This window comes from Eubacterium sp. LMAG:50 (assembly GCF_008680265.1).
Lineage (GTDB): Bacteria > Bacillota > Clostridia > Lachnospirales > Lachnospiraceae > Eubacterium_U > Eubacterium_U album.
The window spans coordinates 230,686-281,912 of record NZ_NALP01000004.1 but is presented as its reverse complement, the minus strand read 5'-3'; the positions used below and the strand labels follow the sequence as shown (position 1 = coordinate 281,912).

The 51,227-nt window shown below is 34.3% G+C and carries 32 protein-coding genes and 1 pseudogene (1 of these 33 running past the window's edge); 28 read left to right on the top strand and 5 right to left on the bottom strand.

The features are described 5' to 3' along the window. The 16 genes and pseudogenes from CCC31_RS01440 to CCC31_RS01365 form a co-directional block, all read left to right on the top strand. A pseudogene (locus tag CCC31_RS01440) lies at positions 1 to 1,190 on the top strand (ATP-binding protein); the annotation flags it as partial. Then, the gene (locus CCC31_RS01435; protein WP_290849062.1) at positions 1,190 to 3,391 is read left to right on the top strand and encodes a CD3337/EF1877 family mobilome membrane protein; all 2,202 of its coding nucleotides are present in this window, start codon (positions 1,190 to 1,192) and stop codon (positions 3,389 to 3,391) included. The pseudogene CCC31_RS01440 and the gene CCC31_RS01435, both read left to right, overlap by 1 nt. Further along, positions 3,388 to 4,395, top strand: coding sequence for a bifunctional lysozyme/C40 family peptidase (locus CCC31_RS01430; RefSeq protein WP_117719205.1), 1,008 nt, complete (start codon positions 3,388 to 3,390; stop codon positions 4,393 to 4,395). The genes CCC31_RS01435 and CCC31_RS01430 overlap by 4 nt, the downstream gene beginning before the upstream one ends. 15 nt (positions 4,396 to 4,410) lie before the next feature. Then, positions 4,411 to 5,322, top strand: a complete 912-nt coding sequence (locus tag CCC31_RS01425; protein ID WP_290849057.1) for a conjugal transfer protein — start codon at positions 4,411 to 4,413, stop codon at positions 5,320 to 5,322. 177 nt (positions 5,323 to 5,499) lie between these two features. After that, positions 5,500 to 6,357: a GNAT family N-acetyltransferase gene (locus CCC31_RS01420; protein ID WP_117455700.1), complete on the top strand. Its 858-nt coding sequence runs from the start codon at positions 5,500 to 5,502 to the stop codon at positions 6,355 to 6,357. Next, entirely contained in the window at positions 6,350 to 7,723 is a 1,374-nt protein-coding gene (locus CCC31_RS01415) for an MATE family efflux transporter (RefSeq protein WP_290849051.1), read from the top strand. Before CCC31_RS01420 ends, CCC31_RS01415 begins: the two co-directional genes overlap by 8 nt. 119 nt (positions 7,724 to 7,842) lie before the next feature. Continuing rightward, positions 7,843 to 8,637, top strand: coding sequence for a MerR family transcriptional regulator (locus tag CCC31_RS01410; RefSeq protein ID WP_004612105.1), 795 nt, complete (start codon positions 7,843 to 7,845; stop codon positions 8,635 to 8,637). A gap of 2 nt (positions 8,638 to 8,639) precedes the next feature. Further along, entirely contained in the window at positions 8,640 to 9,455 is an 816-nt protein-coding gene (locus CCC31_RS01405) for an ABC transporter ATP-binding protein (protein WP_004612106.1), read from the top strand. Beyond that, the gene (locus CCC31_RS01400) at positions 9,452 to 10,168 is read left to right on the top strand and encodes an ABC transporter permease (protein ID WP_004612107.1); all 717 of its coding nucleotides are present in this window, start codon (positions 9,452 to 9,454) and stop codon (positions 10,166 to 10,168) included. The genes CCC31_RS01405 and CCC31_RS01400 overlap by 4 nt, the downstream gene beginning before the upstream one ends. A gap of 21 nt (positions 10,169 to 10,189) precedes the next feature. Further along, a complete protein-coding gene (locus CCC31_RS01395; RefSeq protein ID WP_004612108.1) occupies positions 10,190 to 10,414 on the top strand; it encodes a hypothetical protein in 225 nt (74 codons plus the stop codon). Positions 10,415 to 10,693: 279 nt separating this feature from the next. After that, entirely contained in the window at positions 10,694 to 11,122 is a 429-nt protein-coding gene (locus CCC31_RS01390) for a sigma factor-like helix-turn-helix DNA-binding protein (RefSeq protein WP_008787630.1), read from the top strand. Then, positions 11,115 to 11,354 (top strand): helix-turn-helix domain-containing protein, encoded by a 240-nt coding sequence (locus CCC31_RS01385; protein WP_044986965.1) that lies wholly within the window; start codon positions 11,115 to 11,117, stop codon positions 11,352 to 11,354. Before CCC31_RS01390 ends, CCC31_RS01385 begins: the two co-directional genes overlap by 8 nt. Positions 11,355 to 11,775: 421 nt before the next feature. Beyond that, complete coding sequence (locus CCC31_RS01380; RefSeq protein ID WP_002323371.1) at positions 11,776 to 11,898, top strand: hypothetical protein; 123 nt, start codon at positions 11,776 to 11,778, stop codon at positions 11,896 to 11,898. Between the two features lie 79 nt (positions 11,899 to 11,977). Then, a complete protein-coding gene (locus tag CCC31_RS01375; RefSeq protein WP_055258570.1) occupies positions 11,978 to 13,606 on the top strand; it encodes a recombinase family protein in 1,629 nt (542 codons plus the stop codon). A gap of 51 nt (positions 13,607 to 13,657) precedes the next feature. Beyond that, the gene (locus tag CCC31_RS01370) at positions 13,658 to 14,422 is read left to right on the top strand and encodes an N-acetylmuramoyl-L-alanine amidase (RefSeq protein ID WP_290848991.1); all 765 of its coding nucleotides are present in this window, start codon (positions 13,658 to 13,660) and stop codon (positions 14,420 to 14,422) included. A 421-nt stretch (positions 14,423 to 14,843) separates the two neighbouring features. Further along, positions 14,844 to 16,919, top strand: a complete 2,076-nt coding sequence (locus CCC31_RS01365; RefSeq protein ID WP_290848989.1) for an NAD(+) synthase — start codon at positions 14,844 to 14,846, stop codon at positions 16,917 to 16,919. 236 nt (positions 16,920 to 17,155) lie between these two features. On the opposite strand, the gene CCC31_RS01360 is transcribed toward CCC31_RS01365, so the two are convergent. Continuing rightward, on the bottom strand, positions 17,156 to 17,584 hold the full coding sequence (locus tag CCC31_RS01360; RefSeq protein WP_022088178.1) for a hypothetical protein: 429 nt from the start codon (positions 17,582 to 17,584) through the stop codon (positions 17,156 to 17,158). Positions 17,585 to 17,760: 176 nt separating this feature from the next. On the opposite strand from CCC31_RS01360, the gene CCC31_RS01355 reads away from it, so the two are divergent. From CCC31_RS01355 to CCC31_RS01320, 8 genes are all read left to right on the top strand, one after another. Beyond that, a complete protein-coding gene (locus CCC31_RS01355) occupies positions 17,761 to 21,192 on the top strand; it encodes a PD-(D/E)XK nuclease family protein (protein ID WP_290848987.1) in 3,432 nt (1,143 codons plus the stop codon). A gap of 2 nt (positions 21,193 to 21,194) precedes the next feature. Beyond that, entirely contained in the window at positions 21,195 to 24,866 is a 3,672-nt protein-coding gene (gene addA, locus CCC31_RS01350; protein WP_290848985.1) for a helicase-exonuclease AddAB subunit AddA, read from the top strand. Continuing rightward, a complete protein-coding gene (locus CCC31_RS01345; protein ID WP_147585696.1) occupies positions 24,866 to 25,876 on the top strand; it encodes a S66 peptidase family protein in 1,011 nt (336 codons plus the stop codon). The genes addA and CCC31_RS01345 overlap by 1 nt, the downstream gene beginning before the upstream one ends. After that, complete coding sequence (locus CCC31_RS01340; protein ID WP_022088174.1) at positions 25,869 to 26,597, top strand: ATP-binding cassette domain-containing protein; 729 nt, start codon at positions 25,869 to 25,871, stop codon at positions 26,595 to 26,597. The genes CCC31_RS01345 and CCC31_RS01340 overlap by 8 nt, the downstream gene beginning before the upstream one ends. Before the next feature lie 11 nt (positions 26,598 to 26,608). Further along, on the top strand, positions 26,609 to 27,526 hold the full coding sequence (locus CCC31_RS01335; RefSeq protein ID WP_147585698.1) for a SufD family Fe-S cluster assembly protein: 918 nt from the start codon (positions 26,609 to 26,611) through the stop codon (positions 27,524 to 27,526). 395 nt (positions 27,527 to 27,921) lie between these two features. Then, a complete protein-coding gene (locus CCC31_RS01330) occupies positions 27,922 to 28,287 on the top strand; it encodes a metal-sensing transcriptional repressor (RefSeq protein ID WP_290848981.1) in 366 nt (121 codons plus the stop codon). 133 nt (positions 28,288 to 28,420) lie between these two features. Beyond that, positions 28,421 to 31,018 (top strand): heavy metal translocating P-type ATPase, encoded by a 2,598-nt coding sequence (locus CCC31_RS01325; protein ID WP_290848979.1) that lies wholly within the window; start codon positions 28,421 to 28,423, stop codon positions 31,016 to 31,018. A 472-nt stretch (positions 31,019 to 31,490) separates the two neighbouring features. Further along, positions 31,491 to 32,267 (top strand): ZIP family metal transporter, encoded by a 777-nt coding sequence (locus CCC31_RS01320; RefSeq protein ID WP_290848977.1) that lies wholly within the window; start codon positions 31,491 to 31,493, stop codon positions 32,265 to 32,267. Positions 32,268 to 32,372: 105 nt separating this feature from the next. Here the strand turns inward: CCC31_RS01320 and CCC31_RS01315 are convergent, their stop codons facing one another. After that, entirely contained in the window at positions 32,373 to 32,942 is a 570-nt protein-coding gene (locus CCC31_RS01315) for a biotin transporter BioY (protein ID WP_290848975.1), read from the bottom strand. 412 nt (positions 32,943 to 33,354) lie between these two features. Between CCC31_RS01315 and feoB the strand changes: the two genes are divergently transcribed. Beyond that, positions 33,355 to 35,742: a ferrous iron transport protein B gene (gene feoB, locus CCC31_RS01310; RefSeq protein ID WP_290848973.1), complete on the top strand. Its 2,388-nt coding sequence runs from the start codon at positions 33,355 to 33,357 to the stop codon at positions 35,740 to 35,742. A 361-nt stretch (positions 35,743 to 36,103) separates the two neighbouring features. Next, on the top strand, positions 36,104 to 43,312 hold the full coding sequence (locus tag CCC31_RS01305) for a discoidin domain-containing protein (protein ID WP_290848971.1): 7,209 nt from the start codon (positions 36,104 to 36,106) through the stop codon (positions 43,310 to 43,312). A 116-nt stretch (positions 43,313 to 43,428) separates the two neighbouring features. On the opposite strand, the gene CCC31_RS01300 is transcribed toward CCC31_RS01305, so the two are convergent. Genes CCC31_RS01300 through ptb form a run of 3 tightly spaced genes read right to left on the bottom strand, consistent with a single transcriptional unit; the run spans position 43,429 to position 45,657 of the window. Next, on the bottom strand, positions 43,429 to 43,626 hold the full coding sequence (locus CCC31_RS01300; RefSeq protein ID WP_022088165.1) for a PspC domain-containing protein: 198 nt from the start codon (positions 43,624 to 43,626) through the stop codon (positions 43,429 to 43,431). 36 nt (positions 43,627 to 43,662) lie between these two features. Next, the gene (buk, locus tag CCC31_RS01295; protein WP_147585705.1) at positions 43,663 to 44,730 is read right to left on the bottom strand and encodes a butyrate kinase; all 1,068 of its coding nucleotides are present in this window, start codon (positions 44,728 to 44,730) and stop codon (positions 43,663 to 43,665) included. Between the two features lie 18 nt (positions 44,731 to 44,748). Continuing rightward, positions 44,749 to 45,657: a phosphate butyryltransferase gene (ptb, locus tag CCC31_RS01290; RefSeq protein ID WP_022088163.1), complete on the bottom strand. Its 909-nt coding sequence runs from the start codon at positions 45,655 to 45,657 to the stop codon at positions 44,749 to 44,751. Between the two features lie 306 nt (positions 45,658 to 45,963). Here ptb and CCC31_RS01285 point away from each other — a divergent pair, with 306 nt between their 5' ends. After that, entirely contained in the window at positions 45,964 to 49,149 is a 3,186-nt protein-coding gene (locus tag CCC31_RS01285; protein WP_290848969.1) for a glycosyl hydrolase, read from the top strand. A 201-nt stretch (positions 49,150 to 49,350) separates the two neighbouring features. Next, positions 49,351 to 51,227 carry the 5' portion of a VWA domain-containing protein gene (locus CCC31_RS01280; protein WP_290848968.1) on the top strand. The gene runs 1,711 nt beyond the window's last position, so the window shows 1,877 of its 3,588 coding nt (coding positions 1-1,877); its start codon is at positions 49,351 to 49,353; the stop codon falls past the right edge of the window.

Sequence of the window (51,227 nt, the reverse complement as noted above, 5' to 3'; positions counted from 1 at the left end):
TGGTGCGACACAGCAGTTAGGGAAAACTACGGGTATCTATATGGGCTATTCCGTTGATACGGGAAGAAATGTGTACCTGCAACCGTCCCTTGCCAGTCAAGGTGTGAAAGGTACAGTTACCAACGCCCTTGCTTCTGCTTTTTGTCGGTTCGCTTGGCGGTGGAAAGTCGTTCTGCAACAATCTTCTTGTGTACTACTCTGTTCTCTTTGGCGGTCAAGCGGTTATCTTAGACCCAAAATCAGAGCGTGGCAACTGGAAAGAAACGCTCTCAGAGATAGCCCATGAAATCAATATCGTAAATCTTACCAGCGACAAAGACAATGCAGGACTTCTTGACCCATTCGTGATTATGAAGAATGTAAAAGACGCTGAAAGTCTGGCAATCGACATCTTGACATTTTTAACGGGTATTTCCTCTAGGGACGGCGAAAAATTCCCCGTGTTACGAAAAGCGGTGCGTTCCGTTACCCAGAGCGACAGTCGGGGCTTGCTCCATGTGATAGACGAGCTACGCCGAGAAGATACACCCATATCAAGAAATATCGCAGACCATATCGACAGTTTCACGGACTACGATTTTGCACACCTGCTGTTTTCGGACGGTACGGTGGAAAATGCTATCAGTCTGGATAACCAGCTCAATATCATTCAAGTAGCCGACCTTGTACTACCAGATAAAGATACCACTTTTGAGGAATACACGACCATTGAATTATTGTCGGTGTCTATGCTGATTGTGATTAGTACCTTTGCATTAGACTTTATCCATTCGGACAGAAGCATTTTCAAGATTGTAGACCTTGATGAAGCGTGGGCGTTCTTAAATGTGGCACAAGGAGAAACCTTATCAAATAAGCTGGTGCGTGCTGGACGAGCTATGCAGGCAGGCGTTTATTTTGTTACACAATCTTCTGGCGACGTGTCAAAGGAAAGTCTGAAAAACAATATCGGCTTGAAATTTGCCTTTCGTTCTACTGACATTAACGAGATAAAGCAGACCTTAGAATTTTTCGGCATTGACAAGGACGACGAGAACAACCAGAAACGCTTGCGTGATTTAGAGAACGGACAATGCTTATTGCAGGACTTATACGGGCGTGTCGGTGTGGTGCAGATACACCCCGTCTTTGAAGAACTGCTACACGCCTTTGATACCAGACCGCCCGTACAGAGAAATGAGGTGGAGTGATGAAAGAAAGGATAAAAGGTGCGTTCACAAAAAAGAAGATTTTCCACTTTCTCAAAATGGCTCTGTTTGTCGTAGCACTCTCCCTTATCCTGCTTTCACTTCTGGGGACGGTGGCTCATGCAACGGGGCTTGTGGATGATACCATAAACGCAGAAAATCTTTATTCTAAATATCCGCTTTCCAACTACCAGCTTGATTTTTTCGTCGATAATAGCTGGTCGTGGCTTCCGTGGAACTGGCTCGACGGTATCGGAAAATCGGTACAATACGGGCTTTACTGCATTACCAATTTTGTCTGGACGATAAGCCTCTATTTAAGCAATGCTACGGGCTATGTGGTGCAGGAAGCCTATAAGCTGGACTTCATCAATGATATGGCAGACAGTATCGGAAAAAGCATACAGACCCTTGCAGGCGTAACACAGAACGGTTTTTCCAGCTCTGGCTTTTATGTCGGTTTCCTGCTTCTCATTATCTTAGTGGTGGGACTTTATGTTGCCTATACAGGACTGATAAAACGGGAAACCAGCAAGGCACTTCACGCTGTTATCAACTTTGTGGTGGTGTTCGTGCTGTCCGCTTCTTTTATTGCCTACGCTCCCGACTATATCAAGAAGATAAATGAATTTTCATCAGACATCAGCACCGCTTCTTTGGACTTGGGAACAAAAATCATGCTCCCCAACTCTGACAGTGAGGGTAAGGACAGCGTGGACTTGATACGGGACAGCTTATTTTCTATTCAAGTAGAACAGCCGTGGCTACTCTTACAATTCGGGAACAGCAACGCAGAGGAAATCGGGACAGACCGTGTGGAAGCTCTGGTATCGGCAAGCCCAGAGGACGAGGACGGAAAGACCAGAGAGGAAGTCGTGAAAACAGAAATCGAGGACAACGACAACAACAATCTGACAATACCGCAGGTGGTAAATCGTTTAGGTATGGTGTTCTTTCTCTTGTTCTTCAATTTAGGTATCACGATATTTATATTCTTGCTTACGGGCATGATGTTGTTCAGCCAGATACTTTTTATTATCTTTGCAATGTTTTTGCCTATCAGTTTTCTACTTTCCATGATACCGAGCTATGAAAGCATGGCAAAGCAGGCAATCGTAAGGGTGTTTAATACCATAATGACACGGGCAGGAATCACGCTCATTGTAACGGTGGCGTTCAGCATTTCCAGTATGTTTTACAACATTTCAACGGACTATCCGTTTTTCATGGTGGCGTTCTTACAGATAGTGTGTTTCGCTGGTATCTACATGAAGCTGGGCGACTTAATGAGTATGTTCTCACTTAATGCTGGCGACAGTCAAAGCATGGGACGACGCATATTCCGCAGACCGTATCTGTTTATGCGACATAGGGCTAGGCGTATGGAACACCGTATTGCAAGGGCGGTAAGTGCTGGCGGTATTTCGGGCGGTGTGGCTGGTGCGGTGGCTGGAAGTGCCGTTTCTGGCAAACGAGCGGAAAGAAAAAATACAGCTTCTAAAGAAAATCGGGGCAATACCACTTCCAGCATGGGACAGCGAGCAGGTTCAAAGGTGGGGGCTGTCTTAGATACGAAAAATAAAGTGAAAGACAAAGCAAACGCTGTCAAAGAAAACATCAAGGATATGCCGACACAGACCGCTTATGCGGTGTATTCCGCAAAGGAAAAGGCAAAGTCCAGCGTGTCCGACTTTAAGCGTGGCATGGTGCAGGAACAGCAGTCCAGACAGACGGGGCGTTTGGAAAAGCAGGAACAGCATAGACAGAATATCGCTGACAAGCGTATGAAGCTTCAAAAGGCACAAGAAGCAAGGCAGGCACAGCGAAAGGCTGACGGATCAGCGACAACGGGAGCTACCCGTCCCCATGAGCGACCAGCCACAGCTTCAAAGCCGAGTGCAGAAAAAATGCAGGAAGTCAAACGCCCTGCCACAGCGACCACTTCAAAAGCAAGTGAACCAGTCAAGACAAATGTTATCAAAGAGCGTCCGTTATCTTCTGGTGCTTCTGATAGGAAAGCGACCCAGTCTGCACAGCCAGTACATAGGCAGAATGTAGAAAAAGTGATATCGCAGGAAACACGCCAGAATTACACAAAAGACCGTAGGACAAAGGTTCAGCAGACGCAAACCGTACAAAAGAACCAGCAGACAACAGAGAAAACTCCTAACCTTGTGATGAAGAAAGGACAGAAGAAAAAATGAAACTGAAACATATCGCTATCATTGGCAGTCTGTTTCCTATCCTCTTTTCTCTGGTGCTTTTCTTTGGTGTGTTGATTAGTGCGGACAGCGACGACGAGAACAGCAATTTTTCTTCTGGCATTACGGGTATGAACTTATCCGCAGAAGTCTTGAAACATCAGCCTATGGTAGAAAAATACGCCAGAGAAAACGGTATTTCCGAGTATGTCAATGTGCTGTTGGCTATCATTCAAGTAGAAAGTGGCGGTACGGCAGAAGATGTTATGCAGAGTTCGGAAAGTCTTGGTTTACCGCCCAACTCTTTAGATACGGAAAGTTCAATCAAGCAGGGGTGTAAATATTTTGCGTCCCTGCTTTCTTCTTGCAAAAATCAAGGTATCGACGATTTGAATGTAGCGATACAGTCTTATAACTATGGCGGTGGTTATGTGGGATATGTGGCAGGAAAAGGAAAGAAACACACTTTTAATCTTGCGGAAAATTTTGCCCGTGAGAAATCGGGTGGAAAGAAAGTAACCTATACCAACCCGATAGCTGTTGCGAAGAACGGGGGCTGGCGGTATGGCTATGGAAATATGTTCTATGTGGAATTAGTCAATCAGTATTTAACTGTTTCGCAGGTATCGGGAGAGCTGGCACAAAAGGTAATGAATGAAGCGTTGAAATATCAAGGCTGGAAATATGTGTATGGCGGTAGCAATCCCAACACTTCTTTTGACTGTTCGGGACTGACGCAATGGTGTTATGGAAAAGCTGGTATCTCCTTACCGAGAACGGCACAAGCACAGTATGACGCTACCCAACATCTTCCACTTTCGCAGGCAAAGGCTGGGGACTTGGTGTTTTTTCATTCTACCTATAATGCTGGAAGTTATGTAACACACGTTGGTATTCTCGTTTCGCCGACACAGATGTACCATGCAGGCAACCCGATAGGATATGCAGACCTAAGTAGTAGTTACTGGCAACAGCACTTAATCGGTGCAGGACGAGTAAAACAATAGAAAGGACTTGAAAATATGTTTAAGAAGAATAAGAAACAGACAGAAACTATCAAAGAACCAAAAGAAAAAAAGGTGCGTACTGTTAAGGTAGGCACACATAAGAAAGCCGTGATTGCGTTGTGGGTGGTACTTATTGCAAGCGTGAGCTTCGGGGTGTATAAGAATTTTACGGCTATCGACCAGCACACGACCCATGAAAAAGAAATCATTGAACTTCGCTTGCAGGACACCAACGGGATAGAAAATTTCGTGAAGAACTTTGCGAAGTCCTATTACACATGGAATAACAGCAAAGAAGCGATTGAAGCAAGAACGCAGGCAATCAACGGTTATCTGACAAAGGAATTGCAGGACTTGAATGTGGATACCATTAGAACCGATATACCGACCAGTTCCACGGTTACAGATGTGATTGTGTGGAATATCGAACAGTCGGGAACGGACACTTTTTCTGCCACCTACGAAGTAGATCAGCAGATAAAAGAGGGAGAACAGACAACAGCAATTAAAGCAACCTATACCGTGAAAGTCCATGTGGACGCTGACGGGGATATGGTAATCGTTCAGAACCCTACCCTTGCACCAGCAGTTGAAAAATCAGACTATGAGCCAAAGACACCAGAAGCAGACGGAAATCTGGACGCTGATACTGTCAATGACGCTACCGCATTTCTGGAAACATTCTTTAAGCTGTACCCGACAGCTACGGAAAAAGAGCTTGCTTACTATGTAACTGGAAATGTGCTTGAACCTATCGGCAGGGACTACCTTTATTCCGAATTGGTAAACCCAGTATTTACAAGGGACGGGGACAATGTGAAAGTCAAGGTTGCCGTAAAATTCCTTGATAATCAGACAAAGGCTACGCAGGTATCGCAGTATGAACTTGTGCTACATAAAGATAGTAATTGGAAGATTGTTGGATAATTCAAAAAAGTAGTTTGCATGTCATAGAAATATGATTTGCAAACTACATTTTCATCGAATTATGTTCACAAATAGTTCTGAATACGCTAAAATAGTAATTCATGCAAAAACCGCAATATATATTAAAACTTGAAGAAAACTATTTATTATAATCTAAGCTGAAAGGAGGGTGCTGTAATGGTCAATAAGGTTGAAAACATTATAACGGTCATCAATTACATAGAAAACAATCTCACAGAAAAGCTGAACTTATCCTCTATTGCAATGGGTGTTGGATATTCAAAATATCATTTGCATAGAATGTTTGTCGAAACTGTTGGATTGTCTATACATGACTATGTACAACGCAGACAATTAACAGAGTCTGCAAAACTTTTAGTGTTTTCTGATAAATCTATTCTTGAAATCTCGCTTATTGCTGGTTATGAAAGTCAGCAGGCATTTACAAATATTTTTAAGCAGATGTATAAGAAAACGCCTAACGAATATCGAATGAATGAAGAATTTTATCCGTTACAGCTTAGATTTGATTTGATACAGACAGTTAAACAAAAATTATCACAACAAGAAATGGAAGAAAATATCAGATTTGCTACAACAACAGATATACCTGCCTGTCTAGAACTAGCTTATTTAGTAATAGACGGTTTTCCAAATTTGAACGAGAATGAGTTCTTAACAGAATTAAAAAAAGGTATTTTAGAGCAAAGAGTTTTGATTTTAACTGATAATGCTATTGCCATTGCTTTGATGTCTATTAACTATCATACGGGAAGCATTGATTTCTTTGGAGTACACCCGTTATATCGTAAATGTGGTATTGCAAAACTATTTTTGGATAAGGTTATGAATGAACTTTTAGTTGATAAAGACATTTCTGTAACAACATTCCGTGAGGGCGACAAAGCTGATACGGGGTATCGTAAGGCTTACAAAGAATTAGGCTTTGCTGAAGCAGAGTTATTAGTTGAATTTGGTTATCCTACACAAAAATTAGTATTATTCTCAAAAAATGGGGGTAGTACAAATGAATAGTAATCCTCTTGCAAAAAATTTTAATACTGGGTCTTTATTAAAATTTGCTTTCCCGACCATATCCATGATGTTATTTATGGGTCTTTACACAATTGTAGATACCATATTTGTATCACGATTTGTCAATACAAATGCTTTATCAGCAATCAATATTGTTTGTCCCGTTATCAATTTAATAGTAGGATTGGGAACAATGATAGCTACGGGTGGTAGTGCCATAGTTGCAAGAAAAATGGGGGCAGGAGAACCCAAACGAGCAAAACAGGATTTTACACTACTTATTTTATTTGGTTTTATTTTGGGAGTAGTAATTTTCATTCTAGGAATTATCTTTATTGACGAAATTATATATGCTCTTGGAGCTGATAAGATTTTATTTCCATATTGTAAAGACTATTTAACTATTATTTTACTGTTTACACCTGCAAGTATGTTGCAGGTACTATTTCAAAATTTATTTGTAACAGCAGGAAAACCAACTTTAGGACTTGTTCTTTCTGTAAGTGCTGGTGTAATGAATATCGTATTTGATTATCTTTTCATGGCTATATTTGGCATGGGGATTGCCGGTGCAGGATTGGGAACTGGAATTGGTTATTTGATACCAGCAATTACGGGGCTAATTGTCTTTTGTAAAAAATCGGGAACATTGTCTTTTGTAAAACCTATTATAGACATTAAAGTACTTGGAGAAAGTTGTATAAATGGTTCATCAGAAATGGTTAGTCAGCTTTCAACGGCAATTACTACATTCTTTTTCAATCGCACAATGATGAATTTATTAGGTGTAAATGGTGTGGCTTCTATTACCATAATTATATATACACAATTTTTGCTTACAACATTATTTATTGGTTTTTCAATGGGTGTTGCCCCAGTTATTAGCTATAATTTTGGAGCAAACAATTATTACGGATTAAAGAAAATATATAAAATCTGTATTTCTTTCATTTTTGTAGGTTCATTATTTATTTTTGCGTTATCCTTTATAAATGGAAATAGTTTGGTACGTTTATTTACTGGGACAAATGAAGCGGTATATAAAATTGCAATAAACGGATTTATGATATTTGTATTTAGTTTTCTTTTTTCGGGCTTCAATATATTTTCATCTGCAATTTTTACTGCATTATCTAACGGTAAGCTATCTGCTTTGATTTCTTTTTTAAGGACATTCGGCTTTATAATGATAGGCTTGTTGGTAATGCCTCAGTTCATTGAGATAACAGGTGTATGGTTGGCTGTTCCCGTTGCTGAAATATTAACACTATGTATTTCATTATATTTGAATTTTCGTCTTTGGCGTTCGTGGAACAATCAGAATAACAGTTATGAAAAAATACAGAACTGGAAGATTGTAGGGTAAATGATAATAGGCTTACATTTTACTTTTTGTAAAAGTGTAAGCCTTTTTCAAAAAAATCAAAAAAACTCTTGCTTATGACGTAACGTCGTGAATTATAATATAAGCAGGAGGAATGGAACATGAATAAAAAGAAAGCTATACCAGAAAATTTTATGACTGTTGGAGAACTTGCAAAGAAAATGGGGACAACAGTACGAACACTTCAATATTATGACAAAGAGGGCTTGCTTTCCCCTACTACTGAAAGTGAGGGGGGACGCAGATTATATACGCATAAGGATATGATAAAACTTCATCAAATCTTATCATTAAAGTCTTTGGGCTTTTCGCTTGCTGATATAAAAAACAAACTGATTTCTCTTGATACACCAGAAGAAGTAGCAACCGTTCTTAATGAGCAGTCGCTGGCTATTCAACAGAAAATAGAACAATTAACAGAAGCAGTAACAGCGATTGAAACATTAAAAAATGAAGTCTTGCAAATGCAAGTTGTAGATTTCAAAAAATATGCTGACATTATCGTTAATCTACAAATGAACAATGAGTATTACTGGTTAATAAAACATTTTGATGATACAACATTAGAACATATCCGTAACCGATTTGATAAAGAAAGCGGAATGGACTTTATGCACCGTTTCAATCAACTAAACGATAAAGTTATAAGGTTAAAAGAGAAGAATATAGCACCAGAGGATAAGCAGGCACAAGCATTAGCACAAGAATTTTGGAATATGGTTATGGAATTTACAAATGGGGATATGAGTATGCTTCCTACATTGATGAAATTTGATAATCTCATAGGCGATAATAACGAGTGGTTAAAAAAGCAAAAACAAGTAAATGAATATCTGCAACCTGCATTAGAGTTATATTTTCAAAATGCTGGTATAAATGCTTTCGAGGGGGTGTAGGAATGTCTTATGCAATAGAAATTACCGATTTGAAGAAAAAGTATGGAAACCATGAAGTATTGAAAGGTATTAACTTTTGTGTTGAGCATGGAGAAGTATTCGGTATTTTGGGTATCAATGGAGCAGGTAAAACAACTATTCTTGAATGTATCGAAGGCTTTCGTAAATATCATTCTGGTAATATAAAAATATCGGGAAATATTGGTATTCAATTACAATCAGCTTCGTTACCTGCTTATATGAAAGTAAGTGAAGTAATTCAGTTGTTCTCGAAATGGAAACGTGCAGAGATTGATAATTCCTTACTAATGGCGTTGGGAGTAACAGATTTGCAAAAGAAGTTATACACAGAATTGTCGGCAGGACAAAAAAGAAGATTACATTTAGCTCTTGCTCTTATTGGAAAGCCAGACATCTTATTTCTCGACGAACCGACAACGGAACTTGATGTAGAGGGACGTATATCTCTGCATAATGAAATTCGGAAGTTAAATCAAAATGGTACAACAATAATTTTGTCTAGTCATGATATGGCAGAAGTTGAAGCTCTTTGTACCCGTATTGCTATTCTAAATAATGGGGTAATTAGTTTCATAGGTACAACTGACGAATTAGCGTCAAAAGTAGGCAAGAAATACAACATAAAAATAGTAAGTGAATTGGGCGAAAACGAATACTCTGCTGTCAATGTTGCAGATACCTTGTTAAGTATTTTAGAAGAATACAAGCAGAAAAATATTGATATTTTCGATATAAAGGTAAATCGAGGTACATTAGAACAGCACTTTATCAACCTTTCAAGGGGGTGTAAACAATGAAAGCTATGTTGTATGGAATAAAGGTACAATTAAAAATAGATATTCGCAGTAAAACACTATTAGTAACCTGCTATGTCGTCCCACTACTATTTTTTGCGATTATGGGCGGTATTTTTACTTCTTTAATGCCAGAAGCGAAGAATACATTGATACAATCTATGACAGTTATGGGGGTTTCAATGGGAGCTTTCATAGGTGTACCACCATCAATGGTTGAAGTATATGGTACGGACATAAAGAAAATGTATATAGCAAATGGGATACCTTTATGTTTTGGTGTAATTACCTTAGTTGTATCTGCATTTATCCATTTAATGATAATGAGCATGATTATTTTTACACTTGCACCGATTGTATTTCACTCTACTATCCCGTCAAATATTCCGTTATATTTTATAACACTTGCCTTATTTGTTATTGTATCGCTTGCTATTTCATGTGTGCTGGGGTTAGCTGTTAAAAATCAAGCAAAACTGACAATGTATAGTCAAGTTGTCTTTTTACCCTCTATTATGTTGTCTGGTATCATGTTTTCGGCAGAATTACTTCCAAACTTTCTTGAAAGTATAGGAAAATTGTTCCCTGCAACATGGGGATATACTTTGCTGATACAAAAGAATATTGATATAAGCACATTTCTTCCTCTACTGCTTATTCTGGCTATTTCTGTTTTTGCGAGTATGCAATTATTGAAAAAAATTCGTTCTGAATGATACGAAGAAAGAGGTTGAATTATGATAGGACTAAAAAAACGAGATATTAAAAAAGCATTGAAAGCTGGTGCAAAAGCTGGCGGTGTATCATTGGCTGATGTTCGGGCTGATATAGAAGCGACGATTGATGAAGCTATGAACAGCACCGACCCAGAAGTGCAGGCGAATTTCAGAAAGTATTTTGGAAATAAACGCCCTACACCAGAAGAATATATTTACAAGATTACCAAAAAGACAAAAGTGTAATACAAAACAAGTGCTGTAAGGGGGATTGTATTATGGAACATTTTAAGCGAAATTCTATACAATCATACACTACCTAACAGCATTTTATCAACAACTGAATATCTCACAGCTTTAATAGCTCGTACAGACTATATGTTTTGTGCGGGCTTTTTTTGTACCCGAAAAAATTTTTTCACTTTTTTTCAAAATCATGCAACAAATCACACCTTGCTGTACAGATATGGTGCGGAAAGAGGGATAAACACTTTTCACGTCATAACGGAAAGGGGGTGTGATGATATGAAACCGTCGGACTTCCAAAAGACAATACAATGTCAATTTGACTGCAAGCTCAAACGTGTAGTAAAAGGCATTGTCCGTAATTATCGCAAAGAATTAAAGCGACGAAGAAATAAGGAAATTTCCTATTGTGAACTTCCAGAAATCGTCGTGGAAAAGCTGGCAGTCTGGGACGAATACGAAAGCGATTATACCGCCTTTGATGTATGTGGTATTGAGGTTCGTGTCCTTGATGATGATTTAGCAGAAGCGATTAAGTATCTGTCTGAAAAAGATAGAGAAATCTTGTTGATGTATTTCTTCTTAGGCATGAGCGATACAGAAATCGGCGACAGATTAAAGATTAACCGTTCAACGTCGTTCCGCAGTAGGAAGAACTCACTTGAAGAAATCAAGAAAAAGTTAAAGGAGAACATGAATGATGAATAACACACGCCCGTCATTTTACCTTATCTCGTCGGCTGTGGACGGCAACGTAAATTCGATTGAAAAGATACTGGCATTTTATGACCCGTACATATCAAAATGTTGTTTGCGTCCATTCTATGACAGATATGGTAATGTCTGCATAGTCGTAGACATGGAATTAAAGGGACGTATCAGAGAAGCACTTATCAAAATGATTTTGGACTTTGATATTTCTTTAGAAACCGAAGAATAACAAGCAGTAACCGCAGAGCATGATTTGTTCAATCCCCTCTTTCCTGCTCTGCCCCTGCTTCTAAATGAAAGCAACACGCTTTCGCCACAGCTCTTTGACAACTGAATAAAGCAGACAGATACGTTTGTGAGATAGCGAGCCACGGGGACTGTACGCCACGACCTTTTCAAAAGAAAGCGAGCGACCCACGCAGTGATCCGAGAGCGACTGTTGGAAAAGTCGTTTTGCCACGACCTATCCTCACAGGATAATGATACGTCCGCATGGTGCGGTTCTGCCCACAGGAATGGGAATAGTTGAGATACTAATGGAGCTTTCCAAAGCCGTCTGTCTGCTTCTGTAACATTGTGAAAAATACGCATATTGGATAAGCCTATGTGCGTATGTTGAGAATAGATAGCTGACTAAGGGGGCTGATAACTTGGCTAAAAAAGAACCTGCACAATATATCGTAGAACGGGAATTTTTAGGTAAATTTTCCGTAGAGGAATTGCTTGTCCGTATCGTGAAATCTCATGTAAAAAAAGGACTATCAAGAGGGTAAAACCCTTGAAAACAATGGAAAGAAGCCGTACTTTATGGTATAATATTATCATAGGTACGGCAGTTGAATAGGTGGAAAAATGATTTGTCAAAAAGGTTCAAACTTATTTAACGTGGCTATTTATATCAGATTATCACGAGAGGACGGAGATAAGGAAGAAAGCGATAGTGTAGGAAATCAGAGAAAACTTTTAACAGAATATGTGAACAAGCATGATGACTTTATCTTATATGATGTTTATATTGATGACGGTTTTACGGGAACGAATTTTAATAGACCAGACTTTCATAGAATGATTGCTGACATTGAAGATAACAAGGTAAATTGTGTTGTTGTAAAAGACCTTTCCCGTTTCGGACGAGATTACATTGATACGGGGCGATATTTGGAAAGAATATTTCCAGAGCTTAATGTTCGTTTTATTTCTGTAACAGATAATATTGATAGTATGAAGCAGGCATACGATATGTTACTTCCTATTAAAAATATATTCAACGAACAGTATGCCAGAGATATTTCTAATAAAATTCAAGCGACCGTAAAATCAAAGCAAAAAGCAGGGGAATTTATCGGAGCTTTTACAAGTTATGGTTATAAGAAATCTCCTGCAAATAAAAATAAACTTGTGATTGATGAATATGCGTCCGAAGTTGTAAAAAGAGTATTTACTATGTATGCACAAGGAATAGGAAAACAAAGCATTGCCAAAATACTAAATGCAGAGGGTATCCTTTGTCCGTCGGAATATAAAAAGCTCAACGGCGAAAATTACAAAAATTGCAATCGTTTAGAGAAAACTTCTTATTGGACGTATTCCACGATTAAAGTGATGTTACAAAATGAGCTTTATATTGGAAACATGGTGCAAGGAAAGAAACATCAACGTATGAGAAGCAAACAGCGTCCAGTTGAGAAAGAAAACTGGATAAGGGTTGAAAATACACATGAACCGATTATAGACCGTCAACTGTGGGATAAGGTACAAAAACTGCTGACGAAAAAGCATAGGGATATTGATTTAGAAACAAATAAAAATATCTTTGCAGGTTTTATCAAGTGTGGCGATTGTGGTCGGGCAATGATGAAAAATTTCTGGCGACGTGCTGACGGAAGTAAGTCCTATTCATTCTATTGTGGAACTTACAAAAGAAGTGGAAAAGATTATTGCACTCCGCACACGCTCCCGTTTCAAGTATTGAATGATATTGTGCTTGGAGATTTAAAGCAGATTATCCGCAATGTAGAGAACTTGCAGGAACTTGTAAAATCACAATCTTTCACAGCAACAAAGATCAGAAAATCAACAGACATAGAACTGACAAAGTTAAAAGCAGAGCTTGAAAGAGTGAAGAAGCTGAAAAAGTCAATTTATGAAGATTACAAAGACGAACTGATTTCTAAAGAAGAATTTCTTTCTTATCGAGAGGACTATCAACAAAAAGAAACGCTTTACTCCAAACAGATTGAAACGCTGGAAGAAAAGAAAAAGGAAAGTGTAACAGAAGATGTTTTTGAAACACCGTGGTTAAGGCGGTTGTTGGAACTGAAAGACATTGAAGAATTAGACAGAGATATTATTGTGGAAATGATAGACCAGATAACAGTTTATGAAAACCGCAAACTTAAAATCTCATACAACTTCGGAAATGAGCTGGAACATTTATTTTCAAGCGTTTACTGTGAGGACTTGGAGAAAAAGGCTATCTAATCTCAATACATTTCTAACTCCCCATATATACTGGGGAATACATATCACAATTTGCGTAAACTACAATCAGCACATGGTGGAACAGACCCCGGGGCAGTTTATGAAGGCAGACAGGAGAAAGATGATGCATTACGACTTGCTACAGCGGTAGGGGAGATTTTAAGAAATAATGGATATGATGTAGAATTTACAAGAACATCAGATGTCTATGATACCCCATTTGAAAAAGCAACTAAGGCAAATAATACAGGAGCAGATTTATTTGTATCATTTCATAGAAATTCTGCGCCTACAGCAAATCAGTATAGTGGAGTGCAGAGTTTAGTATATGATGACAGTGGCTTAAAATCACAACTTGCCAGAAATATTAATGCAAATCTTACAAAGATAGGATTTGAAGATAAAGGAGTCGTTGAAAGACCTAATTTAGTAGTTTTAAAAAGAACAAAGATGCCGGCAGTATTAATAGAAGCAGGCTTCATTAATTCAGATAGTGATAATAAATTATTTGATGAAAAATTCTATGAAATAGCAAATGCAATAGCATGTGCAATAATGGAAACTCTTGAAAATTATGATACGAAGGATGCTGATGGAAACACATATACAGTACAGGTTGGTGCATTTAGAAACAGACAGTTAGCAAATAATATGGCGTATAAATTAAGACAACAGGGGTATCCGGCAGATGTCATATTTGAGAACGGATTGTATAAGGTACAGGTTGGAGTGTTTGATGATATTGATAATGCTGCGATGATGGAAATGAATTTAAGAAATGTAGGATATAACACATTTATTCCAAGAAGATATTAATATAGAGATGTTGGGGGCAAAAGTTTTCGACTTTTTTCCTGACGGATGCGATGCTCGGTTAATATATAGAGTTATTATGAATAGTTTTAAGACTTCTATATTTAATTTTTCATTTAAATAATAACTTATGGAAACGCTCTGATATCAAAAAATAAATTTGATATTAGGCGTTTCTTGTTCTGTTATTTATGACAAAATCATGAATATAACATAAAAAGCATTACGTTGAATGTATATTAAAAAATAGGTATATAATTAATTAAAATTGGACATTCATTAAATGTATATCATAAAAAGCAATATAAAAAGAGACAATTTACGTGAAATGTTGACAATAAATTTGACAATGGGGTATCATTAGAGGTAAGCGTGTATTAAAATATTAATTCACGAATATATAACACAGGAGATATGGATTGACATGAATAACGGATTTATAAAGGTTGCGTGCGCAACTCCTAAAATTAAAGTAGGAGATTGTGAATATAACGCTAAAGAGATATGTAAATTAATTGATGAAGTTTATGATAATGGAGCACAGTTTGTTGTATTCCCTGAATTATGTATTACGGGATATACATGCAGCGATTTGTTCTGGCAGCAGCACATGCCAAAAAATGCAAAGAAAAAGTTGGTGGCAATAGCAAAACATTGTGAAGATAAAGAAATTGTAGCTATAGTCGGACTCCCATTGGTATATAATGGCAAGTTATACAATGTTGCGGCAGTTGTTTATGATGGAGAGATACTTGGAATTGTACCTAAGTCATATATACCTAATTATTCCGAGTTTTATGAAGCAAGACATTTTGTATCAGGAAAAGGTGTTGAAGGATATGTTTCATTTGAAGTTACTAAGGATGAATGGAGTTTAGAAGAAAACTGCAAAGAAGGTTTTGATTATAAAATATATATGACAGAGAATGGCAAAGTTGATTTTAAACATAATCAGGATGACTTTGATGAAGACGACTGGGAAGATGATGAAGAAGATGATGAAGATTGGGATGATGATTATGATGATGAAATCCCATTTGGAACAAACATACTTTTTGACTGTGTAAATATAGAAAACTTTAAATTCGCAATAGAGATATGTGAAGATTTATGGGTGCCAAATCCACCTAGCACAAATTATGCTATGGCAGGAGCAACAGTTATAGCTAATCTTTCAGCAAGTGATGAAGTAACAGGAAAAGATAATTATCGTAAAAATCTTGTGGCAGGACAGTCAGCAAGAACAATATCAGCTTATTTGTATGCTGATGCAGGAGAGGGGGAATCTTCTACTGATTTAGTATTTGCGGCACATAATATGATAGCTGAAAATGGAACAATCTTAGCAGAGGCAAAAAGATTTACAAATGAAACAGTATATGCTGAGATAGATTTGGAAAAATTGGCTGCAGAAAGACAAAGAATGAATACATTTACAGCAGTTAGTGACGACGATTATGAAATATGTGAAATTGATTTAGAATTAGAAGAATTTGAACTTTCAAGAGAAATTGATAATACACCATTTGTACCAAAGGATGAAGAAAAGAGAAATAAGAGATGTGAAGAAATTCTTACAATTCAGACAATGGGACTTAAGAAACGTTTAGAACATACTAATTGTAAAAATGCAGTTATAGGAATATCAGGTGGACTTGATTCCACATTGGCACTGCTTGTTACCGTAAGGGCATTTGATGCACTTAATATTGACAGAAGCAACATAATTGCAGTTACAATGCCGGGATTTGGTACAACTGACAGAACATATAATAATGCAGTTACACTTGTAAAAGAACTTGGATGTGAACTAAAAGAAGTAAATATTGCTGATGCAGTAACACTTCATTTAAAACAGTTAGGACATAGTATAGATAATCACGACATTACTTATGAAAATGCACAGGCAAGACAAAGAACTTATTTGCTTATGGATTTTGCAAATGAATATAATGGAATGGTTATTGGAACAGGAGATATGTCGGAACTTGCATTAGGATGGGCTACTTATAATGGAGACCATATGTCTATGTATGGTGTAAATGCGGGAGTCCCGAAAACGTTGGTAAGACATTTAGTTCATTATTTTGCAGACACATGTGGAGTAAAGAAATTAGCAGACATTTTATTTGATGTGCTAGATACACCTGTAAGTCCTGAATTACTGCCACCTACTAAGAATGGAAAAATAGCACAGAAAACAGAGGATGTAGTTGGACCATATGAATTGCATGACTTTTTCTTATATTATATTTTAAGATTTGGATTTGAACCTAAGAAGGTATTATATTTAGCTGAACACGCATTTGATGGAAAATATGATAAAGAAACTATTTTGAAATGGTTAAAGACATTTTACAGAAGATTCTTTTCGCAGCAGTTTAAACGTTCATGCCTTCCTGACGGACCAAAGGTAGGAAGCGTTGCGGTTTCACCTAGAGGAGATTTGAGAATGCCAAGTGATGCAGTAGTACGTGAGTGGTTAGAAGAATTAGAGTAATTATAGCAAATAATATGTATGCGAAATTATTTGTACATGAATAATTTCCATAAAATAAAATTTTGTATATTAATAATAGAAATAGGATGGAACATAATTGTCTCATCCTATTTTTTATAATTTATTATGCTGATATTTTTATAAATAAGAGTGATATCAGCTTTGCAAAAGTGTTGTTGCAAATTAACTTTAAAGATTTGCAAATTAAAACCTGACACAAAAATATTTTATTGAAATTATTTGGCCGAATTAATTGTATCGCATATTGCATTATATAATACAGAATATGTATATTGGCTTTCGGGATTGTAAGATACGTTTTCTAATGACTGAGTTGATACAATCTGGTTAGCAATATCCTCAAAAGCAGGTTTCACTAAAGGATACATTGTAGCTACGGAATCGTCAATATTTTCAATTGTAATGGAATTTATGTGGTTATCATCTAAAACTACCTGAATTTCCATAGGATTTCCGTTTAACGTGATATAAGAGGAATAAACACCGGCCTTATAAGTGCAATCACTTGCAGGAGCCGAAGTAGTGGTGTCTTTTCTAAACATTAAAACTAAGGTTATTATTAAGGCGATTCCAAGGACAATTAATATAAATGTATATATAAGTTCTTTAAGATGAAAAACCATAAATTTAGGACTTTTACTCATGATGTGTGACCTCCGAAAACTGTATAGGTTTTTATAATTAAATCTATGAGCAAAAACATAAAAGTATGATGAAAAAACAGCAAAAATTATATATAATAATTTAAGAATGCCAGGGTCAAAAGGTGGGAACTTTTGCCCAGGCATCATTTAAGGAAATATAAAGAATGGAGACGGATATGTCATTAACATTTATTGTAGGAAGCGCAGGCTCAGGTAAGTCACATTTATTATATGAAAGACTTACAAATAACGCTTCAAAATATGAAAACAGAAATGAAGATTATATAGCTTTGGTTCCTGAACAGTATTCAATGGAAGCCCAGAGAGAAATTTTGCTTGCTTCAGATAGACACGGAAGTTTTAACACTGAGGTAGTAAGTTTTCAGAGACTTGCATTTGGTATATTTGAAGAACTTGGAATGACAGATATTAAGGTTATGGACGATTTGGGAAAAACTCTCGTTGTCCGTAAAGTATTAGAAAATTGTAAAAAAGACCTTAAGTATTATCATAACAAAGCAAATATGCCGGGATTTGTGGATAGAGCAAAAACTTTAATAACCGAATTAAAGCAATATAATTATAGAACACAAGATTTGGAAAAGATGATTGATGATGTAAAAGGTCATAACATTTTAAGAAATAAATTAATTGATACTAAAACGATTGCGGAAGAATTTGACAATTACATAAATGAAAAAATGATTACGATGGAAGAAGTGTTGAGCATTTTTTGTAATGTAATGGAAAAGTCAGAAAAAATAAGAAAAACACATATTTATATTGACGGTTTTACAGGGTTTACACCTATTCAGTATATGGTTTTAGAAAAATTAATAAAATATGCAAGAGAAGTTACTGTCGCAATAACTCTTCCTGAAAATGAAGCTGATTTTAACGGATATAATGACAGAGAATTATTTGCACTCAGCAAAGAAACAATTGTAAAGTTAAGAGAATTGGCAATAAGAAATAGTGTCGAAATCGAAAATACGGTTATTGTAAATAAAGGAAAAAGACCGATACGAATTGCTGATAATGATGAACTTTGTTATTTAGAAGAAAATATATTTAGAAATAGAGTTTTAAAACCTTATGATAAAGAATGCAAAAATTTAGAAATGCATGTAACATCTAATCCAAAAGAAGAGGCAAGATGGATTGCAAATGAAATTTCTAAGTTGATGATTACAGGAAATTATAAATATAAAGATATCGCTGTAGTAGTTTCTGATATGGAAGGATATTATAGATTTATTCAGGATGAATTTAGAAAATCAGGCATTCCGAATTTTATAGATTATAAGAGAGATATATCTAAAAATCCTTTTATTGACGGTATAGTAGCTGCAATTGAAGTGGTTGAGAAAGATTTTTCATATGAAAGTTTATTTAGGTTTTTAAAATTAGGAATTACGGATATTGACAGAGAAGATATTGATATAATTGAAAATTATGTAATTCAGTCAGGAAGAAGAGGATTTAACAGTTACAACAGAAAATGGGAAAAGCAGTATAAAAATATCAGCGAAGAAGAATTTGAAAATATTAATTTGATAAGAGAAAAAATCATAGAAATGTTTTCTGATTTGAGAAACGGCTTAAAGCTAAAAAACGTAGATATAACTGATTTTACAAAGTGCATTTACAAATTTATTTTAGATAATGACTGGCAGCTTAAGATACAAAAACATAAAGTGGAATGTGATGAAGCAGGCAGACTGGATGAAGCAAAAGAATACGAACAGATTTATGAAACCATTATAAAAATGCTTAATAAGCTTGTGGAATTTTTAGGTGATGAAATTGTGTCGGTAAAAGAGTTCAGACAGATTGTTGAATCCGGATTTGCAAGTCAGAAAGTTGGAATAATTCCTCCCGGTCTTGATACGGTAATGGTTGGTGATTTGGAAAGAACAAGATTAAAAGATATTAAGAAAATTATCTTTTTTGCAGGAGTAAATGATGGACTTGTGCCTTCTGCAAATAGTGGTAGCGGAATAATTACGGATATGGAAAGAGAATTTTTGCGCTCAGCTAATTATGTATTAGCGCCAACAGCTAAAGAAAATATATATATTGAAAGACTTTATTTGTATGCATTATTTGCAAAGCCTACAGGTAAAATCTACTTTTCATATAGCACATCAGGCACGGATGGTGAAGTTTTAAGAAAATCATATATTCTGTCTTTAATAAAAAGAATGTTTCCATCAATAAAAGAAATAAAGGAAAGTAGTAAGGAAAATGTTCCGGGTGATATTACAAATATAACAGAGGCATTAGAATTTATAACAAACAGAATGCAGGAAAATAAGAGCCTTGATGGAGATAATGAGACAAAGCAGATGATTGCAAATCTTGTTAAAAACAGGGAAGTAGAAAATGCTGTAAAGATGATAATAGAAGGAATATATTATACATCAAGACATCCAAAATTACTGCCGGAAATTGCAAGAGGACTGTATGGCAACAGACACAACATTGGTATTACAAGACTTGAAAGATATGCTGCATGTGCATATTCACAGTTTTTAGCTAATGGTCTTAAACTTTCAGAAAGACGAAAATTTGAAATAGCTGCATATGATATTGGTAATTTATATCATTATTCATTAGAGTTGTTTTGCAGAAAATTAAAAAATAAAAATTTGAATTGGAGAAATTTAACAGACGAAGATATACAAAAATTAGTTGAAGAATGCGTAAATATCGTATTTGAGGAATACGAAAATAATGCTATTTCAAGTGATGCAAGAAATAAATATATTGCAAATAAAATTTTAAAAACAACTATAAATACTACAGAAATATTAAAAAGTCATATCAATGCAGGAAAGTTTGAACCGGTTTATTATGAGTCAGTAGTTGAACATGGAAAAGTAGACAGAGTGGACTTATACGAGGATCCTGACGATGGGAAAGTGTATGTGAAAATTATTGATTATAAATCAGGGTCAAAGAAATTTGAAATCAGTTCTACATTTTTCGGCACACAGATGCAGCTTCTTATTTATTTAGGAGATGTAATAAAAAGAGAACAGGAAAAATATAAGGACAAACAGGTTTTGCCGGCAGGAGCATTTTATTATGAAATTAAAGACCCTTATACTAATGGACTGACAAAAACAGAAAAAAATAAAATTATGAACGATGGTTCATTGACAAAGGAAGAACTAAAAGAAAGACTTGCCTGTGAAATCAATAAGAAAAGATTTAAAGAGTATAAGATGTCAGGTATTTTTACAGACGATATCAACGTGTTAAAAAATATAGATGAAAATATGGAAAAATCTTCGGATATTATTCCTGTGAGAATTAAAAGAGATGAAAGTTATTACGCAGATGTAATGGCGATTGATAATAAGCATTTTGGTGAACTTATTAATTATGTTTCAGATATGGCAGATAAGTTTAAAGAAGAAATTTGCGAGGGAAATATTGATGTTAATCCTATAGAAAAGGCATGTACATATTGCCCATATGCAGGTATGTGTAGTTTTGATGTAAATGCAGGAGATAAGTATACGGAGGTTCCCGGATATAAATTGCCTGAAGTAATTTCTAAGTTAGATGAGATGTATGAAGATTCGGAAGGAGAAAAATAAATATGCCAAATTGGACTCCAAAACAAAAAGAAGTAATAGATGCAAGAGACCAAAACATATTAGTATCTGCGGCAGCCGGTTCGGGAAAAACCGCAGTTTTGGTAGAGCGAATTATAAATTTATTGACAGATGAAAATAATCCGGTAGATATCGATAATCTTTTAGTCGTTACATTTACAAAGGCAGCAGCTTCTGAGATGAAGGAAAGAGTAAGAAATGCATTAGATGATATTATTACTAATCATCCTGAAAATGAACACATACAAAAACAGATTAATTTGATAAATACGGCACAGATTACAACGATTGATAGTTTTTGCTCGTTTGTTGTGAGAGAAAATTTTGAAAAAATAGATTTAGATCCTGATTATAAAATCGGAGATGAAGGTGAAATTGAACTTTTAAAAGCAGATGTTTTAGATGAAATCATTACAAACAGATATGAAGAGGCTGAACCTGAATTTATGAAATTTATCGAGCAGTATAAAGCGTCTAAGGCAGATGACAGTGTTACAAACCTGATAATGGAACTTTACACTGCATCTGAAAGTCATGTAAATCCTGAAAAATGGGTTAAGTCATGTATTGATAATTATATTGTTTCAGATGAAGAAGATTTAAATAGCAAGTCGTGGATGGTAAAAAATATTAATGACATTAAAAATATTATGCCTGACATATGTAAAAAACTTGAAAATGCCATAAATATATGCGAACAACAGGGCGGCCCTGAAAATTATACAAAAGTTCTAACTGATATGTATGGAACGTGTCAGCTTGCAATGGATAAGCAATCTTATAGAGCGTTAAAAAATTCATTAGGAGAGTATAAGATACCTAGACTTCCAAATAAATCAGGTGGTGAAAATTCTGAAAAGGCTGAAAGAGTTAAGGCAATAAAAAACGAAGTAGGAAATAAAATAAAAAACATAGTCGATGATTATTTGTCATACGATATTGATGAAATTTTAGAAGAAATAAATGTAATGAAGGATCAGGTCCGGGTTATAATTGATCTTACATTAGAATTTATGAATAGGCTAAAAGAGGTAAAGCAAGAAAATGCCATAATGGATTTTTCAGATTTAGAACATTATGCATTAAATATTTTAACATGTGAAAATGAAAATGGAGAAATCATTCCGTCAGATGTGGCTATAAGCATGTCAAAACAGTATAAAGAAATAATGATTGACGAATATCAGGATAGTAATACAGTGCAGGAAGCGATACTTACAAGCATTTCAAATGGAGCTGGAATTAATAATGTTTTTATGGTAGGAGATGTTAAGCAGAGTATTTACAGATTCAGACTGGCTAATCCAAATTTATTTTTAGAAAAATATGATACTTACAGTGAAGAAACGGATGCATCAAAGCGTAAAATAATTCTTGATAAAAACTTTAGAAGCCGAAAAGAGGTCATTGATAGTGTAAACTATATATTTGATACAATCATGTGCAGACATACAGGTGGAATTGAATATATAGACAACAACAGATTAGTATGCGGTGCATCTTTTAAAGAACTGCCTGATATACAGGATAATGCAACAGATATTGTTTTAATCGAAGGGGACAAAGAATATGAAATAGAACAAATCGCAAAGAAGATTAAAAAGATTGTAGACCCTGATTTTGGAATGAAGGTTCAGGATAAAGATGGAAATTTAAGAAATGCAAAGTATAGTGATATAGTTATTCTTTTAAGAGGTATAAAAGGAATTTCAAGTCAGTATGTTGATGTTTTAGAAAAATATGGAATACCGGCATACACTGAAACAAAAACGGGATTTTATGATGCAAAAGAAGTATTAACAGTACTAAATTTCTTAAATGTCTTAGATAATCCAAGACAGGATATTCCACTTGCAGGCATAATGCTATCACAAATGTTTAATTTTTCTGAAAGTGAATTGGCACAAATCCGCATTAATGATGAAGAAAGCGGTTTATATGATGAATTAAAGTCATACTTATATGATGGAGATGACGAGAAACTTGTTGATAAGATTACAAATTTTATGAATATTATTAATAACTTGAGAAAAGAAATTCCGTATATAACAGTATATGATCTTATTGATAAAGTACTTAAAATAAACGGATATGATAATTATATTATGGCACTTCCTTCAGGATTAAGAAGAATAAAAAATATTGAGCAATTGAAAGAAAAGGCAGTTGCTTATGAAAATTCCAGTTATACAGGACTTTTTAATTTTATCAGATACATTGAGAAAGTTAAGGTTGTAAGAGAAGAAGGAGAAGCTTTGTCAGTAGATGAAAGTGACAATATTGTAAGAATAATGTCAATTCATAAAAGCAAAGGATTACAGTTTCCTATAGTATTTTTAGCAAATGCTACATCAAAATTCAGACCTGAAAAAGATGCAATTGCAATCCATGAAGAATATGGAATCGGAATGGATTATGTTAATCATGAGTTGAAAATAAAAGATAGTTCACTTGTAAAAACTGTTATAAGAAACGCAATCACAAAAGAAAATAAAGCTGAATTACTTCGACTTTTATATGTTGCAATGACTAGAGCACAGGAAAAACTTATTATAACCGGTTCAGTAAAAAAAATTGAAAAAGAAGTTGAAAAAATTAACGGATACAGGAGAAATCCATATTTACAGGCAACAGGAAGTGAAATAACAGAAATTAATAATTTTATGGACTGGATTTTGCTTGCTACGTCAAGAAATAAAGGCGCAGATGAATTATTGAAGCACAATGATAGTTTTACAGAGGCACAAAATGAAGAACTTTATAATATTGATGCAAGTGTAAACATAACAGCAATTTTGGGCGAAACAGAAGATGATAAACTAAAAGAGTATATTGAGTTAAATGATGATAATACTAAGAAACAGGAATTGCTTCAAATTGATGGTAAAAAAACATATGATAAGATAACAGAGGAGATTCTTAATAAAAACTTAAATTGGGAGTATCCGTATTATGAGGATGTAAATATAAGTGCAAAGGCAAGTGTTACTGAAATCAAGAGACAGGCATTGCATGAATATGATGAGCAGCAGGATGGTATGGAAATATTTAAAGAAGATTTGCCGGATATAATTCCTGATTTTGCAAAATCGGACGAACAGCTTCATGAAAAGCTAACAGGTGCAAACAGAGGAACAGCTTATCATAGGATATTTGAACTTATGGATTTGAATTTGCCTGAATATACAGTAGAGTCTGTTAATGAAATGATTAATGGTTATGTTAATAGAGGTCTGATAGATAAGGCAGGAGCAGATTGTATAAATGAAAATGATGTTATTGCTTTTAGTAAAACAGACTTATTTGAAAGAATGAAACAGGCACAGTCGAGAGGAGAGCTGTTTAGAGAACAGAAATTTCTTCTTGGAAAGAAGGCTTGTGAAGTGAATCCAAATACCGATTCAGAGGAACTTGTTGTAATTCAGGGAATTATTGACGTATGTTTTATTGAAAATGGAAGGTATTATGTAGTAGACTATAAAACTGACAAAGTAAGAAAAATGGAACAATTGTATGATAAATACAGTGTTCAGTTAGATTACTATAAAGAAGCAATTGAGCAGATTACAGGTAAAAAAGTTGAAGATGAAATAATATACTCTGTAACGCTTGGCGATGAAATAAGTTTTACTGAGCATAGACAAAGGAGACAATAATGATTTTTCCAAAGTATATAAAGAAAAATGACACTATAGCTGTTACGGCCCCGTCAAATGGAATAACAGATGAAATTAAAATAAAAAGATTTAACAAAGGGGTAGAGCAACTTAAAAACAGAGGATATAATGTTGAATTTACTGACAGTGTTTTTAAGGCTGATAAAAGAGGCGTAAGCAATACCGCAAAAATTAGAGCAGAAGAATTTAACAGATTATTTGATAAAAATGAAGTTACAGGAATAATTTCTGCCGCAGGTGGGGATTATTTAATGGAGATGCTTGAATATGTGGATTTTGAAAAAATTAAGGCAAATCCAAAATGGGTTCAGGGATATTCAGATAATACAGGATTAGTATTTCCTATTATGACAAAATGTGATGTGGCATCTGTTTATGGATGTAATTTTGGAGATTTTGGTATGGAACCATGGCAAAATACAGTAAGCAATGCATTAGGTGTGTTAGAGGGAAATGTAAGAAGCCAGAAATCATTTGATTATTATGAATCCGACCGCCATGAATATGAAACAGGTTTTGAAGGATACTATAAAGATAAAGAAGTATGCTGGATAAACGGACGTGGTGAAGAGAAGATTGAAATGTCAGGAAGATTAATAGGTGGATGCCTTGATGTTATCTGCTTTTTAATCGGAACAAAGTATGACGGAACAGAAGAATTTATTCATAAATATAAAGATGATGGTATTATATGGTTCTTAGAAAGCTTTGATTTTAGTGATACTACGTTAATAACACATTTATGGCAAATGAAACAGATGGGATATTTTAAATATGTAAAGGGATTTGTATTTGGAAGACCATTGATGTATAATACGTGGATAGAACAGCCATATAATGAGGCAGTTATGTCTATTTTAGGCGATTTAGACGTTCCGGTTATATTTGATGCGGATATCGGACATAAAGGACCTCAGTTCTCAATGATAAACGGGGCAATTGCAAAAGTCAGCAGTGCCAATGGAAAAGGAGTTATACAATATGCTTGAGTTAAGAGACGTGAAGTTTAGCGTAAACGATGAAAATGGCAGTGTGAAAAATATAATAAACGGCATCAGTATGAATATTGATGAAAGCAAATTTGTAGCCATTACAGGACCAAATGGAAGTGGAAAGTCTACTTTGGCAAAATTAATCGTAGGAATTAATCAGCCAACAGAAGGAAGGATTTTATATAATGGCACAGATATTACAAATATGTCTATTACGGAAAGAGCAAAATTGGGAATTAGTTTTGCGTTCCAGCAACCTGTAAGATTTAAAGGAATCACAGTTATTGACTTACTTAGAATAGCGGCAGGAAAGCAGCTTACAATTAGTGAAGCCTGCGAATATCTTTCAGAAGTAGGACTTTGCGCAAGAGACTATATTAACCGTGAAGTGGATGCAAGTCTTTCAGGTGGTGAGTTAAAGAGAATAGAAATAGCGACAATTATTGCAAGAGGAACAGAACTTTCAGTATTTGATGAACCAGAGGCAGGAATTGATTTGTGGAGTTTTAACAGCCTTATTAAAGTATTTGAAAAAATGCAGAAAAATAATAAAAACTCAATTTTAATTATTTCTCATCAGGAAAGAATTCTTGATATTGCAGATGAAATTGTTTTGTTAGCAGACGGAGTTATCAAGGCACACGGAAGTAAAGAAGAAATTCTTCCGATGGTTCTTGGAGCAGAAAATAATGGCCCATGTGCCAAATTACAGTCATAAGGAGGAAAATCATGGACAAAATTCAGATGGAATTATTTGAACAGCTTACTGGATTACATGAAATTCCGGCAGGCGCATACAACATAAGGGCGAACAGCAAAAAAGACAGCAGAAATACAACTGCAAATATTGATATTGTAACAAAAGAAGATAAAGATGGCATTGATATTTATGTTAAACCGGGAACAAAAAACGAAAGTGTTCATATTCCGGTTGTTATTAGTAAGACAGGATTAGAAGAATGTGTATACAATGACTTCCATATTGGCGAAGGAGCAGATGTGCTTATCGTTGCAGGATGTGGAATACATAATGGCGGTGATAAAAAGTCACGTCATGATGGAATACACACGTTCTATATTGGAAAAAATGCCAGAGTAAAATATGTTGAAAAACATTATGGAAAAGGTGATGGCAACGGTGAAAATGTAATGAATCCTACTACAATTGTTAATATTGAAGAGGGTGGTTACATGGAAATGGAAACAGTTCAGATTAAAGGAATTGATTCAACAAACCGTATCACCGAAGCTAAATTAGACAAAGATGCAAAGATTGTTATTACAGAAAGAATTATGACGCATGGAAATCAGTTTGCAGAAACTCATTTCAATGTAGATATGAATGGAGATGGTTCAAGTGCAAATGTTATTTCACGTTCAGTTGCAAAAGGAAATTCAAAACAGGCATTTTATTCTGTAATTAACGGAAATGCAAAATGCACAGGACATTCAGAGTGTGACGCTATTATAATGGATAATGCTAAGATTACAGCTTTACCTGAAATTACAGCTAATGATTTAGAGGCATCATTAATTCATGAAGCCGCTATTGGTAAAATTGCAGGTGAACAGTTAATCAAGTTACAGACATTAGGCCTTAGCGAAGAAGAAGCAGAGGAACAGATTGTTAATGGATTTCTTAAATAATATGTTTATATGATGGTAGGATTGCGGGAGTGCGTAGCACAGAACAATCCGTAGGCATCAAAGTTGGGGCCTTTTGCCCCAACATCTTTTTATAGCACAAATAATTGTGCATAAATAACTTCGACATAATAAATATGATAGTAACAATGATACTCTCTTTGCCGGATAAAACGGCAGAGGGAGTATTTTTATGTAGGACAAGTTTATGTTTATAGAACCAAATTAAAAAATAAAGTTAAAAAGCAAATAAATACGATGCAAAAGACAAATAATAGAGAAAACTTTTGTTGATATAAAGATAAATAAAACAACTTGACACATACCCTACAGGGGTATAAAATGCAAATGTAAAAATGAAAGACTAATATAATTAAAGATGTATGAAAGGAGTCGCTTTGGAAGAGAATAAAAAAGAAGTACAGGCAACAGCAAGTGGAAAATGCAGTAAATGTTGTACAGTCGAAGACCGCAATTGTTGTAGTCATAAAACAAAAGAAAGAACAGAAAAAGAATATAAAGATTTAATAAACAGACTTAACAGAATTGAGGGGCAGGTTAGAGGTGTAAAAAATATGATTGAAAGTGATGCATATTGTACAGATGTACTTGTGCAGGTATCGGCAATCAGGTCAGCATTAAATAGCTTTAGCAAAGTACTATTAACTAATCATATTAAAACATGCGTGGTTGATAATTTAAAACAGGGAAATGATGAAGTGGTTGATGAGTTAGTTGCAACATTACAAAAACTATTAAAGTAATTATATTAGTATGTAGAAAAATAAAATTAACTTGTGACTATGTAATTTAATAAATTTTATAAAAAATAGAATATATTGCTTTTTAAGTCGCAGTTAATTAATAATTACAAGTTCTAAATCGAGGTGATAAACGTTGAAAAAATATTCAGTATATGGAATGAGTTGTGCCGCCTGCAGTAGCAGAGTAGAAAAGGCTGTTTCTAAAGTAGAGGGAGTAAATTCCGTAGCGGTGAATTTACTTACAAATTCAATGATAGTTGAGGGAGAGGTTGAGCCTGAGATAATAATGAAGGCAGTAGAAGACGCAGGTTATAAGGCAAAACCTCAGAATGGCGAAAAAGTAAAATCAGAAGAGCAGACAGATGAATTAGATAATTCAGGTGAAACCAAGAAGATAAGAAACAGATTTATCTGGTCAATTATTTTTCTTGTTCCACTTATGTATATTTCAATGGGAGTTACAATGTGGGGATTTCCTGCACCGGAAGCATTTGAAAAGAATCATATTGCCATGGGACTTACGGAGATGTTATTTACAATCATAATAATGATTATAAATAAAAAATTCTTTGTAAGTGGATTGAAAGGACTGATAAATAAAGCTCCTAATATGGATACTCTTGTAGCACTTGGTTCGGGAGCTTCATTTGGATACAGTTTGTATGTGCTGTATGCAATGACATTTGCACAAGTTGATGGAAATATGGAACTTGTACATCATTATATGCATGAATTTTATTTTGAATCAGCTGCAATGATTCTTACACTAATTACATTAGGAAAAATGCTTGAATCATTTTCAAAAGGAAAAACAACAGATGCACTAAAGGGACTTATGAAGCTTGCTCCAAAAACAGCTACTATAATTGAAGCAAATGGAAATGAAAAACTTGTGGATATTGCAAGAGTATCAATAGGTGATGTATTTGTTGTAAGACCGGGCGAAAGCATTCCTACAGATGGTGTAATAATAGATGGAAGCAGTGCTGTCGATGAATCAGCACTTACAGGAGAGAGCGTTCCAAAAGATGTAACAGTGGACGATGAGATATTTGGATCTACAATAAACAAATCAGGATTTATAAAATGCAGGGCAACAAGAGTAGGAGAAGATACGACATTATCACAAATAATTCATATGGTAAGTGATGCGGCAGCAACAAAGGCTCCGATAGCAAAGGCAGCAGATAGAGTATCCGGAGTATTTGTTCCGGTTGTAATTGTGATAGCACTAATAACCATAGTTGTATGGCTTTTCGCAGGAAAAGACGTAGGTTTTGCACTTGCCAGAGGAATATCAGTATTGGTAATAAGTTGTCCTTGCGCGTTAGGACTTGCAACACCTGTAGCAATTATGGTTGGTAATGGAAAAGCAGCAGGAAATAATATTTTATTTAAAAACGCAGTTGCACTTGAAAATACAGGAAAAACACAGATAGTTGCTTTGGATAAGACAGGAACAATTACAAGTGGAAAACCGGTTGTAACAGACATTGTTGGAAATGATAAGGATGAACTTTTAAGGATTGCTTATGCTTTAGAAAGTAAAAGCGAACATCCTTTAGCATCGGCGATAGTTGAATATGGAAAAGTGAACAACATTAAAATGCATGATATTAATGAGTTCTCAATTGATGCGGGATACGGATTAAAAGGTGAATATGAAGGAAATACTGTAGCAGGTGGTAATTTAGCATATATAATCAAATTTGCAAATGTAAGTGATGAATTAATAAAGAATGCAGAAGAATTAGCTAAAGAAGGAAAAACTCCGCTGTATTTTAGCAAAGACAAAGAAACACTTGGAATTATTGCAGTTGCAGATGTTATAAAAGAAGAAAGTATTGTAGCCGTTAAGAATCTTAAGAATATGGGAATTAAGGTTGTCATGATTACAGGTGATAATGAGCAGACAGCACAGGCAATAGGAAAGAAAGCAGGAGTGGATGAAATCTATGCAGGAGTTTTACCACAGGGAAAAGAAGAAATAATCCGCAAACTTTCAGAAAGTGGAAAGACAGCTATGGTTGGCGATGGTATAAATGATGCACCGGCATTAACAAGAGCAGACATCGGTATAGCAATTGGAGCAGGAACAGACGTTGCAATTGATGCGGCAAGTGTTGTCTTAATGAAAAGTGATTTAAGAGATGTACCTGGAGCAATAAGATTAAGTAAAGGTGTATTGAGAAATATTCACGAAAATCTATTCTGGGCATTTTTCTATAATGTAATAGGAATACCTCTTGCGGCAGGCGTATGGTTTCCGTTATTTGGATTAAAATTGAATCCAATGTTTGGAGCAGCTGCAATGAGTCTGTCAAGTGTATGTGTAGTTACAAATGCATTACGATTGAATTTATTTAAAGTTCATAAAAAAGATGAAATGAACGTAAAGAATAAAGAGAGTTTTGAAAAAATAAGTGATAATAATGTAATGATAAATTCAAATAAAAAATGTCAGTCAGGTTGTAATATTAAAGATAATAATATAAATTCAAATGTAAAGGAGACAAGCAAAATGGAAAAAATAATGACAATTGAAGGAATGATGTGTGGACATTGTGAAAAGGCAGTTAAAACAGCCTTAGAAGCAATAGATGGAGTAGAAAGTGCTGTTGCAGATCATGAAAAAAATGAAGCTGTTGTTAAATTAACTAAGGATGTGGATAACAATGTTTTAAAGGAAACAGTTGAAAAACTTGAGTATAAAGTTACAGAAATTAAATAATTGTTTGAATGTAACAAAATGATAATATGAAAACAGTAAACTTTGTACAAAACATTTAAAAAACGTTTTAATTTTATAAAGAATTTAATATACTCTTAAATAGTAAAATTGAACGGGTAAAAATTAAATAAGAAATTTACATCAAAAAAGACAAATAGTTATTCTTCGGATAAAACAAACTTTAAGGTTAAAGGCTTAAAACCTAATAAAAAGTATTACGTAAGAGCAAGAGCATATAGCATATATAAAGGTACAACTGTATATTGTAAATGGTCTAAGCGTAAGGTTATTATTAGAAAAAATAAATAAATATAAGTTAGTTAAAAATGAGACTGTAGCACTAACTAAGTGATACAGTCTCATTTTTATGATAGAATACTTAATAGATTATAAAGTATAATTGTGCATAACATAAAATTAATATTAACAGTTATTATTTAATGCAATATATTAATATGAGAAAGGAAATAATATGAACGTATTTATAGGTTTAATCATACCATTTATAGGAACAACATTAGGAGCAATGTGCGTGTTTTTAGTTAAAAACAAATTAAATGACAAAGTACAAAAAAGTTTACTTGGATTTGCATCAGGAGTTATGGTGGCAGCGTCAGTATGGTCACTATTAATACCATCATTAGATATGGCATCAGGAATGGGAAGATTGTCATTTATACCGGCGTGTGTAGGATTTATGCTTGGAATCCTATTTTTACTTGGAATGGATATGCTAGTTCCTCATTTGCATGCCGGAAGTGATAAACCCGAAGGGCCAAAGAAATCATTAAAGAAAACAACGATGTTAATTTTGGCAGTGACAATTCATAATATACCAGAAGGAATGGCAGTAGGAGTTGTGTTTGCCGGAATGATGGCAAATAACACGGGGATAACATTAGCTGGAGCCATGGCGCTTTCAATTGGAATAGCAATTCAAAATTTCCCTGAAGGAGCAATAATCTCCTTGCCGTTAGTGTCAGCAGGAAATACAAAAAAGAAATCCTTTGTTTACGGTATGTTATCAGGAATAGTTGAACCGATTGCGGCAGCAATAACAATAATGCTTACAGGAATAATTTTACCGTTGCTTCCATATTTATTGTCATTTGCGGCAGGGGCTATGATATATGTTGTTGTAGAAGAATTATTGCCTGAATCCGTGGAAGGTGAACATTCTAATATTACAACAATTGGATTTGCATTAGGATTTATGATAATGATGATATTAGATGTGGCACTAGGATAATTTGAAAATAAATAATATAAAAAATACGGCTTAAACATAAAAATGAGTAAGCCGTATTTTTCGTGACAAACATAAAGCCTGTCTGTTTATGGACTGATATACGAATTATAACTTAATTACTTTTGTTACACGGTCAGATATAATGAATGCAACTGCGAGTTTAACTAAATCAGGAATAACGAAAGGTGTTACGCACCATCCAAGAACAGTTGCAAGACCAATTGTACCTGTTGATTTCATGTATACAACCATGAACCATGCTGTACCAAATGCATAGCAGATTGCAAGTCCTAATAAAAGAGCTATAAGTTTAACAATGAATTTATTACCTAATAAAGATGTGAATAACCAGTAAATCAAAGCGGTACATAAGAAGCCTATAAGGTATCCGCCTGTTGTTCCTAAAAGTACGGCAACACCACTTTTAAATCCTGCAAATACAGGAACTCCGATAGCTCCTAATAATAGGAAAACTAAAATTGAAAGTGTTCCACGTTTACCACCTAAAATACATAAAGTAGTAAATACAGCAAATGTTTGAAGTGTAAATGGAACTGTTAATGGAATTGAAATCCAAGAACATATTGCCATTAATGCTGCAAATAAAGCGATTAAAGTTATATCTGTTGCTTTGCTTGATGATTTTGTTGCTGTTAAATTTTCTGTTGTTGACATTGTTTTCTCCTTTTTTTATAAAAATAATCATGTATAGATATTCTGAAATTTGACAGATATCCGAATATGTATTTATTGTTGATTTCAATTGTTGTATTGAATCAATTTTTATCATACATATGACAATATAAATGGTAAAAGATGAATTGTCAACCTATATTGTAAAATAGTTGACAACTAAAATCCCAATATTAGTGATAACACTAATTAATGCACATACTAATTGCTGACAGTTTTAAATTGATATGATTTAAAGCAGAATTAAAAAATATAGTACATAGTAAAAAACGATGCTATAATGTACAGGATAATACATAATGACAAATGCAATTTGGGATAAGTAATATATCAATATGAATTAATTATTAGAGTATATAGTTAAAGTATCCTTAATTGCAAAAGAGAGGTACATATGAAACTTTCAGAATTAAAGCAAAGCCAATCGGGAATTATTTCTGTGGTCGGTGGAGAAGGAAATTTAAGAGGTCATTTTCTGGATATGGGAATAATTCCGGGAACAAAAATCACTTATGTTAAAGCTGCTCCAATGGGAGATCCCATTGAGTACCGTATATGGGGATATGAATTGACTCTTAGATTAGAGGATGCACAAAAAATAGAAATAAATATGTGCAATGAAAATGATAATAAATTATCGGATGATAAGGTAAAAACGAAGAATAAGAAGATAATGGAATCGGGTAAGGACAAATTGTCACATCATCCGGGCCTTGGAGAAATGGGAATATACCATGTTAAGCAACGTGGCGAAGAATTAAAAGATGATGAATTGATAACATTTGGTCTTGCGGGTAATCAGAACTGTGGAAAGACAACATTATTTAATCAGCTGACAGGCTCAAATCAGCATGTTGGTAATTTCCCAGGAGTTACAGTCGATAGAAAAGATGGACAGATTAGAAAACATGAGAATACTTTGGTTACTGATTTACCTGGAATATACTCAATGTCGCCTTATACAAGTGAGGAGATTGTAACAAGAGACTTTTTCTTAAATGACAGACCAAGAGGAATTATCAATATTGTAGATGCAACGAATTTTGAACGAAATATGTATTTGACAATGCAGTTAATTGAACTTAATATTCCGATGGTATTGGCGTTAAATATGATGGATGAGGTTCATAAAAACGGCGGAACTATTAAGATAAATGAATTAGAAGAAGCATTGGGAATACCGGTAGTTCCTATATCTGCCGCTAAAAATGAAGGTATAGATGAACTTATCGACCATGCGATACACGTTGCAAAGTATAGAGAACGTCCGGGAAGAATGGATTTTTGTGATGCGAATGGTGAAGATGGCGGAGCAATGCACAGGTGTCTTCATTCTATAATGCATTTGATTGAGGATCATGCACATAAAAAAGAGATTCCTACAAGATTTGCAGCAAGCAAATTGGTTGAGGGCGATGCAGAAGTGCTTAAAAAACTTGAACTTGACCAGAATGAAAAAGAAACGCTGGAACATATAATCTTACAGATGGAAAATGAAAGTGGATTAGACAGAGTGGCAGCTCTTGCAAAGATGAGATTTACATTTATTGATAAAATTTGCAAAGCTACAGTAGTTGAACCAAAACAAAGTGTTGAGCATATTCGAAGTCAGAAAATTGATAAAATACTTACGGGAAAATACACAGCAATTCCTTCTTTCGTTGCAATAATGGCATTTATATTTTGGATGACTTTTGGAGTGGTAGGAGCATGGCTTTCTAATCTTATGGAAATAGCTATTGATTTTGTTACAAATGCTTGTGATAAAGCACTTATTAGCATACAGGTTAATGAAGTGCTGAGATCGCTTGTGGTTGATGGAATATTGACAGGTGTTGGAAGTGTATTGAATTTCTTACCAATTATAGTTATTTTATTCTTCTTTCTATCATTGCTTGAAGATAGTGGATATATGGCAAGAGTAGCATTTGTAATGGACAAATTATTAAGAAAAATAGGTCTGTCAGGGAGAAGCTTTGTTCCAATGATAATCGGTTTTGGGTGTTCAGTTCCGGCTATAATGGCTACAAGAACATTGCCATCTGAAAGAGACAGAAAAATGACAATAATGCTTACTCCTTTTATGAGTTGCTCGGCAAAATTGCCTATTTATGCAATGTTTACCGCAGCATTTTTCCCTAGATATGGAGCATTGGTTATGACTGCTTTATATTTTATGGGAATTATAGTTGCAATAATTTACGCGCTAATATTAAATCATACGAAATTTAAGGGAGAGCCTGTTCCTTTTGTTATGGAACTTCCAAATTACAGACTTCCGGGAATAAAAAATGTAGGAAGATTGATATGGGATAAGGCAAAAGACTTTATTACAAGAGCATTTACAATTATATTCTTAGCTTCTATTATAATATGGTTCCTTCAGACTTTTGATTTGAAATTAAATGTTGTTGAGGATTCTAAAGACAGCATTTTGGCTTTAGTTGGAAGTATTATTTCTCCGATATTTAAACCATTAGGTTTTGGAAATTGGAAAATATCAACAGCACTTATTACAGGATTTACAGCAAAAGAAAGCGTTGTAAGTACATTGACAGTTCTTTTCGGTGGAACAAATATAGCACTTTATACAGCATTTGATACAACTACCGCTATAGTTTTTCTTGTATTTACATTATTATATACACCTTGCGTAGCTGCAATTGCATCTGTAAAAAGAGAATTAGGTGGAAACTGGGCAGCAATGATAGTGGTGTTACAGTGTGTAGTTGCATGGATTGTAGCGTTTATTGTTAAAATGTTATTGACTGTTATTGTTTAGTAGAACAGAAATTTAGTGATGAATTTCTTAAAGAAAAGAAAAAAATTTTGACCAATTAGGCTTATGATAGTTAAGTATTTGTGTCAGAAGTTACATAAAACTTATAGAACTAAAAAAATAATATATATATCAGATAAAACCCCATTATTGCTATTGAAATGTTTCAAAAGTAATAATGGGGTTTTATTAAAAATGTATAAAAACAATATGAAATGTTAATGAAAACAAGAAAAAATATAGTATAAAACATACAATAATGACAAAAAAAATATAAAAAAGTTTTTTTAGTTTTTTTGATTTTAAATATGAATTATAATATTAATTAGAAGGAAATTAATAAAATTAGGAAGAGGTAAGGGAAATGATGAATAGGTTACTTAAGAGGGGAGTATCATTAATACTTTCAGCAGCATTGGTTTTTACATTGTGTCCACAGACACAACTATTTAGTATTAAAGCTGCAGAAAGCGATGATACTCCTTATGTAATTTCAAAGGGGAGACCGGTTTATGCAAGCTCACAGAATGGTGATGGAAGTGGACCTGAAAAAGCAGTTGATGATGACATAACTACAAGATGGCAGGCAGCACAGAGTGATAAAGATGAATGGTTTTATGTTGATTTAGGAAAGAAAACGGATATTGACCATATTTATATTCAGTGGGAAGCTGCGTATGCTAAAAGGTATGAAATACAGTTATCAGATGATGAAGAAAACTGGACAACTGTATATGAAAAAGGTACTAAGCCGGGTGCATTTGTAAATATGGCAGTGTCATATGAAATTAAGTATGATGATAATAATAAGTGCTTTTATGCAGCAGCTAATTGGACTAGTGTGGATAATGCAGTATACAGAGTAACAGAGAATGATGAAATTGCCTCAGCTCCTGATAATTACAAATTCACAGGACATGGAGTTGCAGGAGGACAAATAAAACTTGATGAGGGAAAGCATACAATAAAGGTTACGGCATTATCTAAAGATGATGGAAAAGAACTTGGATCAGGAACATGCGAAATTGATGTGTCTATTGGAAATAAAGGAAACAATGGAGTAGAGATTGATTCTTCAGCAAATCTTAAACAGACTATTAATAAAGAAGATATGAGTGCAACATCTGCAAGATATGTAAAAATGCTTTGTACAGAGAGAGCAACTAACTATGGAGTTTCAATGTTTGAATTTCAGGTATATGGAACAGATGGTGTTGTAAAAAGACCAGTAAATTACGGAGAAAACATCGCACTTAATAAAGAAACAAAAACATCAGGCCTAAAAGATGAATGGTGGATGTATGATAAAGAAGGAAATTTATTACAAAAGGAACTTGATAAAGTAGTTGGAAAGAATGCAGTAGATGGTGATATGAATACATCATTCTCATCTAAAAATGATATTAATCAGTGGTTGAGTGTAGATTTAGGTGACAGTTATGATATAGGTCGTATATCTGTTACATGGACGGGTGATGCAGGAAAAGTATATGATTATCAGGTATCAAATGACGATAAAAATTGGACAAGCATATATAGAAATGTTAAAGGAACACCTAATTCTACGGATAATAGACAGGTATATGCACAGAATGTAAGATATGTTCGTGTCTTAGCGTATAGTAAAGTTGAAAAGGGAAGTGGAATAGGGATTTCAGAATTAGAAGTATATAAATATAAAGAAGGTGATGAAAAACCTGCAATTAATTTACCTGAATTACCAAAGACAAAGACAAAGACAGCAGGTAAAGCAACGTATATTTCTAATGATATGTATTTGGAACAGGCAAAAGTTCCGTATTATAAGACAGATAATGTAAAGGCACCTATAGAAAGTAATGACTGGTGGCAGTCAATGCTTATAAAGAAGTTTGGCAATACAATTTGTACAATGCCTTTTAAAGTTAGATTTTCAACAAAAGGATTAAGTGTTCTTACAGCTACAGACGGATGGCTTCAGGATCATGCAGCTACAGCTGTAAATTTATCTGTTATTTCAGAAACAACACCTGACTTTTATATTTTGCCGGAAAATTTAGACACAGATACAGCTTGTGATAAAGTAGCCGGTTATAGTGATTTTTCAGTTACGGCACAGTTAGCAGATGATAATCACGTAGCTATGACAAGTACGTTTGTAAAAGGCTCACCATATATATATAACGAATTTGGTGATACTGAAGCATTTACAATTACATCATCAAATATTACATCTATATTTAATGGAAATGGTGAAGAAATACTTGATAAAGGTTCAGTTACTACAGACCATATCGGACTGGAAATAACAGATAATGATAACAAGGCTAAAACAAATACATCAAAGAGTTATTATTGTTTATCAGTTCCTGAAGGAACAGTATTCAAAAAAGTTGGAAATAATATTAAGGTAGAATTTACAGGTAAAAATGGATACATGTCAGTTGGAACAATGACATCAAAAGACCAGATCGAAAAGTTTTATAAACATGGTTATGCATTTGTAGATAAAACATCAGTTACATATAATTATGATGATGACAATGCAAAAATGACATCAGATTATAAAGTAACAACAAAAGTTAAAAGAACAGGTTTTAATGACACAACATTTATGTGTATGATGCCACATCAGTGGAAATATTCTTCAAAGAATGGAAGTGAATTTGCTACATATCCGTCAGTAAGAGGAGATATGAAGGCAATAGAAAGTAATGAATTTACTACAGTATCTGATTTCTCAGGCTTAATAGCTATATTTGCTAAGCCAAATGGAGAAAAAGATGCAGATGGAACAGCTACATTTGATACAGACGCGGTAGCGAGATATCTTAAGGATTTGGAAAATTCAACAAAGAATATTACACCTGCTGCAGATGCTTATTGGGAAGGTAAGAATTTACATCCACTTGCAATGGGTGTAATAATGGCTGACCAGATTGGTGATATTGAATTGAAGGAGGTTTTCCTTCAAAGACTTAAAGCAAGATTAGTAGACTGGTTTACATATGATGGAAAAGATGACATAAGTTATTTTGTATATAATGAGGCATGGGGAACTATTTATTATAAGGAAAGTGAATTTGGTGCTAATGCAGCTATCTGCGACCATCATTTTACATATGGATATTTTGTATTTAGTGCAACGGTGTTAGCTACATATGATAAAGAATTCTACAATGATTATAAGGATATGATTGAAATTCTTATAAGAGATTATGCTAATCCGACGGCAGACAGTGAATATTGCAGATTCAGAGATTATGATTTATACGAAGGACATTCATGGGCAGGTGGATATGCTGACAATGATTCAGGTAATAATCAGGAATCAGCATCAGAATCATTGTTCAGCTGGATTGGAATGTATCTATGGGGAGTTCTTACAGAACAGAATTCTTACAGAGATGCAGGTATATTTGGATTTACAAATGAAATGGAAACAGTAAAGCAATACTGGTTTGATTATGACAGAACAACAGATAATAATGGAAATGTTATAAATAGTAACTGGGTTTCGGATTATCCGTATCAGGTAGTTGCTCAGGTTTATGGTGCAATTAATTTTTATGGAACGTTCTTTGGTGGACAACCATTGTATTGTTATGGTATTCATTGGTTACCGATTTCCGAATATTTGACATATTATGGAACAAATCAGAAGAGATGTGCCGAGATTTATCAGGGATTGTTAGATGATACTGATATGGCAATTGAATATGCAGCAATAGATGCAAAAAATGAAGGCAAGTCAGATGAGGAAATCAAAAAGATAAGGAATGATTATACCAGAGCGGATACAGGTTGGCAGCATATTACATGGCCATATCTTGCACTTACAGATCCAACTTTAGCAATCGATAAATTCTTAAAGAATGATACTAAAGTACAGAAAACTGATACGGCATTAACATATTGGTATATCAATGCACTTAAGGAAATTGGTGTAAGAAGTTCAGTTTATAAGATAACAGGAACAGGAATAGCAGGAACAGTATATTATAAAGAAAGTGAGAATAAATACACTGCCGAGGTTTACAATCCTACAGGAGAAAGAAAAACAGCATCTGTAAAGGACAGTACAGGAAAAGAAGTAGGAACTGTTGAAGTAGGAGCAAATTCCCTTATAAGTTTTGTAATCGACAGTGAAGGATTTGCCTACGAACAGATGTCGGCACCTACAATTAAAGCAACATCATTGGCATCAAAAGATGTTACTGATAATATTTCAGGAACAAAAGAATTTGATGACACACAATTAGTAGAATTAGAGTGTGCAGACGAAGGAGCAACTATTTACTATACAACAGATGGTAAAGCACCAAGTAATGAATCTACTAAGTATACAAAAGGTGATAAAATACTTGTATCAAGTGATACAACTCTTAAGGCTGTTGCAGTAAAGGATGGCTGCATTGATTCATCATATTCGACAGCAACATTTAAAATCAAAGGAGAAACAATTCAGGATGATACAAATGTTGCATTGAACAAAACTGTTACAGCAAGCAGTGAAGATGGTGGTAATACAGCAGCAAATTCAGTTGATGGTAAAGAAGATACAAGATGGCAGGCAAAAGCAGATGATTCAAATGAATGGATTCAGGTTGATTTAGGCAGAGTCAGAGTAGTTAACACTGTAAAGGCAAAATGGGAAGCAGCTTATGCAGCAACATATGAGGTTCAGACATCAGTTGATGGAAAAACATGGAACATAGTCGCTACTGAAAATGGTGGAACAGGTTATATAACAACTACATTTGCAGCAACAAATGCCAGATATGTAAAAATACAGACAACGTCAAGAGCAACAGATTATGGATGTTCTATTTTCGAATTTGAAGTTTATGGAGCACGTCAGACTAACAAGCCGACATTGTCAATTTCAAGTGGAACATATGATGATGCACAACAGGTTACTATGGAAACAGATGTAAAGGGTGCAGAAATCAAGTATACATTAGATGGAAGTGAGCCAACAGAAGATTCTGAGACATATATTGAACCTATTACAATAAGTGAATCTTCTTACGTTAAAGCTGTAACTTACAGAAAAGGAATGACTTTATCTGATGCAGCAGAAGCAGAAGTAATTATAAAGGGAACTTTAGGAATTAATAAGAAAGAAGCGTCAATTCCAAGAGATGGACAATTACAGTTGAATGGATTAAGCGATGAAAAGATAACATGGGAATCATCTGATAGTAAAATTGCAACTGTAGATAAAGATGGACTTGTAAAAGGTGTTTCTGTAGGTGATGTAGAAATAATTGCATCAATTGAAAATGGTAAAACAAAAACATGTAAGGTTACTGTAGTTGAACCAATTCCAATTACAAAGATAACTTTATCTGAAACAGAAGTAACACTTAAGAAAAAAGAGCAGGTTTCATTAGAAGCAGAGATAGAGCCTGAAAATACTACTGATAGTAAAGCTCTTACATGGACTTCAGAGAATGATAACATTGCTTCTGTAGATGATAAAGGAAAAGTAACTGCAAATGCAGTAGGAACTACAAAAATAACAGCCAAAGCAGGAAAAGTATTTGCAGAATGTACAATAACTGTAAGAGATGTTACAACAGAAGAAATGCTTGTAGATGAAAACTTTAACCTCGCTTTACATAAGAATGTTGAAGTATCTTCTCTATATACTAAAGAGGGAAGTCAGACAACAGATATCCTTACAAATGGAGTCCTTACAGATAATATATCATATGAAACAGACTGGGATAAAACAAGAACATATGAATATGTTCTTGTTGATTTAGGAAAGAATTATACAATAGAAGCATTAAATAAGGTCGCAATTAAATTTAGTGCTGAAAATACTGCAGCTGAGAATATGTCAGTTCAGTTCTCAAATAATGGTGTTGATTATGTAACAGCATATGAAAATACTGCGCTTAAGTATAGTGATTCAAAAGAAGGATTATTTACATTTGACACAAATGTAAATACAAGTGAAATGTCTAGTGTAAGATATGTTAAGTTCTATATGAAGGGACATAAAGACTGGGGATTCCAGATGAAAGAAGTTGCGGTCTTTAGTACAGAACAGAATGCTAAAGAAGTTGAATTTGGTACATGTACTCCTCCGACAGATTTCGCAGTAACAACACAAGATTTTTCTCAGATTACATATACTATTACACCGGCAGAAGGACAGGAAGATTACACATACGCAATTTGGATTGATGGAGTACGTATGGGAGAACCTGTAAAAGCAGGAACGTATACATTAGATGGAATAACAGATGGAGAACATGTAGTTGAAGTGCACTCATATTGTAAATTTAAGGATAATGACTACATTGCTTCAAAAGAAGGAATTTCAAGAACAATATCAATTGATGATGGAACTTTGTATAAACGTTTAAATACAAAAAGAAATATTGCAAAAGGTTGTAGTATTTCATTAGATTCAGTTTATTCAGGAGAGGGAAGTCAGGATACAAGTGTCTTAACAGATGGAGAAATATCACAGGCATTGGATAAGGTAGTTGAATCGGTATGGGGCGAAAAAACAGCTGTTATAAATCTTGATTTAGGAAAAGATTACAAAAAAGACCAGATAGACGGAGTACTTTTAGCATTCAAAAATGGAGATACTTATGGTAAAAAATACACTGTAGAATTTTCAGAAGATGGCAAAAACTTTGAACAGGTGGCAACTATTGAAAATAGTGAATTTAAAAATTATTTTGAAAATAAGTTGGATATGTCATTATATAGTCATAGTAAGGTAAGATATGTTAGATTTAATTTACTTGAAGGAGCTACAGGTTGGGGATATCAGATATCTGAAGTAGCTGTATTTGATAAAGGATTCTACAAAGTAACAATTGATGGAAATGTTAAAAAAGTAAAGAATGGAGAAACAATTACCTTACCTGATGTAAATTCTGAGGGTACAAATAAACTTGGATATTATGATGTTGAAAATGATGAAACAGCAGCACCCGGAGCTACATATCTTGTAACAAAAGATGCTAAATTTGAAACAATTAATATGACAGTTAATTTGTTAAATGGAGCAAGCATGAGATTTTCGGAACCGTCAGGTTTAAGATTCCAGGCAAAAGTTACAACAGATAATGATGGACTTCTTGAACAGAACGCAGATGGTATAGGAAAACTTGTTACAACAGGAACTCTTATAAGTACAAGAGACTTGTATAATGATAACGGTGAGAAACTTGAACTAGATAGTAAATATACTAAGATTAACATTGTAAATACAGGCTGGTATGATGCTAATAAGAATAAGGATTATACTGATGATGTCGGAAATTACTGTGGTTCAATTATAAAGATTGCTAAATCAAATTATAAGAGAGAATTTATTGCAAAAGCTTATGCTACTATAAATTATACTTATTATAATTCAGATAATGGTAACAGTAGCATAACAGTATATTCAACTACAACTGATAAGAATGGAAATGAGATTGATGTAGTTGGAAGAACAATAAATTATGTTGCAACAGCTATAAAGAATTCAATAACATATTATAATTCATTACCTGAAAATGCCAGAAAATACGTTGATATGTATTTAGATGTTTCAGAAGAAAATACAAGCGAAGAATAATGTTTAAAAACTGGTTATAAATTTGGGCTACCCACATATTTGACAAAGAACCAAAAAACTCTCCTACAAAATGAACTCATAATGTAGGAGAGTTTTGAATTTATTGTTTTTTCATTCTACATATCGATGATATTATCATCTGGAATTACTAAAGCACATATAATATAAATTATTATACCTGAGCCATAGAAGAGTGAGAGAATAGCCCATATAAGACGTACAACTGTAACGTCAATATTAAGATATTCAGCAAGTCCTCCACATACTCCGGCAAGCTTTTTATTTTTTGATGATTTGTATAATTTACGCTTCATAACTACCTCCGTATAAAGCAATTTTAAAGTAAATAATTAGTAAACCATAGCTTCTTCTTCACCTGTAACAACTCTTAATGCACCCTGAGCAAGAGCAAGTAATTCATCTTCACCAGGATAAATTGTAACAGGAGCAATCCATTCAACAGCAGCCTTCATATCTTCCTGAGTTTTAGCATTGTAAGCAATACCACCTGTTAAGATAATCTGATCAACTTTTCCACCGAGAACTACAGACATAGCACCGATTTCTTTGCATAACTGATAATGGAATGCATCAACTACAGCCTTAGCTGTTTCGTTGCCGTCAGCAATCATCTTCATTAAGTCTCTCATGTCGTTTGAACCAACATAAGCATTGAAACCACCGTTACCATTAATCATTTTCCCAACTTCTGCCTGAGTGTATTTTCCACTAAAGCAAGCCTTCATCAATGAACCTGAAGGAAGTCCGCCTGAACGTTCAGGTGAGAATGGGCCGTCACCGTCTAATGCATTTGCAACATCAACAACTTTACCATTCTTATGAGCACCAACTGATACTCCGCCACCCATATGAACAACGATTAAATTTAAATCTTCGTATTTCTTACCAACTTCTTTTGCATATCTCTTAGCAACAGCTTTCTGGTTTAATGCATGGAAGATTGAAATTCTAGGGAATAATGGATGTCCTGATAATCTTGCAACATCAGCTAATTCATCAACTACAACAGGATCAACGATATATGATGGAACGTTAATCTGTGCTGCAATTTCATGAGCAAGAATACCACCAAGGTTTGATGCATGCTGTCCCTGCTTACCAATCTTTAAATCTTCAAGTAATTCAGGAGTAGTAGCATATGTACCACCTGGAATTGGCTTTAATAAACCACCACGACCTACAACAACATCAATAGTTGAAAGGTCAACATTCTTTTCTTCTAAGACTTTTAAAATAACTTCTTTACGGAAGTCCTTCTGATCATAAATTGTTGCGTACTGCGCAATTTCTTCAGTTGAATGTCTTAAAGTTTCTTCCATAAGCTGTGTTTCATCTTCGTAAACACCAATTTTAGTAGAAGTAGAACCCGGGTTGATAATCAATATTTTGTATGACATTTTAATACCTCCAAATTATTACATTGCTTCAGCAACTACAGCTGCTAATGCGATTGAATTTACTTTAACTTCAAATTCATCAGAACGTGATGTTAAAATAACAGGGGCCTTTGTACCTGTTAATATGTTGCCATTTTTAACATCTGCTGTATGAACTAAACATTTATATGTGATGTTACCTGCCTGAATATCAGGGAATAATAATACATCAGCATCACCAACAATTTTTCTGTTAGTTGTTCCTTTGTGGAATGCAGCTTCAGGTTCGATGGCAAGATCAAGTGAAAGTGGTCCGTCAACGATACATCCTGTGATTTCTCCATTTTCATTCATCTTAGTAAGTGCTTCAGCATCTACTGTACATGGCATTTTAGGATTTACAACTTCAACAGCTGCAAGAGGAGCTACCTTAGGACATTCAATTCCACATGCATGAGCAATTTCAACTGTGTTCTTAATAATCTGAGCCTTTGTATCAAGGTCAGGATAAGGAACGAATGCAACATCTGATAAGAATAATAAATGATCAATACCCTTAACATCAAATACGCAAACATGTGATAATGTTTTGTCAGTTCTAAGACCAACTTCTTTATCTAATACACTCTTAAGGAATGATTTTGTATCTATAAGACCTTTCATGTACATATCAGCTTTTCCGTCATGAACTAATTTAACAGCTGTTCTTGCTGCTTCGATTGGATCAACAACATTGATGATTTCAAATTCATCTGCATTCATCTTTAAAACACTGGCAATTGTACGAATCTTTGCTTCATCACCAACTAAAATAGCTTCAGCAATATTTCTGTCTTTTGCTGCCTTAACTGCTTCTAAAACTGCATCATCCTGTGCACAGGCAACAGCAACCTTTTTCATAGGGCATTCTGCAACCTTTGCAAGTAAATCGTCAAAACTTTTTGTCATTTTGTTTACCTCTTCAATATTTATAAATTTTTTTTGGATTTATATCCTGTGCTTAACCACTTTAAATAGTAGCACGGTATATTTGACAGGTCAAGAAATAGAAAGAAAAATAAAGAAAACTTCCTTATAGATATGTAAAATTAAAATTAAAAATAAAAAAATACCTTAATAAAATAGAAGTACTTGTTTATATTTTTTGTTTTGTTATAAATATAGATTGGAAGGCGAAAATAGGTTATTAGAAAATCTATTTTTAATGAAAATAATAAAATGTGGGGAGTACTAAAAAGAGGACAGGAGAGTGTTATGAGAAAAAAATTAAGTAAGGTAATGGCATTAATATGCGTTGCTACAATTACAGTAACAAGTATGCCTTATTTGTCTGATTCGACTAAAGGTGCAACTATGGACTTTAGTGTTGAAAACAGTTCAGTAATGGTAGACAAAGGCGGATATAAGAAAGAAGTCTATGGTGTTGGTACAGACGACTGGGGAGTAACATGGACAGATAGAAAAAACAATTTACCTACAAGAACAACATATTTAACAGATAATTACAAAGAAACAGTTGGAACAGTACCTACAAATGATTGGGCGAGCTCAGTTGTATTTGACAAATATTCAGAATCATTGTACGCACATCCACTTGCATACCGCGCAGCAAGTAATGGAATGCAGATGGCATCACCGGCGGTTACTAGTGGTACATCATATGTAGATGGAGAGCCTACAGTAGAAAGTCTTTTAGAAGATAATACAGTGGAACTTGTTATCGGAGGTAATAACTTTAGTGCAAAGGATGCAAAAGTTGATAAAACTACAGACTGGACATACGATATATTGATGGAGAACAATGCTTCAACATCAAGCATAATGGCGACAATCGGAAAAGGAACACCATATGCTTATTACAATTTTAAAAATGTAGAACCTACCATTTCACTTGGAGCAGGTGGAACAGATCTTGCGATATATAAAAATTCAACATCTTCAAATATTTTAGGGGTAAGTCTTAAGAACAAGAAAGACGGAAAGACACATTACTACTTAATCAGTGCACCAAGTGGTACAACATGGGTTAATGCGGGTGGAAAACTCACTGCAAAAATGCCGGCAGGAAAAAACTACATGTCAGTTGCAATATTACCTGACGGAAGTGACAATGCATTTGAATTATACAAAAAATATGCATTTAACTTTATTACAGATACAAAGGTTGAGTGGAAATATCTTAGTAATTCTTCAAAGGTAGTTACAAAATATAACGTGGTTACAAAGAACATGGAAACAGGAGCAAACGGTGGAGACACAATTATTGCTTTATATCCTCATCAGTGGAGATATGCAAACAGTAAATTTACAGGATATACATACGACACAATAAGAGGAACAATGAAAACAGTTGTTGGAACAAACTATTCTACAACAATGCAGTATAATGGAATTTTATCATCACTTCCTGTAACAAAAGATGAAGAGACAGTAGGAAAAATAAAGGATCAGTTAGGATATTTATACTCTTATAGAAAATCAAAAGATAATCCAAAATGGATTTGCTTCTTAGAAGGTCAGTATGGCGGATATGATACATACTGGGTAGGAAAAAATCTTAACACATTATCAGATGCAATATGGCTTGCAGACCAGTTTAAAGATAACGACATGAAGACTATGACAAATGACATGGTTGAAGGTGTTGAAGATTATCTGGAATTTTGGTTTGACCCACATCGGGCATATATAGACGGTCAGCATGTAGATGATTATTTTTATTATGATAAAGAGTATGGAACACTTATTGGCTATCCTACATCATATGATTCAGATAAGCAGGTAAATGACCATCATTTCCATTACGGATACTGGATAAAGGCAGCTGCGGCAGTTGCAATGAAAGACCCACAGTGGGCAAAAGAGTGGGGTGGAATGGTTTATGAAATGATAGGCGATATAGCAAATGCAAATAGAGATGGTAGCAGCTATAACAAAAACAGCGAGACAAGATATCCGTTTTTAAGAAATTTTGACATATATGAAGGACATTCATGGGCATCGGGAGTTGCCAACTATGAATTTGATGAAAATGGTGAAATGGTAGATAAAAAAGGTGGACTTTCAGGTGGTAACAACCAGGAATCATCATCAGAGTCAGTAAATGCATGGTCTTCACTTATTCTTTGGGGAGAAGCTGTTGGCGATGAAAGAATCAGAGACCTTGGAATCTACATGTACACAACAGAAATAGCAGCAATTGAAGACTATTACTATGATGTACATAATGAGATTTTTACTAAAGAATATAAAGATAGTAATAATTATAATATCCAGACAGTAACAAGATTGTTTGGCGGAAGATATGATCATACAGCATGGTGGACAGAAAATCCAATAGAAGTTACTACAATTACAATGCTTCCAATATCAGGGGCAACACTTTATATGGGAAAATACAAAGATAAAGTTAAGGCGGTAGTTGACAGCATAGGAGAAAACAGTAAGCAGTGGAGTAATTTTGTGAACAATAAGGAACAGATTTGTACAAATTACGGAAAAAAAGATATGCTTACTGATCCTAAGACAAATCAGGACGTGGTTGCTGAATACTATGCATACTATGACCCGGATGCAGCACTTGCAAAAGTTGATTTAAGTGATAGCGGAAAAGTTGAAAATGGTGAATCAAGAGCACATACATTAGCTTACATTACAAGTTTGAAAGAATATGGAAACCAGAATTTTGATATAACAGGAAGTACTCCATTTTCAGTTGTATTAGAGAAAAATGGAGTTAAGACTTACGTTGTAGAAAATCACACAGATAAGACACAAAGAACATATTTCTCAGATAAGACATATGTTGATGTACCGGCAAATTCAGTTTATGCAGGTGGAAAGAGCGGAGATGGAGAAAATCCAAATAAAGATGATTCACAGGAAATAACAAAGCCTGAAGCAACTACAGCAAAACAGAGTGAAACTACAACAAAAGAAGAGACAACAACTAAAAAACAGGAAGAGACAGTAAGTAAAGAACAAACAACAACTGACAAGTTGAATGAATCTACCACAGAGCAGGTACAAGTTACAACAAAAGACGAAATTAAAGAAAATCAGTCTACAAAAGAAAATAAGCATTCAGATGTGACAACAACTGCGAATAAAGAAGGTTTTAGTATAGGTGGATTGGGTAATGATGAAAAATATCAGGCACCTGGTAAAGTTAAAAAACTTAAAGTAAAAAAGAAAAGCCTTAAGAAGATTCGCCTAAGTTGGAAAAAAGTAAGTCGTGCAAACGGATATCAGGTTTCTGTAAAAGTTAGAAAGAAAGGCAAATTTAAAGTTGTAAAGACAATAAGAAAAAATAAAAATAAATATATTAGACGCAAATATAGAAATAAAATTATTTATGTTAAGGTAAGAGCGTACAAAATAGTTGCCGGAAATAAAATTTATGGAAAATATTCTGCTGTTAAAAAGTATAAAAACAAATAATTAAGTAAAGCCATTATTAAGGATGATTAGCACAAAATGTTCTTGGTAATGGCTTTTTATTTGAAAAAATAAAGTATAAAACTTATAAAAAACTCAACAAAATGCGACGAAACTATTGACTTTCACTCACTAAACTGATAAAGTGAGAGCTGTTAAAAACGTTTCAAAACGTAAGATAAATTAAATATGGGAGGTTTTACAATGAAAAGCAGGTTACTAAAGGGGATTTCCTGTCTGCTTGCTTGTGTAATGTTGTTGGAGGCTACATTACTGTACTTTACAAAAGATGTTTATTCCAACGAAAATGTAATTGCACTAAAGAAAGAGGCAGTGAAATGGATTGAAGACAGTCAGAATGAGGATGGCTCATGGGGGAAGAGTTTAGGTATATATAATACAGCAGAAGTATTAAAATATACAGGAAAACAAAATCTTTCAGGGGATGTCAGAGAGAAAGCCGTAAAATATCTTGATACGGCGTATGAAAATAACAATGACGATCTATATAGAAAAAATTCCATTAATGAAATAACAACAGAAGATAAAATAAAAGAAATAATTAAAATGCAAAACAATGACGGAAGTTTCAGTGTAAGCGATGAATACAAAGGTGACATATTTGATACACTTCTTGCACTTGAAGCAATGCTAAGCAGCGAATTGATGAATAAAAAGTCAATGGAAAAGGCTGTTTTATTTGTTTTGTCAAACCAGAAAGAAGATGGTAGTTTTTCATACACCGGCAAAAAAGATGGTGGAGTATACATAACTGCATATGCAGCTTTTATATTAAAAAAATACATCAGCGAAAATGGTGGAAAAGAAAGTGAAAAGCTTGCCCTTAACAGAGCAAATGAGTATCTTGTTTCAAAGGAAAATGAAATAATCGGAAATGATGAAGAATCATTAATGAATTTATTAATGATTACAATTGCGCTGACAGAGATTGATGCAAATAGAACATTACAGAGGATTGAAAAAGTAGGAAAAGAAATAAAACAGGATGGAAGTCTTAATCAAGATGAATGTTTAACAGCAATGTTTGTTTACGCAATAGATGAATATCTTACATTTGTCAGGGATGAATCAGTTATATCGGGTCCCCAAATAACAGGTATAGTAATAAATTCAGATGAAAACATAACCGCATACACAGATATAAAAGTTGTTCCGGAAATAATTGGGATAAATGATGAAAAACATGAAGTGTCTGTGTGTATGGGAAACGAAAGCACAGCTTATGTAAAAGGAACAGAAACTGACGATGGATATGTAATTAATACGAAAAACATGGAACCGGGTGAATATTACATTGTTACAATAGTTACAGATAAAGAAAGCGGACAGGTTGTGGCAATAAAAAGAAAACAGGTAGAAATCAGTGAAGGAATTAAAATATTTAAATCAGTTCTTAATTATTCACCAAAGTCAGTATCTGTTAACACAAAAAAAGAAATAAAGTTTAAGTTGAGGGCAGAAACAGGAATAAACACGAATACGGACATAGACATAAACATAAATGTTGAAAATCAGAATGGCGAAAATGTTTATGAAGACAATCGTAACATTGATGCAGACGCAAATACAAAATACATTGAATGCAATGATTTTTCATTCATGTCACAGGCAGACACGGATGATTTATATACAGTAACAGTAAGGTATAAGAATAAAAATACGGTTATTAAAACCGACAGAGCGCTGATAAAAGTTTTTGATGAAGAAAATGAAAACAGAATTGACATAAAATACGAGGCTGATAAAGATGAAATAACTGACGATGATAAATATGTAAATGTTAAGTTTGACATGCAGGGAATTGGTCTTTCGGAAAATATAAAAAGAAGACCGATGGATATAGTTATCATATTGGATAATTCCGCGAGTATGGGTGATAAAGATTGGAAAAATGCGGTAGAAGGGGCAAGAATAATAACTAACTATATTCAACCGGAAGACAGAGTGTTAATAAGGTACATTAACTTAAATAATCCGGCATGCAAGTTTATAAGTGATAAGAAAAGTTTGAATCAGGTTCTGGATAATGTTAACAAAAACATAAATTATTGGGGCGGAAC

Excerpts from the sequence above, each read along its gene's own strand:
- CCC31_RS01435 (WP_290849062.1), top strand. The coding sequence starts at position 1,190 with ATGAAAGAAAGGATAAAAGGTGCGTTCACAAAAAAGAAGATTTTCCAC.
- CCC31_RS01430 (WP_117719205.1), top strand. The coding sequence starts at position 3,388 with ATGAAACTGAAACATATCGCTATCATTGGCAGTCTGTTTCCTATCCTC.
- CCC31_RS01425 (WP_290849057.1), top strand. The coding sequence starts at position 4,411 with ATGTTTAAGAAGAATAAGAAACAGACAGAAACTATCAAAGAACCAAAA.
- CCC31_RS01420 (WP_117455700.1), top strand. The coding sequence starts at position 5,500 with ATGGTCAATAAGGTTGAAAACATTATAACGGTCATCAATTACATAGAA.
- CCC31_RS01415 (WP_290849051.1), top strand. The coding sequence starts at position 6,350 with ATGAATAGTAATCCTCTTGCAAAAAATTTTAATACTGGGTCTTTATTA.
- CCC31_RS01410 (WP_004612105.1), top strand. The coding sequence starts at position 7,843 with ATGAATAAAAAGAAAGCTATACCAGAAAATTTTATGACTGTTGGAGAA.
- CCC31_RS01405 (WP_004612106.1), top strand. The coding sequence starts at position 8,640 with ATGTCTTATGCAATAGAAATTACCGATTTGAAGAAAAAGTATGGAAAC.
- CCC31_RS01400 (WP_004612107.1), top strand. The coding sequence starts at position 9,452 with ATGAAAGCTATGTTGTATGGAATAAAGGTACAATTAAAAATAGATATT.
- CCC31_RS01395 (WP_004612108.1), top strand. The coding sequence starts at position 10,190 with ATGATAGGACTAAAAAAACGAGATATTAAAAAAGCATTGAAAGCTGGT.
- CCC31_RS01390 (WP_008787630.1), top strand. The coding sequence starts at position 10,694 with ATGAAACCGTCGGACTTCCAAAAGACAATACAATGTCAATTTGACTGC.
- CCC31_RS01385 (WP_044986965.1), top strand. The coding sequence starts at position 11,115 with ATGAATAACACACGCCCGTCATTTTACCTTATCTCGTCGGCTGTGGAC.
- CCC31_RS01375 (WP_055258570.1), top strand. The coding sequence starts at position 11,978 with ATGATTTGTCAAAAAGGTTCAAACTTATTTAACGTGGCTATTTATATC.
- CCC31_RS01365 (WP_290848989.1), top strand. The coding sequence starts at position 14,844 with ATGAATAACGGATTTATAAAGGTTGCGTGCGCAACTCCTAAAATTAAA.
- CCC31_RS01360 (WP_022088178.1), bottom strand. The coding sequence starts at position 17,584 with ATGAGTAAAAGTCCTAAATTTATGGTTTTTCATCTTAAAGAACTTATA.
- CCC31_RS01355 (WP_290848987.1), top strand. The coding sequence starts at position 17,761 with ATGTCATTAACATTTATTGTAGGAAGCGCAGGCTCAGGTAAGTCACAT.
- addA (WP_290848985.1), top strand. The coding sequence starts at position 21,195 with ATGCCAAATTGGACTCCAAAACAAAAAGAAGTAATAGATGCAAGAGAC.
- CCC31_RS01345 (WP_147585696.1), top strand. The coding sequence starts at position 24,866 with ATGATTTTTCCAAAGTATATAAAGAAAAATGACACTATAGCTGTTACG.
- CCC31_RS01340 (WP_022088174.1), top strand. The coding sequence starts at position 25,869 with ATGCTTGAGTTAAGAGACGTGAAGTTTAGCGTAAACGATGAAAATGGC.
- CCC31_RS01335 (WP_147585698.1), top strand. The coding sequence starts at position 26,609 with ATGGACAAAATTCAGATGGAATTATTTGAACAGCTTACTGGATTACAT.
- CCC31_RS01320 (WP_290848977.1), top strand. The coding sequence starts at position 31,491 with ATGAACGTATTTATAGGTTTAATCATACCATTTATAGGAACAACATTA.
- CCC31_RS01315 (WP_290848975.1), bottom strand. The coding sequence starts at position 32,942 with ATGTCAACAACAGAAAATTTAACAGCAACAAAATCATCAAGCAAAGCA.
- feoB (WP_290848973.1), top strand. The coding sequence starts at position 33,355 with ATGAAACTTTCAGAATTAAAGCAAAGCCAATCGGGAATTATTTCTGTG.
- CCC31_RS01305 (WP_290848971.1), top strand. The coding sequence starts at position 36,104 with ATGATGAATAGGTTACTTAAGAGGGGAGTATCATTAATACTTTCAGCA.
- CCC31_RS01300 (WP_022088165.1), bottom strand. The coding sequence starts at position 43,626 with ATGAAGCGTAAATTATACAAATCATCAAAAAATAAAAAGCTTGCCGGA.
- buk (WP_147585705.1), bottom strand. The coding sequence starts at position 44,730 with ATGTCATACAAAATATTGATTATCAACCCGGGTTCTACTTCTACTAAA.
- ptb (WP_022088163.1), bottom strand. The coding sequence starts at position 45,657 with ATGACAAAAAGTTTTGACGATTTACTTGCAAAGGTTGCAGAATGCCCT.
- CCC31_RS01285 (WP_290848969.1), top strand. The coding sequence starts at position 45,964 with ATGAGAAAAAAATTAAGTAAGGTAATGGCATTAATATGCGTTGCTACA.